Origin of the sequence: Agromyces mediolanus (genome assembly GCF_023715325.1) — a bacterium.
In the GTDB taxonomy this organism is placed as follows: Bacteria; Actinomycetota; Actinomycetes; order Actinomycetales; family Microbacteriaceae; genus Agromyces; species Agromyces mediolanus_A.
Genome location: NZ_JAMBNX010000004.1, coordinates 282949 through 337892, shown reverse-complemented (window position 1 = coordinate 337892; position 54944 = coordinate 282949). Strand labels below are relative to the sequence as shown.

General features: G+C 73.7%; 59 protein-coding genes (2 of these 59 only partly in view). 16 read left to right on the top strand and 43 right to left on the bottom strand.

Annotated features, from left to right (window positions below; genetic code table 11):
- Positions 1-838: the 5' portion of an APC family permease gene (locus M3147_RS09755; RefSeq protein ID WP_308201062.1), read on the bottom strand. The gene continues 536 nt to the left of window position 1, outside the view; the window shows 838 of its 1374 coding nt (coding positions 1-838); its start codon is at positions 836-838; the stop codon falls past the left edge of the window.
- 178 nt (positions 839-1016) lie between these two features.
- On the bottom strand, positions 1017-2114 hold the full coding sequence (locus tag M3147_RS09750) for an alcohol dehydrogenase catalytic domain-containing protein (protein WP_251203265.1): 1098 nt from the start codon (positions 2112-2114) through the stop codon (positions 1017-1019).
- A gap of 117 nt (positions 2115-2231) precedes the next feature.
- Between M3147_RS09750 and M3147_RS09745 the strand changes: the two genes are divergently transcribed.
- A complete protein-coding gene (locus M3147_RS09745) occupies positions 2232-3659 on the top strand; it encodes a PucR family transcriptional regulator (protein WP_251203264.1) in 1428 nt (475 codons plus the stop codon).
- Positions 3660-3696: 37 nt separating this feature from the next.
- On the opposite strand, the gene M3147_RS09740 is transcribed toward M3147_RS09745, so the two are convergent.
- Positions 3697-4185: a DUF1877 family protein gene (locus M3147_RS09740; RefSeq protein ID WP_251203263.1), complete on the bottom strand. Its 489-nt coding sequence runs from the start codon at positions 4183-4185 to the stop codon at positions 3697-3699.
- A gap of 149 nt (positions 4186-4334) precedes the next feature.
- Here M3147_RS09740 and M3147_RS09735 point away from each other — a divergent pair, with 149 nt between their 5' ends.
- Positions 4335-5948: a carboxylesterase/lipase family protein gene (locus tag M3147_RS09735; protein WP_251203262.1), complete on the top strand. Its 1614-nt coding sequence runs from the start codon at positions 4335-4337 to the stop codon at positions 5946-5948.
- Positions 5949-6170: 222 nt separating this feature from the next.
- On the top strand, positions 6171-6839 hold the full coding sequence (locus M3147_RS09730; protein ID WP_251203261.1) for a TMEM175 family protein: 669 nt from the start codon (positions 6171-6173) through the stop codon (positions 6837-6839).
- On the opposite strand, the gene M3147_RS09725 is transcribed toward M3147_RS09730, so the two are convergent.
- Genes M3147_RS09725 through M3147_RS09705 form a run of 5 tightly spaced genes read right to left on the bottom strand, consistent with a single transcriptional unit; the run spans position 6746 to position 9297 of the window.
- Positions 6746-7276, bottom strand: a complete 531-nt coding sequence (locus tag M3147_RS09725) for a GNAT family N-acetyltransferase (protein ID WP_251203260.1) — start codon at positions 7274-7276, stop codon at positions 6746-6748. The two genes, M3147_RS09730 and M3147_RS09725, sit on opposite strands and share 94 nt — an antisense overlap.
- Before the next feature lie 6 nt (positions 7277-7282).
- The gene (locus M3147_RS09720; protein ID WP_251203259.1) at positions 7283-7810 is read right to left on the bottom strand and encodes a phage tail protein; all 528 of its coding nucleotides are present in this window, start codon (positions 7808-7810) and stop codon (positions 7283-7285) included.
- A gap of 25 nt (positions 7811-7835) precedes the next feature.
- The gene (locus tag M3147_RS09715; RefSeq protein ID WP_251203258.1) at positions 7836-8336 is read right to left on the bottom strand and encodes a phage tail protein; all 501 of its coding nucleotides are present in this window, start codon (positions 8334-8336) and stop codon (positions 7836-7838) included.
- An 11-nt stretch (positions 8337-8347) separates the two neighbouring features.
- Entirely contained in the window at positions 8348-8860 is a 513-nt protein-coding gene (locus M3147_RS09710) for a phage tail protein (RefSeq protein ID WP_251203257.1), read from the bottom strand.
- Complete coding sequence (locus M3147_RS09705; protein ID WP_251203256.1) at positions 8860-9297, bottom strand: hypothetical protein; 438 nt, start codon at positions 9295-9297, stop codon at positions 8860-8862. Before M3147_RS09705 ends, M3147_RS09710 begins: the two co-directional genes overlap by 1 nt.
- A 200-nt stretch (positions 9298-9497) precedes the next feature.
- Here M3147_RS09705 and M3147_RS09700 point away from each other — a divergent pair, with 200 nt between their 5' ends.
- Positions 9498-13253, top strand: a complete 3756-nt coding sequence (locus M3147_RS09700; RefSeq protein WP_251203255.1) for an immunoglobulin domain-containing protein — start codon at positions 9498-9500, stop codon at positions 13251-13253.
- A 55-nt stretch (positions 13254-13308) separates the two neighbouring features.
- Positions 13309-14358 (top strand): zinc-dependent alcohol dehydrogenase family protein, encoded by a 1050-nt coding sequence (locus tag M3147_RS09695; protein WP_251203254.1) that lies wholly within the window; start codon positions 13309-13311, stop codon positions 14356-14358.
- A gap of 9 nt (positions 14359-14367) precedes the next feature.
- On the opposite strand, the gene M3147_RS09690 is transcribed toward M3147_RS09695, so the two are convergent.
- On the bottom strand, positions 14368-16269 hold the full coding sequence (locus M3147_RS09690; RefSeq protein WP_251203253.1) for a helicase associated domain-containing protein: 1902 nt from the start codon (positions 16267-16269) through the stop codon (positions 14368-14370).
- A gap of 263 nt (positions 16270-16532) precedes the next feature.
- Positions 16533-17264 (bottom strand): hypothetical protein, encoded by a 732-nt coding sequence (locus M3147_RS09685; protein ID WP_251203252.1) that lies wholly within the window; start codon positions 17262-17264, stop codon positions 16533-16535.
- A 272-nt stretch (positions 17265-17536) separates the two neighbouring features.
- Between M3147_RS09685 and flgN the strand changes: the two genes are divergently transcribed.
- Genes flgN through M3147_RS09665 form a run of 4 tightly spaced genes read left to right on the top strand, consistent with a single transcriptional unit; the run spans position 17537 to position 20684 of the window.
- Complete coding sequence (gene flgN, locus M3147_RS09680) at positions 17537-18019, top strand: flagellar export chaperone FlgN (protein WP_251203251.1); 483 nt, start codon at positions 17537-17539, stop codon at positions 18017-18019.
- Positions 18019-19437, top strand: a complete 1419-nt coding sequence (flgK, locus tag M3147_RS09675) for a flagellar hook-associated protein FlgK (RefSeq protein ID WP_251203250.1) — start codon at positions 18019-18021, stop codon at positions 19435-19437. The genes flgN and flgK overlap by 1 nt, the downstream gene beginning before the upstream one ends.
- A gap of 6 nt (positions 19438-19443) precedes the next feature.
- On the top strand, positions 19444-20319 hold the full coding sequence (flgL, locus tag M3147_RS09670; protein ID WP_251203249.1) for a flagellar hook-associated protein FlgL: 876 nt from the start codon (positions 19444-19446) through the stop codon (positions 20317-20319).
- Entirely contained in the window at positions 20316-20684 is a 369-nt protein-coding gene (locus tag M3147_RS09665; RefSeq protein ID WP_251203248.1) for a flagellar assembly protein FliW, read from the top strand. The genes flgL and M3147_RS09665 overlap by 4 nt, the downstream gene beginning before the upstream one ends.
- Positions 20685-20896: 212 nt before the next feature.
- Here the strand turns inward: M3147_RS09665 and M3147_RS09660 are convergent, their stop codons facing one another.
- From M3147_RS09660 to M3147_RS09600, 13 genes are all read right to left on the bottom strand, one after another.
- The gene (locus tag M3147_RS09660) at positions 20897-21127 is read right to left on the bottom strand and encodes a carbon storage regulator (RefSeq protein ID WP_251203247.1); all 231 of its coding nucleotides are present in this window, start codon (positions 21125-21127) and stop codon (positions 20897-20899) included.
- 91 nt (positions 21128-21218) lie between these two features.
- Positions 21219-22271, bottom strand: a complete 1053-nt coding sequence (locus M3147_RS09655) for a hypothetical protein (protein ID WP_251203246.1) — start codon at positions 22269-22271, stop codon at positions 21219-21221.
- Positions 22272-22296: 25 nt separating this feature from the next.
- The gene (gene flhA, locus M3147_RS09650; RefSeq protein ID WP_251203245.1) at positions 22297-24345 is read right to left on the bottom strand and encodes a flagellar biosynthesis protein FlhA; all 2049 of its coding nucleotides are present in this window, start codon (positions 24343-24345) and stop codon (positions 22297-22299) included.
- The gene (locus tag M3147_RS09645; RefSeq protein WP_251203244.1) at positions 24342-25439 is read right to left on the bottom strand and encodes an EscU/YscU/HrcU family type III secretion system export apparatus switch protein; all 1098 of its coding nucleotides are present in this window, start codon (positions 25437-25439) and stop codon (positions 24342-24344) included. Before M3147_RS09645 ends, flhA begins: the two co-directional genes overlap by 4 nt.
- 3 nt (positions 25440-25442) lie before the next feature.
- Complete coding sequence (locus M3147_RS09640) at positions 25443-26201, bottom strand: flagellar biosynthetic protein FliR (RefSeq protein ID WP_251203243.1); 759 nt, start codon at positions 26199-26201, stop codon at positions 25443-25445.
- Complete coding sequence (locus tag M3147_RS09635; protein WP_189084186.1) at positions 26201-26476, bottom strand: flagellar biosynthetic protein FliQ; 276 nt, start codon at positions 26474-26476, stop codon at positions 26201-26203. Before M3147_RS09635 ends, M3147_RS09640 begins: the two co-directional genes overlap by 1 nt.
- Complete coding sequence (fliP, locus tag M3147_RS09630; RefSeq protein ID WP_230767283.1) at positions 26477-27334, bottom strand: flagellar type III secretion system pore protein FliP; 858 nt, start codon at positions 27332-27334, stop codon at positions 26477-26479. It lies immediately after the preceding gene.
- Entirely contained in the window at positions 27331-27882 is a 552-nt protein-coding gene (locus M3147_RS09625) for a FliO/MopB family protein (protein WP_251203242.1), read from the bottom strand. The genes fliP and M3147_RS09625 overlap by 4 nt, the downstream gene beginning before the upstream one ends.
- Positions 27882-28550, bottom strand: coding sequence for a flagellar motor switch protein FliN (fliN, locus tag M3147_RS09620; protein WP_251203241.1), 669 nt, complete (start codon positions 28548-28550; stop codon positions 27882-27884). The genes M3147_RS09625 and fliN overlap by 1 nt, the downstream gene beginning before the upstream one ends.
- Positions 28550-29446, bottom strand: a complete 897-nt coding sequence (locus M3147_RS09615) for a flagellar motor switch protein FliM (RefSeq protein ID WP_251203240.1) — start codon at positions 29444-29446, stop codon at positions 28550-28552. The genes fliN and M3147_RS09615 overlap by 1 nt, the downstream gene beginning before the upstream one ends.
- A gap of 249 nt (positions 29447-29695) precedes the next feature.
- Positions 29696-30514 (bottom strand): OmpA/MotB family protein, encoded by an 819-nt coding sequence (locus M3147_RS09610; RefSeq protein WP_251203239.1) that lies wholly within the window; start codon positions 30512-30514, stop codon positions 29696-29698.
- Positions 30511-31278: a motility protein A gene (locus M3147_RS09605; protein WP_251203238.1), complete on the bottom strand. Its 768-nt coding sequence runs from the start codon at positions 31276-31278 to the stop codon at positions 30511-30513. The genes M3147_RS09610 and M3147_RS09605 overlap by 4 nt, the downstream gene beginning before the upstream one ends.
- A 2-nt stretch (positions 31279-31280) precedes the next feature.
- A complete protein-coding gene (locus M3147_RS09600) occupies positions 31281-31532 on the bottom strand; it encodes a flagellar FlbD family protein (RefSeq protein WP_251203237.1) in 252 nt (83 codons plus the stop codon).
- 530 nt (positions 31533-32062) lie between these two features.
- Between M3147_RS09600 and M3147_RS09595 the strand changes: the two genes are divergently transcribed.
- Entirely contained in the window at positions 32063-33436 is a 1374-nt protein-coding gene (locus M3147_RS09595; RefSeq protein WP_251203236.1) for an NAD(P)/FAD-dependent oxidoreductase, read from the top strand.
- Between the two features lie 64 nt (positions 33437-33500).
- Positions 33501-33851 (top strand): cupin domain-containing protein, encoded by a 351-nt coding sequence (locus M3147_RS09590; RefSeq protein ID WP_251203235.1) that lies wholly within the window; start codon positions 33501-33503, stop codon positions 33849-33851.
- A gap of 289 nt (positions 33852-34140) precedes the next feature.
- Here the strand turns inward: M3147_RS09590 and M3147_RS09585 are convergent, their stop codons facing one another.
- The 17 genes from M3147_RS09585 to M3147_RS09500 form a co-directional block, all read right to left on the bottom strand.
- Positions 34141-35130 carry an arsenic resistance protein gene (locus M3147_RS09585; RefSeq protein ID WP_251203234.1) on the bottom strand — a complete coding sequence of 330 codons (990 nt, stop codon included), beginning with the start codon at positions 35128-35130 and terminating at the stop codon, positions 34141-34143.
- A 454-nt stretch (positions 35131-35584) separates the two neighbouring features.
- Positions 35585-36745: a flagellar hook protein FlgE gene (locus tag M3147_RS09580; RefSeq protein ID WP_251203233.1), complete on the bottom strand. Its 1161-nt coding sequence runs from the start codon at positions 36743-36745 to the stop codon at positions 35585-35587.
- A gap of 82 nt (positions 36746-36827) precedes the next feature.
- Positions 36828-37253 carry a flagellar hook assembly protein FlgD gene (locus M3147_RS09575; RefSeq protein ID WP_251203232.1) on the bottom strand — a complete coding sequence of 142 codons (426 nt, stop codon included), beginning with the start codon at positions 37251-37253 and terminating at the stop codon, positions 36828-36830.
- 10 nt (positions 37254-37263) lie between these two features.
- On the bottom strand, positions 37264-38631 hold the full coding sequence (locus M3147_RS09570) for a flagellar hook-length control protein FliK (RefSeq protein ID WP_251203231.1): 1368 nt from the start codon (positions 38629-38631) through the stop codon (positions 37264-37266).
- Positions 38628-39686, bottom strand: a complete 1059-nt coding sequence (locus M3147_RS09565; RefSeq protein WP_285873715.1) for a C40 family peptidase — start codon at positions 39684-39686, stop codon at positions 38628-38630. Before M3147_RS09565 ends, M3147_RS09570 begins: the two co-directional genes overlap by 4 nt.
- Positions 39686-40108 (bottom strand): hypothetical protein, encoded by a 423-nt coding sequence (locus M3147_RS09555; protein WP_251203230.1) that lies wholly within the window; start codon positions 40106-40108, stop codon positions 39686-39688. The genes M3147_RS09565 and M3147_RS09555 overlap by 1 nt, the downstream gene beginning before the upstream one ends.
- Positions 40105-41421, bottom strand: a complete 1317-nt coding sequence (locus tag M3147_RS09550; protein WP_251203229.1) for a FliI/YscN family ATPase — start codon at positions 41419-41421, stop codon at positions 40105-40107. Before M3147_RS09550 ends, M3147_RS09555 begins: the two co-directional genes overlap by 4 nt.
- Entirely contained in the window at positions 41418-42020 is a 603-nt protein-coding gene (locus tag M3147_RS09545; protein ID WP_251203228.1) for a hypothetical protein, read from the bottom strand. The genes M3147_RS09550 and M3147_RS09545 overlap by 4 nt, the downstream gene beginning before the upstream one ends.
- The gene (gene fliG, locus M3147_RS09540) at positions 42004-43020 is read right to left on the bottom strand and encodes a flagellar motor switch protein FliG (protein WP_308201057.1); all 1017 of its coding nucleotides are present in this window, start codon (positions 43018-43020) and stop codon (positions 42004-42006) included. Before fliG ends, M3147_RS09545 begins: the two co-directional genes overlap by 17 nt.
- Positions 43017-44585, bottom strand: a complete 1569-nt coding sequence (gene fliF, locus M3147_RS09535) for a flagellar basal-body MS-ring/collar protein FliF (RefSeq protein WP_251203227.1) — start codon at positions 44583-44585, stop codon at positions 43017-43019. The genes fliG and fliF overlap by 4 nt, the downstream gene beginning before the upstream one ends.
- Entirely contained in the window at positions 44585-44911 is a 327-nt protein-coding gene (locus M3147_RS09530) for a flagellar hook-basal body complex protein FliE (protein ID WP_251203226.1), read from the bottom strand. Before M3147_RS09530 ends, fliF begins: the two co-directional genes overlap by 1 nt.
- Positions 44911-45303, bottom strand: a complete 393-nt coding sequence (locus tag M3147_RS09525) for a flagellar basal body rod protein FlgC (RefSeq protein WP_251203225.1) — start codon at positions 45301-45303, stop codon at positions 44911-44913. The genes M3147_RS09530 and M3147_RS09525 overlap by 1 nt, the downstream gene beginning before the upstream one ends.
- Positions 45304-45316: 13 nt before the next feature.
- Positions 45317-45661, bottom strand: a complete 345-nt coding sequence (locus M3147_RS09520; protein ID WP_189084215.1) for a flagellar basal body rod protein FlgB — start codon at positions 45659-45661, stop codon at positions 45317-45319.
- A gap of 234 nt (positions 45662-45895) precedes the next feature.
- Positions 45896-46276: a hypothetical protein gene (locus tag M3147_RS09515; RefSeq protein ID WP_251203224.1), complete on the bottom strand. Its 381-nt coding sequence runs from the start codon at positions 46274-46276 to the stop codon at positions 45896-45898.
- Between the two features lie 4 nt (positions 46277-46280).
- The gene (fliS, locus tag M3147_RS09510) at positions 46281-46682 is read right to left on the bottom strand and encodes a flagellar export chaperone FliS (RefSeq protein WP_251203223.1); all 402 of its coding nucleotides are present in this window, start codon (positions 46680-46682) and stop codon (positions 46281-46283) included.
- A gap of 22 nt (positions 46683-46704) precedes the next feature.
- Positions 46705-48099: a flagellar filament capping protein FliD gene (fliD, locus tag M3147_RS09505; RefSeq protein WP_251203222.1), complete on the bottom strand. Its 1395-nt coding sequence runs from the start codon at positions 48097-48099 to the stop codon at positions 46705-46707.
- Between the two features lie 109 nt (positions 48100-48208).
- A complete protein-coding gene (locus tag M3147_RS09500; protein WP_251203221.1) occupies positions 48209-49054 on the bottom strand; it encodes a flagellin N-terminal helical domain-containing protein in 846 nt (281 codons plus the stop codon).
- A 127-nt stretch (positions 49055-49181) separates the two neighbouring features.
- Between M3147_RS09500 and M3147_RS09495 the strand changes: the two genes are divergently transcribed.
- The gene (locus M3147_RS09495; RefSeq protein ID WP_251203220.1) at positions 49182-49592 is read left to right on the top strand and encodes a hypothetical protein; all 411 of its coding nucleotides are present in this window, start codon (positions 49182-49184) and stop codon (positions 49590-49592) included.
- An 84-nt stretch (positions 49593-49676) separates the two neighbouring features.
- Here the strand turns inward: M3147_RS09495 and M3147_RS09490 are convergent, their stop codons facing one another.
- Positions 49677-49967 (bottom strand): hypothetical protein, encoded by a 291-nt coding sequence (locus M3147_RS09490; RefSeq protein WP_251203219.1) that lies wholly within the window; start codon positions 49965-49967, stop codon positions 49677-49679.
- A gap of 316 nt (positions 49968-50283) precedes the next feature.
- Between M3147_RS09490 and M3147_RS09485 the strand changes: the two genes are divergently transcribed.
- Positions 50284-50610: a DUF4190 domain-containing protein gene (locus M3147_RS09485; protein WP_251203218.1), complete on the top strand. Its 327-nt coding sequence runs from the start codon at positions 50284-50286 to the stop codon at positions 50608-50610.
- Positions 50611-50680: 70 nt separating this feature from the next.
- On the opposite strand, the gene M3147_RS09480 is transcribed toward M3147_RS09485, so the two are convergent.
- On the bottom strand, positions 50681-51466 hold the full coding sequence (locus M3147_RS09480; RefSeq protein ID WP_251203217.1) for a sigma-70 family RNA polymerase sigma factor: 786 nt from the start codon (positions 51464-51466) through the stop codon (positions 50681-50683).
- Between the two features lie 290 nt (positions 51467-51756).
- Between M3147_RS09480 and M3147_RS09475 the strand changes: the two genes are divergently transcribed.
- The 3 genes from M3147_RS09475 (at position 51757) to M3147_RS09465 (ending at position 54442) form a co-directional block, all read left to right on the top strand.
- Positions 51757-52827, top strand: a complete 1071-nt coding sequence (locus M3147_RS09475; RefSeq protein ID WP_251203216.1) for a hypothetical protein — start codon at positions 51757-51759, stop codon at positions 52825-52827.
- 9 nt (positions 52828-52836) lie between these two features.
- Complete coding sequence (locus M3147_RS09470) at positions 52837-53406, top strand: carboxymuconolactone decarboxylase family protein (protein WP_251203215.1); 570 nt, start codon at positions 52837-52839, stop codon at positions 53404-53406.
- 508 nt (positions 53407-53914) lie between these two features.
- A complete protein-coding gene (locus tag M3147_RS09465) occupies positions 53915-54442 on the top strand; it encodes a hypothetical protein (protein ID WP_251203214.1) in 528 nt (175 codons plus the stop codon).
- On the opposite strand, the gene M3147_RS09460 is transcribed toward M3147_RS09465, so the two are convergent.
- Positions 54439-54944, bottom strand: the 3' portion of a protein-coding gene (locus M3147_RS09460) for a MarR family winged helix-turn-helix transcriptional regulator (protein WP_251203213.1). The gene runs 1 nt beyond the window's last position; 506 of the gene's 507 nt are visible here — the last part of the coding sequence; only part of the start codon is in view: it crosses the right edge, with 2 bases visible at positions 54943-54944; the stop codon is at positions 54439-54441. The two genes, M3147_RS09465 and M3147_RS09460, sit on opposite strands and share 4 nt — an antisense overlap.

The window sequence follows — 54944 nt, the reverse complement described above, 5'->3', positions numbered from 1 at the left end:
CGACGCCGAAGGTCAGGATCGGGGCGAACCAGCCAGGCATGCCGATCTGCGTCGCGATCGCCTCGAGCGGGCTCGCGACGGTGCCGAGGTCCTCGCCGAGCAGCGCGATCTGGGTGTACGCGGCGAAGACGTAGAGGATGCCGACGGTGACCGCGCTCCACATGATGGCGCGGGGGATCGCGGTGTAGGGGTTGCGCGCCTCGCGGCCGAGCGCATCGGCCGAGGAGAAGCCGACGAAGCCCAGGATGCCGAGCACCATGCCCGCGGCGACGCCCTGGAACGGCACGCCCTCGAAGGAGAACTGCGCCGGGTCCCACGCGGCCGGGCCGGCCCAGACGAGCGCCAGCACCAGCAGGATCAGGATGATCGTGACCGACACGAGCTCGAGCACGAGCGACACGCGGGCCGACAGGCGGATGCCGCGGATCGTGAACAGCGTCGCGAGGCCGCCGAGCACGACGGCGAGCGCCATCGACCAGCCGAGGCCCTCGGCGGGGACGCCGATGAGCAGCAGGAACTGGTTCATGTACGAGACCGCGCCGCCGAGCGAGCCGGCCGCGATGCCCCAGCAGCCCACGAGGAGGGCGATGCCCGCGAGGTAGGCGCCGAACGGGCCGAGGCCCTTCGCGACGTAGGTGTAGAGCGAGCCCGCCGAGGCGTGCCGCTTCGCGAAGACGGCGACGCAGTAGCCGACCGCGAGGATCACGAGGGTGGCGAGCACGAAGGAGAGCATCGTGCCGTTGCCGGCGCCGAGGTAGATGCCGGCGGCGGTGAACGCGATCACCGCGCTGGGCGCGATGTTGGCGATGGCCTGAGCGGCGAGCTCCGGGCCGCTCATGACGCCGCGGCGGAGGCCGGCGTCGACGGGGGCCTGCGCGGGGGCGCCGGCCTGGGTGGGGGCGGTCATGGCAACTCTCCAATGAGTCGGGTGGGGGAACGGAGGAGGAGCGGTGGTGCGGGTGCCGGCCCGGCGGCCGATCGGAACGCGACCGGCCGACCGGGTCGGCGGACGAGCGTCAGGGGATGAGCAGGGTGCGCAGCGCCTCGCCGGACTCGAGGTCGTCGAAGGCGGCGGCGGCCTCGACGAGCGGGCGCCGGGCGGAGATGAGCGGGTCGAGCTTCAGCTGGCCGTCCATGTAGCGGTCGACGAGCGCGGGGATGTCGATCGAGGGGCGCACCGAGCCGTAGTTCGAGCCGAGGATGCGCTGGTCGGCCTCCGCGAGCACGAGCGGCTCGAAGCTGGCCTTGGCCCCGGTCGGGGGGAGCCCCACGATGACGGCGGCGCCGCCGAGCCCGAGCATGCGGATGGCCTGCTCGGTCGTGACGGTGCGCCCGATCGCGTCGAACGCGTAGTCGACGCCGTCGGGGATGAGCTCGAAGAGCCGCTCGACGGCGTCGCCCTTCGACGCGTCGATGCGGTCGGTGGCGCCGAACTGCAGGGCGAGCTGGGTCTTCTCGGGCAGCACGTCGATCGCGACGATGCGCTCGGCGCCGGCGAGCTTCGCGCCCTGGACGACGTTCAGCCCGACGCCGCCGCAGCCGATGACCACGACGGTCGAGCCGGGCTCGACGGCCGCGGTGTTGAGCACGGCGCCGACGCCGGTGGCGACGGCGCAGCCGACGACGGCGATGACGTCGAGCGGGGCGTCGTCGCGGACCTTCACGGCGCCGGATGCCGGCACGACGACCTCTTCGGCGAAGGAGGAGACGCCGAGGTAGTGGTGCAGCTCTTCGTCGCCGCTGCTGAGGCGCGAGGTGCCGTCGAAGAGCACGCCCTTCGGGGCGACCACGGTGGCGACCTTCTGGCAGCGCGCCTCGTGGCCCGAGCGGCAGTAGCGGCACTCGCCGCACGGCGGCACCCAGCTGAGGACGACGTGGTCGCCGACGGCGAGGGAGGTGACGCCCTCGCCGAGCTCGACGACCACGCCCGAGCCCTCATGACCCATGACGAGCGGAGCCGGGGCGTCCCATTCCCCTCGCTTCACGTGGAGGTCGGAGTGGCAGACTCCGGCCGCGGCGATCTTCACGCGCACTTCGCCGGCCTTGGGGGCGGCGAGGGCGACCTCGGCGACCTCGATCGGCGTCTCCGGCTCGCGGAAGACGATGGCTTTCATGATGCTCCCTTGGATCTGTTGCTGGGCATGCCGATGCTAGGCAGGGAGTCGAGGGTTCGTCATTGCGAAGAAGTGTGAATCAATGCCGATTCGATCGACATTCCGTACAATCGGGGGATGGCCCGGCGACTCGATTCCGTCGCGGCGACGCTCGGCGGCGAACTCGTCGAGGGCCGCGTCGATCCGTCGACCCCGGTCGACGACGCCGTGCCGCTCGCGGACTTCGCGGTCGTCGGACATCCCGCCTTCGCCACGCTCGTCGTCGGCACCGCCGCCGAGCTGCTCACCGCGCTCCGCGCGGGCGACGCCCGCTCGGTCGAGCTCACCGGGGCCGTGCTGGTCGCTCCGGCGGCCACGAACGCGCTGCGCACCGCGCTCGCCGAGGCGAATGCGACCGCCGTGTTCGGTCGCGGGCAGCCCGCCGAGCTGCTGCACGCCGCGCTCGTCGCGCAGCTCGCCGACGACCGCGCCGCGGAGGACCGCCTCGTCACCACCGGCACGAAAGTGCTCACGCAGGTCGCCCGCCGCGGCGGCGCCCGGGCGGTCGTCGCCGAGCTCGCGCACCGCATCGACGGCTGGGCCGTGCTCCTCGACGTGCACGGGCAGGTCATCACCACCGCGGGGGCGGGCGGGCTGCACGTGCAGGACGCGGTCGCCGTCGCGTTCCACCGGCCGGTGCGGGTGCGTCACCCCGGTCTCCAGGTGCACGCCGTCGGCCCCGGCGAGGACCTCACCGCCTATCTCGTGGTCTCCTCGCGCGAGAGCTCCACGAGCCGCACGCGCGACCTCGCCTCCCAGGCCGCGGCCCTCCTCGACCTGCTGCTGCGCACGCACGACCACGGCGGCACGGAACGGCTCGGCCGCTCGGTGATGGTCGACACCCTGCTCGCGGGCGGGCCGGAGGCATCCGAGCTCCTGCGCCGCTGGGGCGTGCGCGACCGCACGCTGACCGCCTTCGCGCTCACCAGCCGGTCCAAGGGCGTCGACCTGGAGCGGCTCGTCACCCGCTGGCTCGACGAACTCGGGGCGGTGCACGTCGTGACCGAGTCGCACGAGCGGGTCATCGGCTTCCTCAGGGACGGGCAGGTCGACGCCTTCGCTCGCCGGGTCGAGGAGTTCCTGCTCGACGGCCGGGTCGTGCTCCGGCTCGGCCTCGGCTCCTCCGCGCCCGGCGACGCGCTCGCCCGCAGCGCCGCCGAGGCGCGCCAGGCGCACGAGGCCGCGGTCGCGGACGCGCGGGCGGTGGTCCGGTATCGCGCCCTGCCGACGGTCGCCTACGTGCTCGACCGGCTCGACGAGGATGCCTCGGCGCGCATCGGCGACCTGCTGGAGCCGCTCACGGTCGACGATGGAGAGCTGTTGCGGACGCTGCGCGTCTACCTCGCCGAACACGGCGCACTCGGCGTGACGGCGACCGCCCTCGGCGTGCACCGGCAGACGCTCGCCTCCCGCCTGCACCGCATCGAGGAGCTCACCGGCCTCTCCCTCGCGAGCCCGGACGACCGCGCCGCGGCCTGGCTCGCCATCCGCGCGCTCGAGCGCTGAGCCGCGGCGGCGTACGGGGACCGCGTCGCCGCGCCGGTCAGAACCCGACGGTGAAGACCACGTGCTGTCCCTCGCGGCGCGCGGCCTCGAAGAAGGGGCGGAGTCCCGCGAGCATCGCGAGCGCGTACTCCTGCTCGTCGGGGCCGAACTCGGGGTTGCGCAGCTCCTCGGGCATCGCCGCGTACGCCGTGATGAACGCCGCGTCGTCGAGCCCGGCGAGGTAGTCGGCCACCTCGGCGACCTCGCCCGGGGCGAGGTGGGTGATCCAGCTCTCCTCGTCATCGGCCTGCAGGGTGCGGGCGCCGCCGATGACCCCGCGAGCGGGCCAGTCGCCGGACGCGCCCGCCGGCGCGAGGGAGCAGGCGATCGGGTCCCAGGCCTTGTCGGTCTCGCAGGCCTTCGCCCAGACCTCCTCGTCGGCCTCCAGCTCAGCCAGCACCGCCCCGAGCCGCTCGTCGTCGCCGGCCGCCGCGAGCACGCGGGCGGCTTCGTCGTCGGTCAGTCGGAAGTGCACGCCGAGTTCCATGGCCCCGAGTCTGCCAGGTGGCGTCGTTCGGCGCGACGCGTCTCGCGGGAGGGGATGGTCGGGCCCGGAGGACTTCGTGGCCAGGTGGGACCTCCCGCCACGGCGATCTCCTCCGCCGCCGTTCACGCCGGGCGGCTAACATGCGCGCCATGGGGGCACGCACTGCCGACGACGGCCTCGTCGTCGAGACCGAGCTCGGGGCGGTGGGCGGCGTCCGGCGCCGCGGCGTGCGGAGCTGGCGGGGCATCCCGTTCGCCGCGTCGACCGCGGGAGCCGCGCGGTTCCGGGCGCCGCGCCCGGCGAGCGGATGGGACGGGGTGCGCGCCGCCCACCGGTTCGGGCCGGTCGCCCCGCAGCTCCGGCGCGGGCAGTTCATCGGCGCGGCGCCGCACCTGCCCCGGAGTGAGGACTGCCTGAGCCTCAACGTCATCTCGCCGGAGGGTGCCGGGCCGACGGCCGGGCTGCCGGTCATGGTGTTCCTGCACGGTGGCGCCTACAGCGTGGGGTCCTCCGGCGAGTATCCGCGGCAGGGTGAGCTCTTCGCGGCCCGGCACGGCATCGTCTACGTGAGCTGCAACTACCGGCTGGGCGCCCTCGGGTGGCTCGACCTGCGCGCCTACTCGATGCCGGGCCATCCGATCGAGGCGAACCTCGGCCTTCGCGACCAGCTGGCGGCGCTCGAGTGGGTGCAGCGGAACATCCGCCGGTTCGGCGGCGACCCGTCGCGGGTGACCCTCTTCGGCGAGTCGGCCGGCGGGAACTCGGTGACCACGCTCATGACCGTGCCGGCCGCCGCGGGGCTGTTCGCCCGGGCGATCGCCCAGTCCTCACCGGCGAACGCGGTCTACCCGGCCGAGGTCGCGCAGCGCTGGGCGGGTGAGTACGTGCGCCTCCTCAGCCGGCTCGTCGACGACGACGACCTCGAGAGCGAGGCGCCGGAGGATGCCGCGCGGATGCTGCGGTTCGCGGACCCGGCCGTGCTCGCCCGGGCCACGACGGAGCTGGCGGTCCGCACTCCGGACGAGAACCCGGGCACGATCAGCCTCGCCCCGGTCATCGACGGCGAGCTGCTGCCGTGGCGACCGCTCGACGCGTTCAAGGAGGGGCGAGCGCACCGGGTGCCGCTCGTGATCGGCACGAACGACCGCGAGGGGTCGCTGTTCGAGGGGCGCATCGACATCCTGCCGACCACCAAGCCGCGCATCCGGGCGATCTTCGCGAACACCGGCAAGAAGGCGCGCAAGCGCATCAAGCGGCAGTACCCCGGGCTGCCCGAGCGGCGGCCGGCCGCCGACTTCGCGGGCGACTTCACGTTCTGGTTCCCGAGCGTGAAGCTCGCCGAGCGGCACGCGCGTTTCGCCCCGACGTGGAGCTACCGCTTCGACGCGGCGCCGCGGATGGCCCGACTGCTCGGGCTGGATGCCACGCACGGCCTCGAGCTCTTCGCGCTGTTCGAGAAGTTCGACACCCCGGTCGGCGTCGGGCTCACGGTGCTCGGCGGACGTGGCATGTTCGCCGCGGTCGGCCGGCGGATGCAGGCGCGCTGGGCGGCGTTCGCCGCGGTCGGCACTCCCGAGCCGGCGCGGTCGCCACTCGGGCGCGGCGGCTCGGACGGGAACGGCGGCGCCGACGGATGCCTCGACTGGCCGCCGTACGCCGAGCCCGAGCGGCTCACGCTGATCTTCGACCGGCGGGACCGGATCGAGGCCGATCCTCGAGGCGAGCGCCGGATCGCCTGGCAGCGCTTCGTTCCCCACGTCTGATCGTGGAACTGGCGCTATCTGTGCGCCCAGCGGTCTTTCGCGCAGGAATGAGGCGTTTCTACCTTGAATGAGTACACTGGAATCCCATACGCTCTAGGACATTGCACGGCAGAGCGCCGACCGACTGAGCCCGCCACGAGCGCGGCTCCTCACCGTGCGCGTGCGGCCGTTCCTCCTCCCCCCCCCTCGGCCGCACGCGCACACCTCCGCTACCCTGCGTGCATGACCTCGCACGAGCCCGCCGTCGACGACGACGGCACCGGCCCGACCACCACCTCGGCAGAACGCCTGAAAGCGTTCACCGACGCCGTCGTGGCCATCGCCATGACGCTGCTGATCCTGCCGCTGATGGAGAGCGTCACGGACGCCGGTGCCGAGGGCGGCGGCGTCGCCGTCTGGTTCGGCGAGCACGCCGAGCAGCTCATGAGTTTCGCCCTCAGCTTCGCGCTCATCGCCACGTTCTGGCTCGCGAACCACCGGGTGTTCGCCCGCGTCGAGCGCACCAGCCCGACCCTGCTCTGGCTCACGATCGGCTGGATGTTCACGATCGTCTGGCTGCCGGTGCCGACGGCCATGCTCGGCGCGATGGAGACCGACGACGCGCAGAAGCTCGTCTACATCGGCAGTCTGGTGCTGACGAGCGGCATGTCGCTCGCCATCCGCTGGTACCTGCTCCGGCACCCTGCGCTGCACGCGATCGCGGAGCCGCGCCTCCGCCGCGGCATCCTGGCGGACGTCATCACCACCGGGCTCTTCCTCGTGGCCCTCGCCCTGTCGATCCTCGTGCCGGCGATCGGCTACTGGGCGCTGCTGCTGCTCGTGCTGGTGTCGCCTGTGCACACGGTGCTCTGGCGCTCGGTCGGCCGGGGCGGACGCCGCAGCTCGCGGTAACCGCTCTCGGCGGTGTCGGCATCCGCCCGCTCGAAGCCGTGCCGCGCGTACAGCCGCTCCGCGGGATCGCCGGCCCACACCGACAGCGTGATCGCCCGGCCCGAGACATCCGCCTCCTCGGCCAGCGCGTCGAGTGCCGCGCTCGCGATCCCGCGTCCGCGGACGGGGGCGGTCACGGCCAGGTCGACGAGGCGGATCTCGTCGCCACTGCGGTCGGCCACGAGGTAGCCGACCGCCTCGGGCTCCGCATCGGAGCGTGGCAGCAGCACGACGGTCGCCCCGGGGTGTTCGGCTCGCATCGTGGCGAACTTCGCCGCGAGCTGCCCGGCGACGAGCGGGACGGCGAGCTCCGCCGGGATCCCGGGCAGCCGCTCCCGCAGCACCGAGGCGGCGATCTGCTGCACGAGCGGATGCCGGAGGTCGTGCTCGGCGGTCATCGGTGGTCAGGGACGCGGCGGAAAGATGCCGCCGAGGGAGATGATGAAGAACATCCCGAGGACCGGCGGCAGGTTGTTGTGCGCCTGGTTGCCGCCGGCGAGGCCCAGTGCGTCCGGGCGCATGTTCACGTTCTGGGTGCCGGTGAACGCCCGCCGGGCCACTCGACCGTACTTCTGCTGCGCCCAGGCGCCGTTCGCCGCAGAGCCCGTGGTGGCTCCCGCGTCCACGGACATCGCCGGGTGCGTGTGCTGCGGCATCTCCATGGTCAGCAAGGTCACCGTCGGAGTCCCGGTCGCGTCGCCGACGGTGCGCGGCGTGAGCCCGGGACCGCCCCCCTGCCCCATCGCCACGTGGCCGTTCAGGTTCGGCAGCGCGAACGTCCTCGTGCCGTCGCCGCCGTACTGGGTGCCAAGGATCGAGAACAGCGGTGCGTTCTGCTGGACGGGGAGGAGCTGTCCGTTGCACAGCGCCCAGCCCGAGGGCGCGTAGCTGAATCCGATGGTGCGGATCTCTCCGTAGTAGGGGTCGGCCATGTTCGCGTGCTCCGATCGGTGGCCGTCAGCCCCGCGAGGGGTAGATGCCGTTGAGGGCGATGATGTAGTTCACGACGAGGAACGGTGGGCGGTTCTCGTGCGGCGCGGTCTGGCCGGCGGTGGAGATCGCAGCGGGCCGCAGCTGCGCCGACGGTTGTCCGCTGCCGTAGGCGGCCTGCTCGGTGGTGGCCCAGTACGCGGACGCCGGAGACGATGCCGCGGCCGGGCCGCTCGACGCCTTCACCTGGTGGGTGTGCGTCGGCATCTCGTTCACCGTGAGCCAGTGGAACTCCTCCCCCTCGACGCGCCCCCAGTCGGAGCGCTCCGCCGCCCCGCGCGGCGTGCGGCCCTGCAGGTTCGGCAGGGCGAAGGTGGTGACGCCGTTCCCGCCGTAGGTGGTGCCGAGCACCGAGAACAGGGCCTGGAACGTGCTGATCGAGAGCATCTGCCCGTCGCAGAACGCCCAGTTCTTCGGGGCGTAGTTGAAGGCGACGCGACGGATCTCACCGAGATAGGGGTCGGCCATGAGTGCTCCTCTCAGCCCCGAGGCGGGAAGATGCCTTGGACGGCGATGATGTAGGTGATCGCCAGGCTCGGCGGCATGTTCTCGTGGGGGAGGGAGCCGCCGGCCGGTTGGACCGCCTGGGCGCCCATCGGCGTGCCCGGGTCGGCCGGCTGGTAGGCGCCGGTGGTCTGCGTCGACCAGACCGCGCCCGCTGGACTCGTGGTGTCGGGCGTCGCCGTGGCGTTCGGCACGTGAGTGTGCTGCGGCAGCTGGTTCTGCGTCAGCGCGACTCGCTCCGCACCGCCCGTCGCGCCGAGCTCGTAGGTGCCGCCGCCGGGCAGCACGCCCCGGTGCACCGGAATCCGGCCGGCGAGGTCGGGGAGCCCGAAGGTGGTGATACCGTCGCCGCCGTACGTCGTGCCGATCAAGGCGAACAGCGCATCGTTCTGCGCGATGGAGAGGAGCTGGCCGTTGCACAGCTCCCAGCCGACGGGGGCGAAGCTGCCGGCGAAGACCCGGATCTCCCCGACGAAGGGTTCGGCCATCAGATGGACCGCCGATCCACGATGCCCTCGAGCGTGGGGGCGCCGCCGCCGACCCGCGTGAGGTACAGGATCGCGTCGGGTTCGCCGGGCGAGGTGAGGCGGTAGATGCCGTCGCGCGCCGCGTCATCCGTCGTGAACCGCACGGCGAAGCGATGTTCGGCATCGCCGTCGCCGGGCAGCTCGCCGACGCGGTCGAGCGTGAGCCGGTGGGCCGACCACTGGGATGCCCCGTCGTAGACCGTGCCCTCACGGCCGAGGAACTGAGCGCGGACGGGCATCCCCGGGTCGCTCGCCGTCGCACCGGCAGCGGGGGTCGATGCGGTCGCCGCGCGCGCCGCCGGCTGCGCCTGCGCGGGCACAGCGGTGCCGACCGCCGCGGCGCCGAGCGCAGCTGCGCCGGCCCCGAGTGCGGTGCGGCGTGAGAGTCCTGACGTCACGTCGCTCCTGAGATCCCGAAAGCACGCCCCCCGAACTGGGCGGCGGGCCCACACTATCTCTCCGATCGAATCTGCCGATAGCATTCGGGCGTACCCAGTTGGGGTGCATCGCGCCGTCGGGACGGCGCATCGGGAAAGGGCTTCGTTTGCGGGCTGGACACGTCCGGAGTGCCGCAGCGGCGCTCATCACCGTCGCGCTCGTGAGCGGCGGACTCCTCTTCGCGCCGCCGGCCGTCGCCGCCCCGGCAGTGCTCGTCGTCAGCGCGTTCACCGACGGTGACGCGAACGCCGCGTGCGACGACGACCGCGTCACCACGCAGGCCTCGCCCGCCACCTTGCGCAACGCGCTCTGCGTCGCCAGCAACCAGGGCGACGCGACCGTGCAGGTTCCCGCGGGCGAGTACCGCCTGACGGAGCTCGGCACGCTCGGCCCGCTGACGCTCGGCACCACGGCGGGTTCGACGCTCCTCGTGGAGTCGACCGGTGGGGCCGCCGAGATCATCGGCGACGGCACCGCCCAGCTGCTCATCCTCGATGAGTCGATGTCCGGCGGGATCTCGGTCACCATCGACGGCCTCTCCTTCGAGGGCGGCGTCGACGCCGCGTACGGCGGCGGCGCGATCATCGGCGGCTCGGCCGAACAGCCCGACCGCGACGAGCTCGTGCTCCGCAACACCACCTTCCGCGACAACGCATCGACCGCGGGATCGGCCGCCCCCGGCGGCGCCGTGCAGTTCATCGGCGGCACGCTGACCATCGAGGACTCCGTCTTCGAGGCCAACACCGCCGGCACCGCCGCCGGCGGCGCGGTCTACTACGAGGCGTTCGGCACGCCCGCCGACCAGTCGTTCACGATCACGGGCTCGGCGTTCCGCGACAACACCGTCACCGCGGCTGGCGGCCTCGCCAATGGCGGCGGCGCCGTCGCCTACGACGCCAAGGGCGCCGCGGTCGAGATCAGCGGCTCGACCTTCACCGGCAACCGGGTGACGACGAGCGACCATTCCCCGGCGCTCGGCGGTGCGGTCCGTCAGCAGTCCGGCCCGGCCACGATCACGGCGAGCACCTTCACCGGGAACGCCGTGCAGGGCGGCTCCGCGGGCGGAGCCGCCATCGAGGCCGAGGGCGGCGCGGTCACCGCGCAGTACAACCGCATCGCGGGCAACACCGGCGCCGCGGCGCTCAGCGCGGATGCCTCGAGCGCCGTGACCGCCACGCTCAACTGGTGGGGGTGCAACCTCGGCCCGACCAGCGCACCGTGCGACCTCGCCGCCATCGCGACCGGCACCTCGTCGCCGTACCTGAAGCTGTCCGCCGTCGCGTCCCCCGCCGCGGTGAACTCCGGATCGACGTCTCAGCTCACGGGCTCGCTCCTCGTCGACTCCGCGGGCGCCGGGGTGCCCGCGGCCGAGCTCAGCGCGTTCCAGGGCGTGTCCGCGGGCTGGACCGCGAGCGGCCCCGCGGGATCCACCGTCTCGCCCGCGTCCGTCACGATCGCGAACGGGCTCGTCTCCGGGGTCTTCACCGCGGGCGCCACGGGCGGCAGCGGCGGCGCCGCGCTGGGCCTCGACGCGGCATCCGTCCCCGTCGCCATCGACGTGACCGCGATCCCCGCCTTCACGAGCCCCGACGAGCTCGTCGCGACCATCGGCCTCCCCATTGACTTCGACGTCACCGCCGTCGGCTCGCCCGCACCGGTGATCAGCCGGGTCTCTGGGACGCTCCCGAACGGCCTCGTCTTCACCGCGGGCCCGGACGGCAGCGCGAAGATCACGGGCACCGCGACGGACGCCGCGGGCGAGTACCCGATCGGCCTCCGCGCGGAGAACGGGGCGACGGCGACGCAGACGCTCGTCATCTCCGTCGGCGCCGTGCCGAGCTTCAGCGGCTCGACCACGCCGACGCTCGGCATCCGGCAGGCCGCCGACGTGACGATCACGGCCGTGGGCGACCCCGCGCCGGCGATCGAGCTCGCGTCTGGAAGCCTCCCCGCCGGGCTCACCCTCACCGACCAGCTCGACGGCACCGCCAAGCTCGGCGGCACCCCCACCGCCTCGGGCGCCTTCCCGGTGGAGCTGCGGGCCGTGAACCGCTTCGGCGCCACCGTCACGAGCTACACGATCACGGTCACCGCACCGCCCGGCATCACCAGCAGCGACCGCGCGAGCTTCACGGCGGACGGGACCGAGCAGAGCTTCCCGATCACGTTCTCGCCGGGCTACCCCGCCGCGACCGAGGCCCCGGCCCTCAGCGGCGCCCCGGCCTGGCTCAGCCTGACCACGGATGGCGGCACGCGGCTCGTCGGCACGCCGCCGCGGAGCGCCGGCGGAACGCACGAGTTCGTGATCTCGCTCAGCAACCCGGCGGGGACGACCACGCAGGTCTTCACGCTGACCGTCGTGGCGGCACCCGCCTACGCGGGCCCGACCGGCTACTCGGTCGCCGCCGGCGCGCCGATCGACGAGACGATCGCGTTCGCCGGCTCGCCGACGCCGGGCGTGACCGCCATCGACGACTCCGCGCTGCCGGCCGGGATCACCGCGAGCGACCTCGGCGGCGGCCGCGTGCGACTGCAGGGCACCGCCACCGCCGCGGCGGCCGGCTCCTACCTGCTCGGCATCGACGTCGCGAACAGCGCCGGCAGCCTGCACCAGGACATCGGGCTCGTCATCGGGCTCGCCCCGTCAGTCACGAGCGCCGCGACGACGACCTTCACCGTCGGTTCGGCCGGCTCCCTGCCGATCACGGTCGTGGGCGGCTACCCCGTCGCCGGGCCGGTCGCCTTCGGCGGCACCGTGCCGGCCTGGCTGAGCCTCAGCGGCCCCGCCGGGGCCCAGCAGCTCGTCGGCACGCCGCCGGCGGGAGCGGGCGGCACGGTCGAGTTCGATCTCGTCGTCTCGAACGCCTTCGGGACCGACCGGCAGGCCTTCCGCCTCGTCGTGAACGAGACCCCCGCCGTGACGCAGGATCCGGCCGACGCCTCGGCGGTCGCCGGCACCGCGCTCGGGTTCACCGCGGCGGCGAGCGGATTCCCCGCCCCCAGCGTGCAGTGGCAGCGCTCCGGCGACCGCGGCGCCAGCTGGCAGCCGATCGCCGGCGCGACCGCCGGGACGCTCACGCTCACCGCGACCCTCGGCGACGACGGCGCCCGCTACCGGGCCGTCTTCACGAACGCGGCCGGCCAGGCCACCAGCGCCGAGGCGACGCTCGCCGTCGGCGAGGTGCCCGAGTTCGCGGCCCACTCCGACGTCACCGTGCTGCCCGGCGCGGCCCGCTCGATCGACGTGTCGGTCGCGGGCCACCCCGCCGCCGCGATCACCGCGAGCGGCCTGCCGGCGTGGCTCACGCTCACCGACCACGGCGACGGCACCGCGACCCTGAGCGGCACGCCCGCGCTCGGCGATGCCGCCACCTCCGCGATCGAACTCGTCGCGACGAACGCCTACGGCAGTGACGTGCTCGAGTTCTCGCTCACCGTGGACGACGAGGTCGCCCTGCCCTCGCAGCTGCCCGCCACCGTCCACGGCGTGCTCGGCGGTGTGCCGGCCGAGCTCCGTCGCGGCCAGACGGTGACGGTCTCCGGCGCCGGCTTCCTCCCCGGCGCGCCGATCGCGCTCGGCGTCTACTCGACGCTCACCCCGCTCGGCTCGGCCGTGGCCGACGGCGCAGGCGCGTTCTCGGCAGAGGTCACCATCCCGGAGACGCTCGCAGCCGGCGAGCACGCGCTCGCGGCGAGCGGGGTCGGGGCGGATGGCTCCGCCCGCGTGATCGCTGCGGAGACGACGCTCGTGGTGCCGGCCTCGGTGCCCGGAGACGGCGGCAACGGCAGTATGCCGGGCGGCCTCAGCCGCACCGGCGTCGAGACGCTGCTGCCGATGCTGCTCGCGGCGGGAGGCATCCTCGCCGGGCTCGCCCTCCTGGTGCTGCTCGCGGTGCGCCGCCGCCGGAGCGCCTGATCGGCGACCGGACGACGACCTGACGGTGCGCGCATGAGGGCGTAGGCTCGCCCTCATGCGCGCCACCCTCATCCACGGCCCCGGTGACATCCGTGTGGAGACCGTGCCCGACCCCGTGCTCTCCACCGGTCGCGACGCGATCGTGCGGGTCGTCGCGGCGTGCGTGTGCGGCTCCGACCTCTGGCCGTACCGCGGCGTGACCCCCACCCGCGAGCCGCGCCGAATCGGTCACGAGTTCGTCGGTGTCGTCGAGGCGGTCGGCGACGCCGTCGAGCGGGTGCGGCCCGGCGATTTCGTGATCGCGCCGTTCTATGTGTGCGACGGCACCTGCGCGAACTGCCGCAACGGGGTCTCCACCTCCTGCCTGCACGGCGGCTGGTGGGGTTCGGCCGACCGCGAGGGCGGCTTCGCCGACGGGGCCCAGGGCGAGCGCGTGCGGGTTCCGCTCGCCGACGGCACGCTGGCCGTCGTGCCCGGTCCGGTGGCCGACGACGAGGTGCCGGGGCTGCTCACGCTCTCGGACGTCATGGGCACCGGCCATCACGCCGCGGTCTCGGCCGGGGTCGGCCCCGGCGACGCGGTCGCGGTGGTCGGTGACGGCGCCGTCGGGCTCTGCGCCGTGATCGCCGCCAAGCGGCTCGGCGCGACCACGATCATCGCGATGAGCCGGCATCCGGAACGTCAGGCGCTCGCCCGCGAGTTCGGCGCGACCCACGTCGTCGCCGAGCGCGGCGACGCCGGCATCGAGGCGGTCCGCGAGGTCACCGGCGGCCTCGGCGCCGACCGGGTGCTCGAGTGCGTCGGCACGAAGGAGTCCATGGACCAGGCGATCCGATCCGCCCGTCCGGGCGGCATGGTCGGTTACGTCGGGGTGCCGAACGGCGGCCCCGAGCTGCCGGTGCGCCGGCTCTTCGAGACCAACGTCGGCGTGAACGGCGGGGTCGCGCCGGTGCGCGGCTACATCGAGGAGCTGCTGCCCGACGTGCGCTCCGGGGCCATCCGCCCTGGACTGGTCTTCGATCTCGAGCTGCCCCTCGAGGACGCCGCCGAGGCCTACGCCGCCATGGACGACCGCCGCGCGGTCAAGGTGCTGCTGCGCCCGTAGCGCGCCCCGTCAGGCGATGCGCGGCAGCTCGTCGTCCTCGCCGAGCCGTCGCGCGGTCGAGGCGCGCTGGGGCGTCGCCGGCTCCGACGGCGGGACCGGCCTCGGGCCGCTGCCCTCGCCGGCCCAGCCCGGCGTGTTCACGTCCAGCCAGGCGATCCGGATCGCGTCGAGCGTGCCGCCGCGGTGCGCGCGCCGCTGCGTCTGCAGCCAGGTGCCGAGGCGCCTGGAGCGTTCGACGGTCGAGCGCTCGTAGGGCAGCCGGCCGCGCTCCGCGAGGTAGTCCGCGACCTCCGCGGCGCGGCGGAGCCAGCTCGCGAGGTGCGGGTCGCGCCACTCCGGGATGCGGGAGTCGAGCCACCGCTCCCGCTCGGCCGACAGCCCGCCGCGGCGGGCGGCCGAGCGCTGGTTGTTCAACCAGACGCCGAGCTCGAGCTCCTGGGCCGTCGCGTCGGCGCCCCGCGCCGGCAGTCGGCCGTGCTCGGTGCGGAAGGCCTGGAGGCGGTTGGCGGTGTGCTCCCAGGCAGTGAGCCGATGATCGCGCCAGCCGGGCAGCTGACGGTCGAGCCAGCGCTCCCGGGACTCGTCGAGCCCGCCGCTCCCGGCGAGGCTCCGCTGGCGCTGCAGCCACCTGGCCAGGGCACGTTCCTCGGAGTCGTCGGCGTGGCTCGCGGGGATCTTCCCGCCGGTGGCGAGGCGCCGGGCGAGCCGGTCGGCTTGCATGCGCCAGTCGCGCTCGTCGTCGAACCAGCCGACGACCGCTCGATCGAGCAGGGTGCGTCGCGCCTCGCTCAGTCGGCCGGCGCGCGCCGCCGTGCGCTGCTCCGCGAGCCAGGCTGCGGCGCGGCGTTCGTCGTCGCCGGCGTCGTTCGACCGCGCCGGCGCGCGACCGGCCTCCGCGACGAAGGCGGTGAGTTCCTCGAGGCGGGCGCGCCACGCGGCATCCGGTCGTTCGCGCCAGCCCGGCACCGAGCGGTCCAGGCGCGCCGTCCGCGTCTCGGGCAGGGACCCCGCGGCGGCGAGCCGGCGCTGCCCGGCGAGCCATTCGCCGAGCCGGCGCTCGACCGGGTCGGCGGCGTGCTTCGAGGGAGGGCGGCCGTGCGCCGCGGTCCAGCCGGCGAGTCGCCGCGCGGTGCGGGTCCACCGCGCGGCGGCCGGGTCGAGCCAGCCGGGCACGGCGTCGTCCAGTGCCCGACGACGCTCGTCGTCCAGTCGTTCGTCGGCCGCGGCCTCGCGCTGCCGGCGGAGCCAGCCCGCGAGCCGCCGCTCTCCCGGCTCGTCGTTCGCCGTCTCGCGCGGGAAACGACCCGTCTCGGCGATGAAGCCGGCGATGGCGGCCACGGTGTCGCCCCAGTCCTCGTCGGCGGGGCGGCGCCAGCTGGGCAGGTTGAGCTCGAGCCAGGCGAGTCGATCGGGCGCCAGACGGCCGGATGCCTCGGCACGCCGCTGCGTGCGCAGCCAGGTCGCGAGGCGTCGCTCGACCTCGTCGTCGGCGCTCGGCGCCGGGTACGCCCCCGTCTCGGCGAGGTGCAGCCCCACGGCGACGGCCGTGCCGTGCCACTCGGTGCCGCGCGGGTCGCGCCAGCCGGGCACGACCGAGTCGAGGTGGCGCAGCCGGCGTTCGGCGAGGGCGCCCGTGCGGAGCAGTTCGCGCTGCCGCTTCACCCAGCGGGCGGTGGCCCGCTCGGCGTCGGGCGCGCCAGAGGCGTCCCGCGGCGGACGGCCCGTCGCGCCGAGGTGCGCGCGCAGGCGGTCGACCCGCGCCTCCCACTCGGCGTCGCCGTCGTGCAGGGCGCTCCCGTGCCTCGGCGCCAGGACGGTGCGCGGGGGCAGCGGCGCCTCGCTGCGCGGGCGCACGGCGGCGATGCCGGGCCGCGACGCGAGCCGCGTCCGCGCCGAGCTGTCGTCGCCCATTCCATACCCCGAATCCGGCGGCGCTGCGCGCACGCCACGGCGACCGCCCCCGCGGTCGCCGAGGCGACCGGAGGCATTCGGAACCCGAATCCGAACGCCGGTGAACCGGCCGCTGCGGCGATTCTCACAGCCATTGCACAGCTTGGGCAAGAACGTCGGAAGGGACCCTGACGAATCCGCTTCGGGATCGCGCTCTCACCCCCGGCGGATCCGCGTGATTCCGGGCATCCGAGGGGCTGGCCGCCCCGCGGAGCCCCCGGGGTTCACCCCCGGACTGGGGGACGCTCGGCGAGCCCGGCGCGTCGGATCCCGGCGATCCATGGGGTGGGGAACGCGATCGACAGCTCCCACGAGAGCTCGCAGTCGGGCTCGGCCGCGACGACGGCGGCGATGCGCTCGGCATCCGCCTCGGCGAGCACGTGCGCCGGAGCGTCCACCCCGCGGTTCCATGCGGCCAGCGCGCGGCGCTTGGCCGCGTTCAGCAGCTCCTCCGGAGCGGTGACCGGGGCGCCGTGTTCGAGCCAGCGCGAGCGGCGCGCGTTGCCCGCGTCCTCGAGTGCCGGGCCGTCCAGGCGGTGCAGGCGCGGCCCGTCGGCCGTGTCCTCGTAGTACCGGCGCTCGCCGGTGCGCAGCACGCGGACGCGGTGGTACCCGCCCGGGTGCGCCTCCGGTGCGCCGTCGGTGCCGAGATAGCGGGTCTCCTCGACCCCGCCCGCGGTGGTCCACTGCAGCACGCGCACCCGGCCGTCGTCGTCCTGCCACTCGAGCACGCCGTCGGCGGCCTGCCCGGCGAAGCCCAGCTGCTCGGGGTGCGCCGGGGTCGGAATGCGACGGCCGAAGAGCCACGCCTCACGAACGCCGGCGCGGTCGACCGCCCAGCCGACGGTGCGGTGGCGCTCGCCGCGGCGCCAGTACGAGACGCCGTCCGGGTGATCGCGGCGTTCGGTCCACCCCTCCAGCGGGTGCGGGGCGGTCGTGGTCTGCTCTGCGGGCATGGTGCTCGTTCCTCGGGTTCGGCCCTCGCGGGCCCTGGATCGTGTGCAGCGGGTGCGGGTCCACCCGCCGGGCCGCGAAGCGGTGTCCTCAGCGGTGTCCTCATTAGTGCGGACATCCCGGCAAGAAATACATGCGCGGCACGGTCCGCCTTTGTGCGGACTTGCCCGACTTTCATGAAAGTCGGGCAAGTCGGAAAGGGGAACGGGCGGCCGCGCTTACCGGGGGCGGGCGCACGGCCGATAGTCGGATGCATCGAGGAGAGGCGGACCGCATGTCGTTGCATGAACTCTCCGCCGTGCTCTGGCGCGAGCGGGAGCTGCTCGATGTGCTGCTGTACAAGCTCGAGGTGGAGCGCCTGCTGCTCGCGACCGACCGGCGCCGCTGGCTCGGCCGCGCGGCGCACGAGATCGAGTTCCTCACCGCCCGCCTGAAGGAGGTCGGGCTCGCCCGCGCCGTCGAGTCCGCCGAGGTCGCCGAGGAGCTGCAGCTGTCCGCCGAGGCGACCCTCCAGGAGCTCGCCGACGCGGTCGGCGACGAGGTCTGGCGCGACATCCTGCTCGCCCACCTCGCGGCCCTCCGCGAGGTGACCGGCGAGATCACCGAGCTCCGCGACGCGAACGAGCAGCTGCTGAAGCAAGCGGCCCGGCCCGCCGGCGTCGCCCAGCACGCCGCCCGGCGCGGCACCACGACCTACGACGCCCGCGGCCTCACCCGCGACGTCGTTGAAGCCACCCTGGTGGACGAGGAGACCTGATGAGCACCTTCGGCGGGCTGAACACGAGCCATACCGCCCTGAACGCCGCGCGCACCGCCGTCGACGTCGCCGGCCAGAACATCGCGAACGTGAAGACCCCCGGCTACACCCGACAGCGCGCGGAGCTCGCCTCCTCGCCCGTCGCGGGGCCGATCGGTGTGCTCGCGCTCTCGCGGCCCGGTCCCGGCCAGGGCGTCATGGTCACCGGCATCGCCCGCCTCGCGGACGAGATGCTCAACGAGGGGGTGCGCGAGGCGTCCGCGAGCTCCGGCTACCACGCGACCCGCGCCGCCGCGCTCGAGACCCTCGAGACCGGCCTCCGCGAACCCGGCAAGGACGGCCTCTCCGCGCGCATGCAGGAGTTCTGGGCGTCGTGGCAGGACCTCGGCAACGCGGCCGGTGACGGCGCCGCGGCCGCGGTCGTGCTGCAGCAGGCGGCGACGCTCGCCTCGCGGATCGCCGACGGCTCCCGCGCGGTCTCCTCCCAGTGGACGGCGCTGCGGAAGGATGCCTCGACGATGGTCGACCAGGTGAACCACGCCGCCGCCCGCGTCGCCGAGCTGAACGACACCATCCGCCGCTCCACGCTCGCCGGCGGGCAGGTCAACGAGCTCCTCGACGAACGCGACCGGGTCGCCGCCGACCTCGCCTCGATCGCCGGCGGCCAGGTGTACGACCGCGGCGACGGCACCGTCGACGTCCTCGTCGCGGGCAACCCGATCGTCACGGGCACGACCGCCAACCGGCTCGTGCTCGCCGGCCCGACGACGCCGGGCGGCACCGGCGCGGTCTCCGTGCAGTGGGAGCGCCGTCCCGGCACCGCCATCGACCTCGACGGGGGCGAGCTCGCCGGAGCGCTCTCGATGCTCGCGCCCGCGTCCGGCGGCACCGGCGGCTCGCTGAACGAGGCGCTCGCCTCCTACGACGCGGTCGCGACGGCCCTGGCCGAGCAGGTGAACGCCGTGCACCGCACCGGGGCCACCCCGGGCGACACCACCGGCCTCGACTTCTTCACCTTCGACCCGGGTGTGCCGGCCGCCCTCGGACTGCGCGTCGTGCCGACGGACGTCTCGGGGATCGCCGCCGCGCTCCCCGGCGCCGGCCCGAACGACGGCACGATCGCCGACCGGATCGCCGGCATCGGACGCGCCGCCGGCTCGCCCGACGAGGTGTGGGGATCATTCGTCGCGAAGGTCGGCATCGCCTCCGGGGCCGAGTCCTCGCGGGCGCAGGTCGCCGCGCTCGGGCTCGTCGACGCGGTGGGGCGGCAGCAGTCGGAGTCCGCCGTCGATCTCGACGAGGAGAACCTCGCGCTCGTCACGGCGCAGACGGCCTACCAGGGGGCGGCGCGCGTGTTCACCGCGATCGACGAGATGCTCGAGGTGCTGATCACCCGCACCGGCCTGGTCGGGAGGTAGGCGATGATGAACCGCGTCACCACGATGTCCATCGCGCAGTCCTCGGCGCGCAATCTGCAGCTCGCGGCATCCCAGCTCGCCAGGGCGCAGCAGCGGGCGACGGACTTCAAGGCCATCACGAAGCCGTCGGACGATCCGGCGGCCACCGCCCGCGCGATGCAGGTCCGGGCCGAGCAGCGCGCGAACCTGCAGTACTCCCGGAACATCCAGGACGGCAACGCCTGGCTCTCGACGATCGACTCGGCGCTGCAGTCGACCACCTCGCTCCTCGGGCGCGCCCGCGACCTCACCCTGCAGGGCTCCAACGACGGCGCACTCTCGCAGCCGCAGAAGGACGCGATCGCCGCCGAGCTCGACGCGGTGCGGGATCTGCTCCTCGCCCAGGCGAACGCGAGCTACGGGGGCCGGCAGGTGTTCGCCGGCACCTCCGACCAGCCCGCGTTCGACGCGGGCTACGCCTTCTCGGGCGGCGCCGGCACCGTCGACCGGCGCATCGACGACGGCACCACGGTGCGCGTGGACGTCGACGGCTCGAGCGTCTTCGGCGTCGGCGCGGGCTCGGTGTTCGCGACCATCGACCGCATCTCCGCCGGGCTCCGGGCGGGGACCCCGATCGGCGGCGAGATCACCGCGCTCGACGCGCACCGCTCGGCGGTGCTCGATGCGCACGCGGCCGCCGGAGCGCGGCACTCGACGGTGCTCGCGGCGGTCGACCGCAACCTCGCGCAGAAGATCGACCTCGAGGCGACCCGCAGCCGGCTCGAGGACATCGACGTCGCGACGGCCGCCATCGACCTCTCGACGAGCGAGATCGCGCACCAGGCCGCGCTCGCCGCGACCGCCCGCGCCGTGCGCCCGACCCTGATGGACTTCCTGCGATGACCCGACTGACCTTCCTCGCCCCGCCGTTCGGCCTCGCCGACACGGACTTCGAGCTCGCCGCGGTCGACGGCGCCCCGGGCCTGCTCGCCCTCCGTGCGGCGTCCGGCGACGCGCGCCTCTACGTGCTGGATGCCTCGCTGCACCTGCCCGGGTACCACCCCGTCGTGCCGCGCATCGACCTGGACGAGCTCGGCGACGCCGATCCCGCCGTGTACGTCGTGGTGAACCCCTCGGCGGCGCCGACGACGGTCAACCTGCAGGCGCCGATCGTCGTGGCCGCGGACGGCCGCGCCCGGCAGACCATCCTCGATCGCGGGGACTGGCCGCTCCGCGCCCCGCTCGCCGAGGTGCTCGCCGCCGCCTGAGCCGCCGGGGCCCCGCTCCGCCGGGCCCCGCCCCGCCGGGCCCCGCTTCGCCCCGCCCCGCTCCGCTGCGTGCCGCTGTTGCCGAAAGGGTCGATTTCCGGCATGGCCATGGCCGGAGCCCGCTGCGGATGCCGCAAAATGACCCCTTCAGCGGTTGGGGGGCGCGGTAGGGGGGGGCGCGGCAGGGGGATGGGGGCGTGGGCGGGGTGGGGTCAGCGGCCGAGGAGTTTGAGCAGCTCGGACTCCGCGCCCGAGCCGATGGCGGCGGCCTCGCGGTTCGCGTCGGTCACGCCGACCACGATCTCCTCGCGCTGGATGCGCCGATCGCGCGGCGCTTCGATGCCGAGCCGCACGGAGCTGTCGCCCCGGACCTCCAGCACCGTGATGACGATGTCGTCGCCGATGAGCACGCGCTCGTTCGACTTCCGGGTCAGTACCAGCATCCCTGCTTCACTCCTCCTGGCCGCAGACTCCCCGGCGGCCGTTACCACCATCATGCGCGGCACCGACGCAGAACGGGGCGGATGGCGCCGATCAGCTCGGCGGCTGTCGCCACCCGACGCGGGGACCGAACCGTGAGACGTCGAGCGGATGCCTCGTCCGCTCCGCACCCACGGCCGCGATCGCCGAGATCGGCAGCGCGGCATCCACCCGGGCCAGCCAGTAGCCCGTGTCGTCGGTGCGCCGGCTGACGTCGACGGCGACCCAGACTTCGTCGGGGCGCAGTTCGGCGAGCGCGGTCAGCTCCTCCTGGAGCCCGACCGACACGGCGAGCACGACGGCCGCGTGCTGTTCGACGGCCCGCATCCGGGCGGCGAGCGCGGCCCGTCGATCGGGGATGTCGGCCGCGGCGTCGGCCGTCCGGCCGTGGAGGAGCAGCGGGGCGCCGGCGGCCTGGCCGACGAGCCCGCGCGCCGCCGTCGTCGCGTCGTCGCCCAGGCCGAGGACGAGCACGAAGTCGCCGGCGGATGCACGGTCCGCGACGAAGGGCACCTCGGGCGCCTCGAGCTCGGCGAGCGACGGGCGCACGGCTTCGAGCACGATCGGGCGGTCATCGGGGTCTGCGGTGTCGGCGGAGGCCTCCGGTTCGGGCGCCCCGCTGGTACTGGGGGATCCGTTCAGCTCGGCCCCGCCGGCTGCGAACGCCGGCGTCGCCGTCCCTGCCGTCGTCGCTGCCGACGCCGACGCCGACACCGTCGTCGCTGCCGCCCCCGCCGCTGCCGCTGCCGTCGCCGTCGGCGGCACGGCGATCGCGCGTTCGACGTCGGCGAGCAGCGCCGCGAAGTCCCGGCTCGAGGTCGAGGCCTGCGGGCCGGCGGCCGGCTCGGCGGCCGCGGCCCCGCGGGCGATCGGGGGCCCGGCCGTGCCGCTGCCGCCGTCCGCGCGATCCGCGTCGGCGAGGAGCGCCGCGATGCCCGCGCGGTCCACGCGCTCGGGGGCGATCCCGCCGGCGGGCGCCGCGTCGTCGGGCACGATGACCGTCGCCTCGATCTCCTCGTGCGCGAGGAAGCGGCCGAGGCCCTTGCGGGTCACCCGGGTCGCCTCGGTGATGCGGGCCTCGGGCCCGTAGGCGAGGAGCACCTGCATGCGCAGCTCCTCGAGGCTGGCCGCCTTACGCCGGAAGCTCGGCATCGCTCCGGATCACCCCCACGGTCTCGATGGTCGCGGCGCCCGCGGACGCCTGCTGGTAGGAGAGCACCGGGGTCCCCGGCGACTGCGCCGCGACGAGCCGGTGCACGGCGGGCCGGAGCGCGGGCGCGCAGACGAGGACCGCCCGGCCGCCCTCGGCCTCCGCCGAACGGATCCGGTCGCGCACGCCCGTGAGCACACGCTCGATCGTCTCGGGCGGCAGCAGGATCTGGCTGCCGTGCTCGCTCGGCCGCAGTCCCTCGAGCATGCGCTGCTCGAGCATCGGGTCGATCATCACCACGCGGAGCACCCCGTCGTCGGCGAACGCCGTCGGCAGCACCGCGCCCAGGGCGTCGCGGGCGGCCTCGACGAGCAGCTCCGGGTCGGTCGTCGTCTTCGCCCGTAGCGAGACGGCCTCGTAGATGCGCGGCAGGTCGGTGATCGGCACCCGCTCGGCGAGGAGGCCCTGCAGCACCCGCTGCACCTCCGCGAGCGACAGCGGGGTCGGCGTGAGCTCCTCCACGGCCGCCGGGTTCTCGGCCCGCACGCCCTCGGTGAGCACGCGCACGTCCTCGCGGCTGAGCAGGCGCGCGGCGTGATCCCCGACGATGCTCGACAGGTGCGTCACGATCACCGACACCCGGTCGATGACGGTCGCGCCGAGCAGCTCGGCGTTGCGGCGCGACTCCGTAGGCACCCACTTGCCCGCGAGCCCCCACACCGGTTCGATCGTCGGCTCGCCGGGCAGCGACTCCAGGTGGTCGCCGAGCGCCAGGGCGCGGCCGGGCGGCGCCTGCCCGCGGCCCACCTCGACGCCCGCGACGCGGATCGAGTAGGTCGACGGCGGCAGCTCGACGCTGTCGCGCGTGCGCACCGGGGGGATGACGAAGCCCATCTCCATCGCGAGCTTGCGCCGCAGGGCCTTCACCCGGGCCAGGAGGTCGTCGGCGGAGCCGTTGACGAGGTCGACGAGGTCGGTGGCGAGGCCGATCTCGAGGGCGTGCACCCGGGCCTGCGCGAGGATGTCCTCCGTCGTCTCGGCGCGGGGCGCCGCGGCCTCGATCTCGTCCGCCCGCGCCTGCTGCTCCGCGGAGCGCTCCCTCGTGCGCACCCGCTGGGCGAGCATCGCGAGCACGATGCCGGCGCCGAGGAACGGCAGGATCGGCATCCCGGGGATGAAGCCCATCAGCACCGCGGCGCCCGCCGCGATGCCGAGCGCGGTGCGCGACTGCATGAGCTGCGCCGCTGCGCTGTCGCCCATGTCGGTCTCGCTGTTCGAGCGGGTGACGACCATGCCGGTGGACACCGCCATCAGCAGCGCGGGGATCTGGGTGACGAGACCGTCGCCGATGGTGAGCAGCGTGTAGGTGTTCAGCGCGTCGCCGATCTCCATGCCGCGCTGCACCATGCCGATCGTGATGCCGCCGATGATGTTGATGAGGATGATGACGATGCCGGCGATGGCGTCGCCCTTCACGAACTTCGAGGCGCCGTCCATCGCGCCGTAGAAGTCGGCCTCGGCCGAGACCTCCTCGCGGCGGCGGCGCGCCTCGGTCTCGGTGATGAGGCCCGCGTTCAGGTCGGCGTCGATCGCCATCTGCTTGCCCGGCATCGCGTCGAGGGTGAAGCGGGCGCCGACCTCGGCGACGCGCTCGGCGCCCTTCGTGACGACGACGAACTGGATGACGACGAGGATGAGGAACACGACCGCGCCGATGATGATCGAGCCGCCGACCGCCACATGCCCGAAGGCCGCGATGACCTGCCCCGCGTAGCCCTCGCCGAGCACCAGGCGCGTGGAGGCCACGTTCAGGCCGAGCCGGAACAGGGTCGCCACGAGCAGCAGCGAGGGGAACACCGAGAAGTCGAGCGGCTTCTTCACGAACATGGTCGTCAGCAGGATGACGAGCGCGAAGAGGATGTTCACGACGATGAGGGCGTCGAGCATCCAGGCGGGCACGGGCACGATCAGCAGCAGCAGGATGCCGACGACGCCGAGCGGCACCGCGATCATGGAGAGCCTGCGGTTCATCCGACACCTCCGGCGGGGGTCATGGTGGTCATGGTGTGCACGCCGGCGGTGCTGCCGCGGCGGCGGAGGGCCTGCACGAAGGTGAGCACGACGGCGACGGCCTGGTAGAGCTCGACGGGGATCTCCTCGCCGAGCCGGCACGCCGCGTGCAGCGCCCGGGCGAGCGGAACGTCGCGCACGAGCGGCACCCCGGCCGCCGCGGCCTCCTCGCGGATGCGGGCGGCGATGTGCCCCTTGCCCTTCGCGACGAGCCGCGGGGCGCTGCGTCCGGGCTCGTAGCGGAGGGCGACGGCCACGTGGGTGGGGTTCACGACGACGACGCTCGCGTCGGCGACGGAGGCGATCATGCGGTTCCGGCTCATCGCCAACTGCCGCGAGCGGCGCTGCGACTTCACGAGCGGGTCGCCGTCGGTGTGCTTCGCCTCGTCGCGCACCTCCTTCTTCGTCATCATCGTGTGCTTGCGGTTGCGGCGGCGCACGACCAGCACGTCGAGCGCGGCGAGCACGAGGCCCACCGCGACGGCGGTGACGACGAGGGCGGCGACGCCGTCCGAGGCGGCCTGCAGCACGGTGGTGAGCGGCAGTCCGCCGGCCCCCGCGAGGATCGGCATGAGCGACTGCACGACCGACCAGAGCACGATGCCGAGGATCGCCGTCTTCGCGAGCGCCTTGGCGCCCTGCCAGAGCGCCTGGAAACCGAAGACGCGACCGACGCCCTTCACCGGGTCGAACTGCTCGAAGCGCCAGAACTTGCGGCGGAAGTGCACGCCGCCCTGCAGCACCGCGGCCGCGAGCACGACGAGCGAGACGACGACGAACGCGAGGCCGAGGGTCGGCAGCATCGAGGCGAACCCGGCCTCGAGCGCCTGGGTCGCCGCGGCGCCAGATGGGGCGGCGGCGACCTCGGCCACGAGGTGGAACTGGGCCACCGCGGCATCCGTCCCGACCGCGATCGTCGCCGGCAGCACGACGGCGATCGCGCCGATACCGACCCAGGCGGTGAGGTCCTGCGAGCGCTGCAGCTTGCCCTCGCGGCGCACCTCGCGCATCCGCTTGTCCGTCGCCTGCTCGCTGCGCTCACCGACGTCGCTCATCGCTCACCACCCCTTCCGCATCGCGCCGATCGCGGTCTCGGCGAGCGCGTCGACGACGCCGGGGAGTGCGACGAAGACGGTCCCGGCGAGGGCGAGGGTCAGCAGGATCTTCAGCGGGAAGCCCATCGCGAAGGCGTTCAAGGCCGGTGCGACGCGGGTCAGCAGGCCGAGGCCCGCGTCGGCGAGGAACAGCACGACGAGCAGCGGCCCCGCGATCTGCGCCGCGGAGACGAGGATGCCGCTCGCCGCGTCGACCGCGGACTCCGCCGAGCGGGCCACGTCGATCCCGACGCCGAGCGGGATCGCGTCGAACGACTGGAACATGCCCATCAGCACCACGAGGTACGCGCCTGAGGCGGCCATCAGCGCGATCGCCGCGAGGTTGAAGAAGCGGGCGAACTGGGCGCCCTGCACCATCGACTGCGGGTCGAAGCCCTGCGCGAGCTGGAAGCCGCCGAAGAGGTCGAGCAGCCCGCCGGCGGACTGGATCGCGCTGAACACGGCGTAGACGAGGAAGCCGAGCAGCGCCCCCGTGCCGACCTCCGCGATGAGGGCGCCGAGGAAGCCGGCGCCGTCGGGCGGCGTGTAGCCGGGCACCACGGCGGGCGACACGGCCAGCCCGAGCGCGAGCGCGAGCCCGGCCTTCACCCGCATCGGCACCGCCCGGTTCGAGAACGGCGGGGCGATCACGAGGAACGCGGCCATCCGCACGCTCGCGAGCATCACGGCCTCGAGCCAGGCGGGGTCGAAGGTGAACTCCATCAGCCGGCCCCCACGAGGCTCGGGATGCGCTCGAACAGGCCGAGCGTGAAGGCCACGATCTCGCTGATCATCCAGTGCCCGCAGACGACGAGCGCGATGCCGACGGCGACCGCCTTCGGCACGAACGAGAGCGTCACCTCCTGGATCTGCGTGATCGACTGCAGCAGCGAGATCGCGAAGCCCACGACGAGCGCGGTGAGCAGCGCCGGCGCGCCGAGCTTCGCGGCGACGAGGAGGCCCTGCAGGCCGATGTCGAGGACGGCGGCGGTGTCCACTCAGCCTCCCCGGTAACTGGAGACGAGGGTCGTGGCGAGCAGGCCCCAGCCGTCGACGAGGATGAACAGCAGGATCTTGAACGGCAGCGAGATCATCACCGGCGGCAGCATCATCATGCCCATCGACATCAGCACCGCGGAGACGACGAGGTCGATGACGAGGAACGGCACGAACACGACGAAGCCGATGATGAACGCCGAACGCAGCTCCGAGATGACGAAGGCGGGGATCAGCGTCCAGAGGTCGACCGCCGAGGGGTCCGCGGGGTTCGGGAGCCCTGCGGCCCTGGTCATCAGGGCGAGGTCCTCCTCCCGGGTGAACGACAGCATCCAGTCGCGCAGCGGCGCGACGCCCGCCTCGAACGCCTGGCTCGCGTCGAGCTGACCGGCGAGGTAGGGCTGGATGCCGAGCTCGTTCACCTGCGCGAGCACCGGCTGCATGACGAAGAAGGAGAGGAACAGGGCGAGGCCGGCGAGCACCTGGTTCGGCGGGATCGCCGGCAGCGACAGCGCGTTGCGGGCCATCGCGAGCACCACGAAGATCTTCGTGAACGAGGTCGTCATGATCAGCAGCGCCGGGGCGACGGCGAGCAGGGTGATGCCGATGAGAGTGACGATCGCCGAGGAGGGCGTGCCGTCGGGGCCGTTGATGGACACGCCGAAGCCGCCCTGCCCGGGATCCACGGGGGCGACGGGGTCGCTCGGCGGTTCCGGGACGGTGGGGTCGATCTCCACGGCGAAGCCGGCTGCGGAGGAGAGCACGACCCAGAGGAGCGCGATCAGGATGGAAGCGGCCGCGATGGCGGCGATCCGCAGAGGCTTCCCCGACCGGCTGCTGCCGGCCGAGGGGCGCGTCATATGCCGAGGCCCTCCTTCACCCCGGCGAGCGAGCGCTTCCATGTCTCGGCCGAGAGGATCGACCCGCGGCGCGATCCGTGCGATGCGGGTCCGGTGGAGGCCGCCGCGAGGGCGGCACGGCGGGTGGCGGGCGGTTCGGCGTCAGCCGAAGGGCCGTCGAAGATGGCGAAGGGGTCGAGGTCCTCGCGGGCGTCGTCCTCACGACGCGCTGCTGACGGCTGCGCGGATGCCTCGGCCCGCACGGGCTCGGCGGGCGCGACTGCGGCGGCGAGCACCGCGTCGAACTCCGCGTCGGGCACCGGCGCCGGGCGATCGCTCAGCACCGAGACCCCGTGCTCGGTGACGCCCAGCACGAGGCGGCGGCCGTCGGCATCCACGATCGCGACCGAGGCCTTCGGCGACAGCGACTGGCGCGCCACGACCTGCACGAGGTTCGCCTTCCTCGACCCCGAACGCCGCCGGCTGAGCTGGCGGTGCGCCACCCAGATGACGGCGAGGACGACGCCGAGGGCGACGACCACGCGGAGGACGAGGAAGACGGCATCCACTAGCGGGCGCCCTCCTGGGCGTCGAGGATGCGGGTGACGCGCACGCCGTAGTCCTGGTCGACGACGACGACCTCGCCGTGGGCGATGACGCGGCCGTTCAGCAGGATGTCGGCCGGGGCGCCCGCCGAGCGGTCGAGCTCGACCACGGCGCCGGGCTCGAGGCCCAGCACGTCGCGCACCGTCATCCGCGTCCGGCCGATCTCGACCGTGAGCGCCATCTCGACGCCGTTGATGCGGTTCAACCGCTCCTCCGGGTCGCCCGCGAGCGGGCCGCCCTGGCGGGCCGAGCGGCGCGGCCGCACCGCGAACCAGCCGACGATCGTCTCACCGTCGAGCAGCTCGAAGACCTCCGCGTCGGGGTCGTCGAAGAGCCCGGCGCCCTCGCGGACCTCGCCCAGCACGCCCGTGCCGTAGACGCGGGCCGCGGCGGCGAGCGCCGGGTGCACGAGGTTCTGCACGGCGAGCCCGTCGTGGGCGATCGTTCCGACGCCGAGGAACCCGACTGCGACATCGACCGAGACCTGCCCGACCGAGCTCGCCTCGAAGGACTCCGCGGGCGCGACCCGGCCCGCCGTCCCGCCGACCGTGTAGCCGTTCTCGCTCGGCAGGGCGCGGGCGAGCTCGGCGGCGGCGTCGGCGGCGAGCGCGGCGGAGGTGGTCGAGGTCATCAGAGGATCTCCAGGGTCTCGGTGATGGTGCAGGCGAGCCGGTTGCCGGTGCGGCCGATCGCCGCGCGCCCGACGGCACGGCCGTCGACCGTGACGAGGAACGGCTCGCTCGCGGCGTGCGCGAGGGGGATCACGTCGCCGACGGCGAGCTCGAGGATGTCCTGCGGGGTCACCGGCACGGGCGCGAGGCCGACGCCGAGCGGCACCGGGGTGAGCTCGATCTGCGCCGCGACGAGGCTGCGGGCGCGGTCGGTCGCGACGACGGGGTTCGACTCGCCCAGTCCGCGGAGCACCGCGTCGGCGGGCAGTGCCAAGGTCGCCGTCGTCTCGCGCTCGGCGCACTCGACGACGAAGCTCGCGACGATCATCAGCGCCGACGTCGGCGCCGCCTGGGCGAACTGCGCCGTGTGGTGCAGCGAGTCGAACTCCGGGCGGGCGGGCAGGATGCGGCCGAGCGAGTACTGCAGGTCGTCCAGCAGGTCGTCGATGAGCGCGCGCAACAGCTGCTGCTCGATCTCGGTGAAGGTGCGCTCGGGCTCGATGCGCTCGCCGGAGCCGCCGAGCATGTGCGTCATCCAACCGAGCGCGGCCGAGGCGGGGAACTGGATGACGGCCTTCGCCTCGTCGCCCGCGAGCCGGCAGAGCACCATCGTGGTGGCGGGCGGCAGCGAGGCGGCGTAGTCGTCGTACGTGTGCATCGCCACCTGCAGGAACGTCGCCTGGGAGCGGGCGCGCACGTTCGCGGTGAGCTGCGTGCCCCACTGCCGGGCGAAGCTCTCGAAGGCGAGCTCGAGCACGCGGGAGTGCTCGCGGGCGAGCGTCGTCGGTCGACGGAAGTCGTAGGGCTCGGCGGCGCGCGTCGGCGTCTCGACCTGCTCCTCGGTTCTCGTCAGCACGGATCCCACTATCGGTCGCGGTGCCGGGCGCGGTTAGCCCGGTTCGCTGAGCTCGTCGAAGCGTTGGTTCGCTGAGCTCGTCGAAGCGTTGGTTCGCTGAGCTCGTCGAAGCGTTGGTTCGCTGAGCTCGTCGAAGCGCCCCTCGACAAGCTCGGGGAGCCAGGGGTGGTTCGCTGAGCTCGTCGAAGCGCCCCTCGACAAGCTCGGGGACCCAGGGCGCCCCTCGACGGCTCGGGGAGCCAGGGGCAGCTACTGCCCGGCCGTCGTCGCCGCTTCGAGCTGGTCGTAGAGGGCGGGGAGCAGCGCCCGCACGTCCTCGGGCTGGTCCGACACCACGACGAGGTCGACCCGGCGGTTCAGCGACATCCCCTCCTCGTCGGTCCGTGCCGTGATCGGCCGCGCCGAGCCGTAGCCGATCGCGACCGCGCGCTCGGGCGCCAGCGAGCCCTGCTCGACGAAGTACCGCACGACGCGGGCGGCGCGTCCGCTCGCGAGCTCCCAGTCCGTCGGGAACGGCCCGGGTGAACCGTGCGGGTCAGCGTGGCCCTCCACGCGGATCTCGTTCGGAAGGGTCTTCAGCACCCCGCCCACGATCGTCAGCACCCGCTGCGCGAGCTCGCTGAGCTCGACGCTGTTGCCGGTGAAGTACGTCTCCGCGCCGACGAGGCGGATGATGAGGCCGTGCTCGTCGATGTCGAAGGCGACGGCCTCGCGCAGGCCCGCCTGCTTCAGGCCGGCGTCGATGCGGTCGCGGATCTCGACGAGGTTCTGCAGCTCCTGCTTCGCGAGGTCGAGCGGCGTCGGCTCCTGCTCCATCTCGTCGCTGCGCAGCTCGGCGGGTACGACGTACCCGTCCGAGGCATCCACCTCGTCACTGATCTCCTGGCCGAAGCCCGTGGCGAGCGAGTTGCTGAGCGCCTCGAACTTCTCCGCGTCGACGGTCGACATGGCGAACAGCACGATGAACATGCACATGAGCACCGTGACCATGTCCATGTACGACGCCATCCAGCGTTCGTCGTTGTGGACCTCGCCACCGGCCTGGCGGCGCTTCCGCCGGGCGCTCATGCCGCCTCTTGCTGCTGCCCCAGGCCCGGGGCGATCGCGCGCAGGCGCTCGCCGAGGAGTCGGGGCTGACTGCCGGCCTGCACGGCGAGCGCACCCTCCATCACGAGCGTCATGTGCTCGGCCTCGAGCGTGGTGAGCCGGGCGATCCGGTCGCCGATCGGCAGCCAGATGAAGTTCGCCGAGAGCAGGCCCCAGAGCGTGGCGACGAAGGCGGTCGCGATCGACGGGCCGAGCGTGTCGGGGGAGTCGAGCTTCTCGAGCACGTGGGTGAGCGAGACCACGGTGCCGATGATGCCGATGGTCGGGGCGTAGCCGCCGAGCGCCTTGTAGAACTTGGCGGACTGCATGCCGTCGCGCTCCTTGGAGGCGATCTCCTCCTCGAGGAGCGAACGGAGTTCGTCGCCGTCGGTGCCGTCGGCGATGTTCTGCAGCGCGTTGCGGAGGAACGGGTCGTCGGTCTCCGAGGCATCCTGTTCGAGCGAGAGGAGGCCCTCGCGCCGCGCCTTCTCCGCGATCTCCACGAGCCGGTCGATCGTGCCCTGCGGTTTCGCCGTCTTCCCGCGGAAGGCGCGGGGGAGGGCCTTGACCGCGCGGAACGCGTCGCTGAGCGTCGCGCCGGCGATGCCGACGGCGATGGTCGCCCCGAAGACGAGCGCCATCGGTGCGGGGAGGAGGAGCGCCCCGACGTTCGCGCCCTCCATCGTGATCATCGCGTACAGGGAGCCGAACGCGAGCACGAGGCCGATGAGCAGGGAAGGGTCCACGGTCAGTCCGCCTTCGGTGCCAGGGTGAGGCGGGTCACGGGGGCGGGGGTGCCGCGGTCGAGTTCCTGCGCGCGGGCGAGCACGCGGGCGCGGAACTCGACGATCCGCTCGATGACCTCGTCGACGGACTCGGTCACGACGTAGTTGGTGCCGTCGACCATGAGCAGCGTCGTGTCGGGGGTCGCGTGGATGCGCTCGACGAGGTCGGCGTTCAGCGCGAAGCTGCTGCCGTTCAGTCGTGTCACGACGATCATGGGTCCCCCGATGTGCGGAGGCGGCCAGGACGGCCGCCGCTGTTCACTCTCGGCCGCGCGGTGTCCCGCCGTTAGGGGGTGGGTGCGGCTCCCGCAGCGCCCCGCGCGGCCCGCGCCCCGCCGAGGGGGTCGGATTCCGACGGCGGGATGGCTCGGGCGCCACACGCTTGCCGTGATTCGACCCTTTCGAGGGAAACGGCGGGAAGTGGTGCCCGGGTAGCGCCCGCTCCGCCCGCCCCGCCCCCGCCACCCCGAGGGGGTCGGATTCCGACGGGCGGATGGCCCGGGCGCGGAGCGCGTGTCGGGAAACGACCCCGCCGGGAGAGAGCACGAAGGGGCAGAGCACGGAGGGGCAGAGCACGGAGGGGCAGAGCACGGAGGGGCAGAGGGGGCGCCCGACCGGGCGCGCACGACACATCGTCCGGACGGAGTCCGGAAAGCCAGCAGATGGACGGTGGCGCCCCAGCCGGGGCGTCCCGCATGATCGAACGGACGGCCGTCGTCGGACGGAACGTCGCAGGGAGGAAACGATGACGGGCAACGGCGGAGTGTCCTGGTGGTGGCAGCAGCTCGGGCTCCCCGCGCCGCGGAAGGGGCTCGACGGCGACCTCGACGTCGACGTCGCGATCGTCGGCGGCGGGTACACCGGCCTCTGGACGGCGTACTACCTGAAGACGCTGCAGCCCGACCTCCGGGTCGTCGTGCTCGAGGCGCGGTTCGCGGGGTTCGGCGCCTCCGGGCGGAACGGCGGATGGCTCACCAACTCCGTGACCGGTGGCCGCGAGCGCTACGCGAAGTCGCACGGCCGGCAGGCCGCCATCACCCAGCAGCGCGCACTGAACGAGACCGTCGACGAGGTCGCCCGGGTCACCGAGGCCGAGGGAATCGATGCCGACCTCGTGAAGGGCGGCGAACTGAACGTGGCGTACGCGCCCGCTCAGCTGGCCCGCCTGCAGGCGTTCGCCGCGGCAGAGGCGGAGTGGCCCGGCGCCGACGTCGAGCTGCTCTCGGCCGAGGCATCCGCCGCCCGCGTCAACGTCGCCGGCACGCTCGGCGGGGTGTGGCACCCGCACTGCGCGCGCGTGCACCCGGCGAAGCTCGCCCGCGGCCTCGCCGCAGCCGTCGAGGCGCTGGGGGTGCCGATCCTCGAGCAGACGCTCGTCACCGAGATCCGGCCGGGCGAGGCCGTCACCGAGCGCGGCGTCGTGCGCGCCGGGCACGTGCTGCGCGCGACCGAGGGCTTCACGGCGAACCTGAAGGGCGAGCACCGGCGCTGGTTGCCGATGAACTCGTCGATGATCGTGACCGACCCGATCCCCGCGGCGGTGTGGGACGAGCTCGGCTGGGCCGGTCGCGACACCCTCGGCGACTTCGCGCACGTCTACATGTACGCGCAGCGCACCGCCGACGACCGCATCGCGTTCGGCGGCCGCGGCGTGCCGTACCGCTACGGCTCGCGCGTCGACACCGACGGGGCGACGCAGGCGCAGACGATCGAGTCGCTCGCGGCGCTGCTGCGCCGCTTCTTCCCGGCCGCCGCCGAGGTGCCGATCGCGCACGGCTGGGGCGGCGTGCTCGGCGTGCCGCGCGACTGGGCCGCCACGGTCGGACTGGATGCCTCGACCGGACTCGGCTGGGCCGGCGGCTACGTCGGCACGGGCGTCACGGCGACGAACCTCGCCGGACGCACGCTCGCCGACCTGGTGCTGCAACGCGACACCGAGCTCGTGCGGCTGCCCTGGGTGGGGCACCGCGCCCGCAACTGGGAGTTCGAGCCGCTGCGCTGGCTCGCCGTGCAGGGGATCTACGGGCTCTACCGCAACGCCGACCGGGCCGAGTTCGCCGGACGCAGCACGACGGCGCCGACCGCCCGGCTCGCCGATCTCATCGCCGGCCGGCACTGAGGCACGAGGGCACCGGGGCCGGAGGGCACCGAGGCACGATTCCACGCTCACGAGAGGAACCAGCATGACCGTCGAGTTCGTCATCCAGTCCCAGCCGCTCGCCGCCGACCTCGGCGAGCCGGCCCCGAAGCCGACCGCCACCACGCCGGACGTCGTCGAGGCGACGAGCCCGCTCTGGAGCGGCGGCGGCACCGAGGTCGGCTTCTGGGAGTGCTCGCCCGGCAGCTTCACGGCCCGCCGTGACGGCTACACCGAGATCTGCCAGATCCTCTCGGGCTCCGTCACCGTGGAGACGGCGGGCGGGCAGCGGGCCACCATCGGTGCGGGCGACACGCTCGTGATGCCGAGCGGCTGGGAAGGCGTCTGGCACGTGCACGAGGCGCTGCGGAAGACGTACATCACGATCGACGACTGAGCAGGCCCGGGGCGCCGCGCGGCCGGCGCCCGCCCGGTGCCGGCTGTCCGTTCCCGTGCCGGCCGCTGCCCCAGCGCGGTGCGTCCGCGCCACTTCGGCATCGCTGCGCCACTTCTGCTGGCGCGTGGCGGCCGAAGTGGCGCGGACGGGGTCGAGCCCGTCGGGTTCCCGTCAGGCTGCCCCGCACGAGCGCCACTTCTGTGCGTCCGCGCCCTTTCGGCATCGTTGCGCCATTTCTGCTGGCGCGTGGCGTCCGAAGTGGCGCGGACGGGGGCCGCACGCGCGGCCGTCACGGCCCCGGACCCCCAGCGCCCGACGCGCGCGCACGCACGAGCATCGGCACGAGCCGCACCAGCACGAGCAGGCACACCAGCTCGACGAGCGTCTGCGTCACGACCGCGAGCGGGGCGATCCCCAGGCTCGCGGGCAGGGCGAGGGCGAGGGGGAGCACGACGAGCGAGTTCCGGGTGACCCCGCTGAACACGACGGCGCGGATGCGCGGGACGTCGAGCCGGGCCATCCGTCCGGCCAGGATGCCGACACCGACCATGACCGCCGCGAAACCGAGGTAGATCGGCACGAGTCGTGCGAGCGCGACGGCCTCCGCGCCGACCGCCGCGATCTGCGAACCCACCACGACGGCGAGCGTCAGCATCAGCAGCGGCGTCATCGCGCCGGCCAGGCCGCGCTCGAACCCGCGGGCGACGCGGTGCCGCCGGGCGAGCGCCTGCACGAGGGCGGCGGCGATGAGCGGCATGACGATGATCACGAGGAACGCCTCGAGGAACGGCCCGGGATCCAGCAGGGCGAGGGCATCCGCACCGGCGAACAGCCAGAGGTACCCGGGCAGCAGCACGAGCTGCAGCATCATCAGCAGCGGGGTCGCGGCGAGCAGCCGATCACGCGCGCCGCCGGCGAGGCCGGTGAACACGATGACGTAGTCGACGCAGGGCGTGAGCAGCACGAGCAGCACCCCGAGCAGCAGGCCCCGGTCGTCGGCCACGAAGCGCGAGAGGACGAAGACGAGCACCGGCACCGCCACGAAGTTCACGAGCAGCACGGTGCCGAGGAAGCGGGCGTCCCGGAGCGATCGCCCGATCCCGTCGATCGGCACGCCCAGGAACGTCGCGAACAGCAGCAGCGCGAGCACCGGATTGGTAGCCGAGGACAGCACCGGCGCGACCGCGGGGGCCGCGAGTCCGAGCAAGGCGCCCACGAGGATGGCGGCGATGGCGAGTGCGAGCTGGTGCCGGTCCCACCACTCGATCGTCCGCTGCACCGCTCCAGCCTAGGGAAGCGCGTGCCGGGGCGGTGCGTGTGGTGGACGGGCAGCGCCGCGGGTGCGTCGCAGGAAGTGGCGCGTGGGCGCGGAAGTGGCGCGCAGGCGCGGTGTCGGAGCGGGCGGGATGGCTTGCGCGGCCCGTCTGCGCCAGTTCGGTGTCGTTGCGCCAGTAGAGGTGGCGCGTGGAGCACGAAGTGGCGCAGGCGGTGTCGAGAGCTGCGCGGAGCGCGCGGGAGTGGGGCGGGGGCGCGGGAGTGGTGTGGCGGTGCGGGAGTGCGCGTGGGCGCGGAAGTGGCGCGCAGGCGCTGTGTCGGAGCGGGCGGGATGGCTTGCGCGGCCCGTCTGCGCCAGTTCGGTGTCGTTGCGCCAGTAGAGGTGGCGCGTGGAGCACGAAGTGGCGCAGGCGGTGCCCGCGGAGCGGGAATGGCCGCCCCGCCTCGCCCAGCCGCGGCTACCGCTTCAGGTTCGTCAGCTCCTGCAGCACCTCGTCGCTCGTGGTGATGATCCGGGCGTTCGCCTGGAAGCCGCGCTGCGCGATGATCAGGTTCGTGAACTCCTGCGAGAGGTCGACGTTCGACATCTCGAGGTAGCCGCTCGCGAGCTTCCCGTAGCCGGGGTCGCCCGCGGCGCCGAGCTCGACGGCGCCCGAGTTCGCGGTCGCCCGGTACGAGGAGTCGCCCGCCTTCTCGAGGCCGCCCGGGTTGACGAAGGTGGCGAGCGCGATGCGCCCGACGGCCTGCGTCGCGCCGTTCGAGAAGGTGCCCGTGATCGTGCCGTCCGGGCCGATCGAGTAGGCGTCGAGCGTGCCGGCGGGGCGGCCGTCCTGCCCGGCGACCTTCAGCGTGCTGAGCTCGGCGAAGCCGGTGACGCCCGCGAGGTCGATGGTCGCGCCGGCGACCGTGACCGAGGTGGTGCCGGTCGGCTGTCCGTCGACGAAGGTCATGGCGCCGAGGTTGGTGCCGCCCGAGGCGACGTCCCAGCCGGTCGCGCTGCGCGTGAACGAGAGCGTGACGCTCGTCGCGTTGCCGGAGGCGTCGTAGACGTCGATGTCGCGGACGATCTCGGTTCCGGCCGCGGCATCCAGCGGCAGGTTGCCCGTGAACCGCACCGACGTGGTCGGCACGGCGGGGGCGACGACGCCGCGGGGGAGCGTGATGTTCTGCAGCCCGCCGCCCTGGTTCACGACGCCGTTCTGCGCCATCCAGCCCTGCACGAAGCCGCCGTTCGGCGACACGAGCCGGCCCTGCGCGTCGAAGTCGAACGCGCCCGCCCGGGTGTACAGCGTCTCGCCGCCCGCGTTGACGACGAAGAAGCCGTCGCCCGAGATCATCAGGTCGCTCGCGCGACCGGTGGCCTGCGCCGAGCCCTGCGTGAAGTTCGTGCTGATGCCGGCGATCTGCACGCCGAGGCCGATCTGGGCGGGGTTCGTGCCGCCGATGGCGGCACCGGGAGCGCCGCCGCCCTGGATGAGCTGCGACAGCGTGTCCTGGAACTGGGTCGCCGAGCCCTTGAACCCGGTGGTGTTGACGTTGGCGATGTTGTTGCCGGTGACGTCGAGCATGGTCTGGTGGGCGCGGAGTCCGGAGATCCCGGAGAACATCGAGCGGAGCACGGTGGCGTCCTTTCGGTCGTGCGCTGGAGCGCGGGGTCGGTCGTGGTGGTCGGTGGGGCCGCGGGCGGATGCCGCGACGGGATCAGGTGCGGACGGCGGAGAGCTTGTCGAGGGCGACGGAGACCCCGCCGACGTCGACGGTCGGGATCGGGCCGGCGAACGAGACGGAGCCGGCGACGCCCTTCACGGTCTTGCCGTCGGCGTCGAGGTACTCCACCTCCTTGCCGATCAGGGCGGCCGCGGCGGTGCGCATCTGCAGGGAGAACGACTCCTCCTGCCGTTTCGACAGCGCCGTCAGCTGCTCCATCGTGGCGAGCTGGGTGGTCTGCCCGATCATGGCGTTGGTGTCCATGGGCGAGCTCGGGTCCTGGTTGGCGAGCTGGGTGACGAGCAGCTTCAGGAACAGCTCGCCGTCCATCTCCTGCTTCGGGCGGCGGGTCGCCACCTGGCCGGTGTACATGCTCGTGCCACCGGTGCTTGCGGTCGCGTTCACTGCGTCGACGGTCATCCGGTGCCTCCTAGGCGATCACGTCGAGGCCGGTGCCGAGCGGCATCGGCCCGGTCGGGGCGGGGGTCGGGGGCTGGCTGCGGGCCGGAGCCGTCGCGGCGGTCCGCGCGTCGTCGGTGGCTGCGGCGGGGCGGGCCTCGTCGCTCGGCTCGCGCCCGTCGCGGTCCTGCGGGGCGAGGTCGAGCGAACCGGACAGGCCCGCGGCGACGCCGTCACGGCGGAGGTCGCCGAGCGCCTGGCGCAGCGCTTCGCGTCCGGCATCGTTCGGGGCGTGCAGCTCGACGCGCACGTGCCCGTCGGCGCCGACGACGGCCCGGACGGTGACGGGGCCGAACTCCTCGGGCGCGACGCGCACCGAGACGAGGTGCTCGCCGGGTCCGCGACGGGCGAGGGAGACGAGGTGGCCGCCGAGCTGCTCCGCGAGCGACGGCGCGGCCGGCTGGGCTGCGGAGGCCCCGGCCGAGGGCGCGGCGGGCGCGGTCGGCGCGGCGGCCGTCGTCGGTGCGGTCGGCGCGGATGCCGCGGCGATCCCGTCGCCCGTCGGCGCCGTGGCCGGCGTCGCCGTGGTGGCTGCGGGGGTGGCTGCGGACGCGGCGGTGTCGGCTGCGCCCGGCACGGCTGTGCCGTTCGGGACGGCGGATGCCCCGGCCGCTGCGTGCGCGGATGCCGGAGCGGTCCCGTCCGCCGAGCCGGGCCGCGCGGGCTCCGCGCCATCGGCGCCGGCGCCCGGCCTCGCGGCTCCCTGCCGGCCGGTCGGTGTGGTGGCGTCGGGCCCCTCGCCTTCCGCGTCGCCGGAGCCGGGTCCCGGCTCGCCGGCGAGTCCACCACCGCCGGCGAACTCACCGGCGACCGGCCCGCTTCCGGCCACTCCGGTGCCGGCGAGCTCGCCGGCACCACCCGTGGCAGTGCCCGCCGCGCCGTTCCCGGCCGGGCTCGCTGCGGACGCCGGCGCACCGACGGTTCCCGGTGCGAGCACGGCGCCGGCTGCGGCATCGCCGTCGCCCGCTCCAGTCGCCCCGAGCACCTCGGCCTGGACCGCACCGGGCTCGGGCTCCGGCAGCGCGAGCGCGGGATCCGCGGCGGGCTCCGGCACCGCAGTCGTCAGGGTGAAGGCCGCAGGAAGTGCGGCCGCGACGGTCGGATCGACGGCGGGCTCGGTCGACGTCTGCTGCGCGGTGCCGGTGCCGGTGCCACCGTCGGAGGTCGCGCCGGTGCCCGTGCCGGGGGCGGTGCTCGAGGCATCCGCCTGTTGGGCCGTGCTCGTGACGCCCGCGAGCGCGGCTGCGAAGCCGCGGTCGTTCGACTCCGCGCGGCTCGCGGCGCCGCCGGTCCGCGCCGCGGGTGCGGGAGCGGGGAGTGCGGGGGCGATCGCGGTCATACGGTGCTCCGGAGGATCGCCTGGAGCTGGGCGGCCGCGACGAGGTCGCCCAGGCTGCCCGCGCCCTGCGTGCCGGCGCCGAGGCCAGTACCGAGACCGGCGCCGCGCGGCCCGAGGCCGGATCCGAGCGGCCCGAGGCCGGACCCGGAACCGAGGCCCGCGCCGAGCGGCCCGAGACCGGCGCCGAGCGGCCCGAGGCCGGACCCGAGACCGAGACCGGACCCGAGGCCCGCGCCGCCGTTCCCGCCCGCGCCGCCGAGGCCGAGCAGGGCGCTCAGCATGGCGGCCGTGCCGAGCCCGTCGAGGCCGCCGCCCGAGGACGCGAGCAACGACTGCAGCTGCGCCGCGACGTCCGCCCTGCCGAGCGCCGAGGCCCCCGCAGCGCCAGCTCCGCCCACAGCGCCAGCTCCACCCGCAGCGCCAGCGGCACCGCCAGCGGCACCGGCACCAGCGGCAGCGCCAGCACCACCGGCAGCACCCGCCGCCGCAGTCGGCTCACCAGCCGTCGGCACGACCCGGCGGATCGTCAGCACGTCCGACTCGTCGAGGTAGTTCTTCTGATACGAGACGGTGCGCCCCTCGTACGGTGCGTGCACGATCATGCCGTCGCCCGCGTAGATGACGACGTGGTCGGCGTTGTTCGTGATGATGAGGTCGCCCGGCTGCGCCTGCGCCATCGACGGCACTTCGACGCCGAGATCGGTCTGCAGCGAGACGCGGCGCTCCGCGTCGATGCCGAACTTCGCGAGCACCTGCTGCACGAGGCCCGAGCAGTCGACGCCCGAACGGTCGTTCCCGCCGAGCACATAGGGCACGCCGACCCACGTCTTGGCCTCGGCGACGAGGTCCTCGCCGGTGACGCCCTGGGCGAGCGAGCCGCTCCGGTCGAGCGAGGCGGCGGGAGCGGCGTTCGCTGCGGCGGTCCCGTTCGCGCCGAGCGCGGCGAGCGCCTGCGCGAAGGCGGTGCCGTCGCTCGCGGCGGCCTGACGGCCCTGCAGCGCGGCGACGGTCTGGCTGATCTCCTGCATGCGGGCGACGGCGTCGACGGCGGCCATCACTCCTCCCCTCCGCGGGCACGGTGCCCGCTCGCGATCTCGTCCAATCGGTTCTGCTCGACGCGCAGCTCGGTCTCGAGCTCGGCCTCGACGTGCGCGCGCTCCATCCGCTCGAGGGTGCGCACGCGGCGACGGGCCTCGTCGTGCGTGAGCTTCGCCTCGTCGACCTCGGCCTCGAGCAACATGCTCGCGGCGAGGAGCTCGGCGAGCATGGCCTCGCTCGACGCGCGCGCCGCGGCGATCGCGCGCAGCGTCTCGAGCTGGGTGCCCGGCTCGCCGTAGGCGCCCAGTTCCCGCTGCGCCCGGGCGCGCAGCGCCTCGCTGTCGCGCAGCTTCGCGGTGCGCGAGGCGAGCACGCTCGCGGTGCGCTCCTCCTGCACCCGACGCACCCGAAGCAGGCCGTCCAAGCGGAATCCCTTCATGCCGTGGCACCTCCGATCGCACTCACGAGCGCCGCGAGCGCGGCGGTGGTCTGCTCCAGCGGCGTCGATTCGCCGAGCCGCTGCCCGAGGAATGCGTCGATCGCCTGCTCGTTCGCGAGCGCCGCATCGACGAGCGGGTTCGCGCCGGGCTGGTACGCGCCGACGTCGATGAGGTCCTGCGCCTGAGTGCGCGCGGCGATGGCCCGGCGCAGGGCGGCGGCGTCGGCGAGTTCCGCGGGCGGGGTGATCCGGCCGGCGACGCGGGAGATCGATCCGAGCACGTCGACGGCGGGGTAGCGCCCGGCCACGGCGATGCGGCGGTCGAGCACCACGTGCCCGTCGAGCAGCGAGCGGGCCTGGTCGGCGATGGGCTCGTTGTGGTCGTCGCCGTCGACGAGCACCGTGTAGAGGCCGGTGACCGAGCCGCTCCTGCCCGCGCCGGCGCGCTCGAGGAGACGGGCCAGCAGGGCGAATGTCGAGGGCGGGTAGCCGCGGGTCGCGGGCGGCTCGCCCGCCGACAGGCCCACCTCGCGCTGCGCCATGGCGACGCGGGTGAGGGAGTCCATCATCAGCACGACGTGCGCACCGCGCTCCCGCTCGTGCTCGGCGATCCGGGTCGCGAGCTGGGCGGCCCGCAGGCGCATCGGCGCCGGCTCGTCCGCCGTCGCGACGACGACGACCGAGCGGGCGAGGCCGGCCGGGCCGAGGTCGTCCTCGATGAACTCGCGCACCTCGCGGCCGCGCTCGCCGATGAGCGCGATCACCGAGACCTCGGCCTCGGAGCCGCGGGCGATCATCGACAGCAGCGTCGATTTGCCGACGCCGGAGCCGGCGAAGAGGCCGAGCCGCTGGCCGCGGCCGAGCGGGACGAGCGCATCGAGCACGCGCACCCCGGTCTGCAGGCGGCGGTCGATGCGGGCGCGGTCGAGCGGCGGGGGCGAGGGATGCCGGAGCGGCACCTGCGCCTCGGCGCGGATCGGCCCGCGGCCGTCGATGGGCCGGCCGAGCCCGTCGATCACGCGGCCGAGGAGGCCACGGCCGACCGGGGCGGTCGCGGTGCCCGCGACGCGGTGCACGGGCAGGCCGACGGCGGGCGCGTCGAGCGGGGTGAGCAGCATGCAGGAGGCCGCGCCCGGCCGCACGGCGACGACCTCGGCGGAGGCGCCGCCGAGCTCGACGACCTCGCCGACGGCGAGCGGCAGCCCCTCGACCTCGAGGGCGAGGCCGATCGCGCTGCGCACCCGGCCGAGGCGGGCGGGTCGTGCCGCGTCCAGCGCTGAGCCGAAGGCGGGGGCGTCGAGGAGCGTCGTCATCGCGACTCCCGGATGGCCCGGCGGGCCCGGTCGAGGGCCGCGGCGATGCGGGCGTCGACGAGCCCGTCGGGCAGCTCGGCGACGGCGTCCGCCTCGCCGAGGGCGGCGTCGGCGACGAGCTCGACGTGCTCGGGGGCTGCGGCGGCGATGCGGGCGAGGGCGGTGGGATGCATCCGCACGCGTGCGACGAGCGCCGCGTCGTCGTGGTCCAGCGCGCGGGCGAGTGCCGCGCGGGCGGCCCGGTCGGGGTCTGCGCCGAGCTCGGCGCCGAGCACCGTCTCGGCGAGGGCGAGCGCGCCCTCCGCGAGCTGCCGCTCGGCCGTGGCGAGCACCGGCAGCGCCGCCGCCTCGAGCGCCGTGCGGGCGAGCACGAGCGCCTCGATCGCGGCCCGGTGCTCGGCGTCGCGGCGCGCCTCGCGCTCGGCTGCCTGGGCGGCGATCGCGGTCAGCAGCTCCTCGCGCTCGGCCTCGGTGCGTCGGCGGGCGGCCGCGAGGCCCTGCGCGTAGCCGCGCTCCTCGGCCGCGGCATCCGCCTCGCCCTGGCGTCCGATGCGCGGGAAGTCGATCGTGCCGAAGGCGGCCTCACGCGACGAACTCATCGGCGTCCCCTCGCTGCACGGTGATGCGGCCGTCCTCGGCCAGCTCGCGGATGGTGCGCACGAGCTCGGAGCGCGCCTCCTCGACCTGCGAGACGCGCACCTGGCCGAGCAGCTCGACCTCGGAGTCCAGCAGCTCGCGATTGCGCTCCGAGAGGTTGTGCCGGATCTTCTCCTCGACGGCGGCGGGTGCCCCGCGGAGGGCGAGGGCGAGCACCCCCATGTCGATGCCGCGCACGATGAGCTGCACGTCGCGGTCCTCGAAGCGCACCAGATCGGTGAACGTGAGCAGGCGGCTGCGCACCTCGGCGGCGAGCTCGGGGTTGCGCTGCTCGAGCGCCTCCAGCACGGCCTTCTCGGTCGCCACGGGGGCGCGGTTGATGATGTCGACGAGCGGCTGCACGCCGCCCGTCACCTCGGCGGCGCTGCGGGGCGAGATCATCGATGCGGCGCGGGACTTCAGCACCTGGGACACGATCGCGACGGCGGCGGGGGTCGCGCTCGACAGCCCGGCGATGCACTCCGCGACGTCCGCCCGGCGGGGGTCCGGCAGGGCGGCGAGGATGTTCGAGGCCTGCGGGGTGCGCAGGTGCGTGAGCACGAGGGCGACGGTCTCGGCCATCTCCGCCTCGAGCAGCGAGATGACCTGCGTGGGCTCCGCGGCGTCGAGGAACTCGAAGGAGCGCCCGGCGAGCGAGGAGGCGACGCGGTTCATCACGCCCGTGGCGCGTTCGCTGCCGAAGGAGGACTCGAGCAGGCCCTCGGCCACGTCGAGGCCGCCGCGGGCCGCGAGCCGGCCGCGCATGGCGAGCTCGTGGAACTCCGCGATCGCGTGGTCCGCGGCGTCGAGGTCGACCCGCTGCAGCCGGATGATCTCGGCGGCGATCTCCTCCGCCTCGGTCTCGCTGAACTCCTTCAGCAGCGCGGCGGCCTGCTCGCGCTCGAGGTTCATCAGCACGAGGGCGACCTTCTGGGCGCCCGTCATCGTCGCGGCGTCGTTCACCCGGCGCTCCGATCATCGAGCATGGCGCGCAGCAGCTTCGCGGTGCGCTCGGGGTCCTGCTGGGCCATCCGGGCGATGTCGCTGCGCCGGCTCTCGGCCGGGTCCGGGCCGATGGGCTCGGTCGGGGCGTCGAGGGCGATGGGCTCGGGTGCCGATTCGAGGATCTGCGTGTAGTGCGGCACGGCCTCCTCGAGCTCGAGGGGCTCGCGACGGGGACGCAGGCGGCGGGCGATGACGATCGCGCCGACGACGCCGACGACGAGCGTCACGAGGGCGATGACGCCCATGCGGATGAGGTCGGCCAGGCGGTCCTGCTCGGCCTGCGCCTCGGCGGAGCGCAGCGCCTCGGTGGCCCGCTCGGAGTCGGCGGTGCTGAAGTCGACGAGCTCGACGTTGACGGCGTCGCCGCGCTGCCGGTCGATCCCGGCGGCGGCGGCCACGAGGTCCTGGATCGCGTTCGAAGAGAGCCCCTTCGCCGCGTCGCGGTCGATCGCGACCGACACGGTCTGCCGCGCGACGGCGCCGGCCGGGATGCTGCGGGTCTCGGTCACCTTGTCGACGGCGTTGTTCTGCACGCGCTGCTCGGAGGTGTAGGTGCCGTCGCCGCCGGTGCCGCCTGGCACCGCGATGTTGTCGGGGCCGAGCACGCCGGCCTGGGCGCCGCCCGTGCCGCTGTACGTCTCGGTGTTGACCGACTCGTTCAGCGCCGGGGTGTCCTCGGCGCCCTCGAACCGCTCGGTCGTCACCTCGGCGGACTCGTCGCTGATCGTCGCGGCGACGGCCACGCTCGAGTTGCCGGAGCCGACGATCCGGTCGAGCATCTGCTGCACCGCCGTGGTGGTGCGGGTCTCGTAGTCGGCGGCGCGGCTCTCGGCGCCGCCGGAGGCGCCGACGCCGACCGCGGACAGCACGTTGCCGTCGGCGTCGACGACCGCGACGTCCTCGGCCTTCATGCCCTCGACCGCGGCGCTCGTGAGGTGGGTGATCGCGTTCACCTGGGTGGTCGAGAGGGTGGTGCCCGCGTCGGTCTCGACGAAGACGGATGCCGTCGGGTCGACCTTCTCGGAGACGAACACGGTCTCCTCGGGCAGCGCGAGCTGCACCGAGGCGGAACGCACGCCCTTCATCGCCTTGATGGTCGACGCGAGCTCGCCCTCGATGGCGCGCTTGTACGTCACCGACTGCTGGAACGAGGAGGTCGTCATGCCGAGGTCGTCGAGCAGGGCGTAGCCGCCGCCGTCGGAGTTCGCGGGGAGGCCGGCGGAGGCCGCCTTGATGCGCTCCTCGTACACGACCTGCTCCGGGACCATCACCGTGGTGCCGCCGTCGGCGAGCTCGTAGGGCACGTTGCCGGAGCGCAGCTGCTCGACGACGGCGCTCGCGTCGGAGCCGGACAGCCCGCTGAACAGCGGCGTGTACGACGGCTTCGTGAGCCAGGCCGAGAGCCCGACGACGCCGAGCACGAGCAGGCCGACCGCGAGCACGGCGAGCACCCGCTGCGCGGTGCTGAAGCCGCCGATGAACGCGCCGATCCGCGCGAGCCCGGCCTTCACGGGGGCCGGCATCAGGCCTGCATCCGCATGATCTCGTTGAACGCTTCGACGCCCTTGTTGCGCACGGCGGCGACGAGCTCGAGCGTCACGGCCGCGCGTGAGGACGCGAGCGTGGCCTGGTGGATGTCGGTGAGGTCGCCCGTGACGGCCTTCAGCGCGAGCGTCTTCGACTCGGCCTGCAGCGCCTGCGCGCCGTCGACGGCGCCGAGCACGCCCGCGAAGGCGGCACCGCCGGTGCCGGCGACCCCGTTCGTGCGGGTCGCGTCGGCCTCGAGGTAGCCGCTCTGGGCCACGGCCTGCACACCGGCCTGCACGCCGTCCACTCCGGGGATGGGCATCAGCTGCGTCCGATCTGCAGGGCCGACATGTAGGTCTCGCGGGCGCGGTCCACGACGGCGGCATTCGCCTGGTAGCCGCGCTGCGCCATGATCAGGGAGCCCATCTGGCTGGACAGGTCGATGTCCGGGTAGCGCACGTAGCCCTCCGCATCGGCGAGCGGGTGCGCCGGCTCGTAGACCATGCGGCCCTCGGCGTCCCCGTAGGCGGCGCCCTGCACGTAGACGCCGGAGGTGCCCTCGCCCGCCTGGGCGATCACGTAGCGCGCCTGGAAGGCGTCGCCGTTCGTGGGTGCCGCCGTGTTGACGTTGGCGAGGTTGTCCGAGACCGCGTCGAGCCACTTGCGGTGCACGGTGAGGGCGGAGCCGGCGATGCCGATCGCGTCGAAGGTCATGGGGTCCTCCGGGTCATCCGTTGGTGCGCATCGCGGTGCGCAGCGAGGTGAATTGGCCGTTCGCGGCCTGTGCCGCGAACTGGTACCGCAGCACGGTGTCGATGTTCGACAGCGTCTCGGTGTCGAGGTTGACGTTGTTGCCGTTGAGCTTCGTCGGCTCGAGCGAGTTCTGGGTGGTTGCGCGCACGCGGCCGTCACCGGCCTCGATGGAGGCGGCCAGGGCGTCCTCGAACTGGACGCGCTTGGCCGTGTAGAACGGCGTGTTCACGTTCGCGATGTTGTTCGCGATCGCCCGCTGGCGCTCGGCGAGGCCGTCGAGCGCGCTCGCGAGGGCGAGCGAGGAGACGGATTCGAGCACGATCCTCCCAGGGTGCGTGGTGGGGGCCGATCCCTGGCCTCGTCTCGAGCGATCCGTGCTCGAGGGTCACTCTCGGCTGCGGCCGGTGCGGCCGTTAGGTGCGGTGCCGCTCGGGTGCACCGGGTGCGCCGGGTGGGAGGAGATTCGCACGGCGGGAGGATGGTTCGGCCGCTGGCATCCTCGCCGGGCGACGATCTCCTCCGGCCGGGAAAGGGGCAGAGGGAGAGGGGCGCCTCAGGCGGTGGCGTCGAGGTAGGCGGGGCGAGGGGCGGAGGCTGCCGCGGCTCCCGCCGCACTCAGCCGGGCGAGCTCGGCGGCGGTGTCGTCGCGGTCGCGGCGCAGCTCGGCGGCGCGGGCATCGATCCGCTCGCGCACGGCGGCCGCCCGGGCGGCGAGCTCGGCGGGCAGCCGGTCGAGTCCGGCCGGTTCGGGGAGCGAGACCGGGCCGTCCGCCGCGAGCGCCAGCTCCAGCTCGTCGAGCCACCTGGCCCAGCCCTCGGGAGCGGGCGGCTCCGAGGCGGCCGCCCCCAACGCGGCCGTCTCCGAGTCATCCGCTCCCGAGCCATCCGCTCCCGAGCCATCCGCTCCCGAGCCGCCGAGCGGCGACCCGCCCACGGGGTCAGCCGACACGGGCGACCCCGCCGGCCGGAGCGGCGACCGGCATCGCGGCGGCCTCGTGCCACGCCTGGCGCAGCGGTTCGAGGCGCGCCTGGCACTCCCGCGTGAGCTCCACGTCGCGGGAGATGTTCGCCCGCACGAGGGACTGGTAGACGTAGTCGTAGATCGCCATGAGCCGGCTCGCGCCGTCCCAGACGCGCACGTCGAGGGTTCGCTGCAGCTCGCTCACGATGTCCTGGGCGTGCAACAGCTGCGTGCTCGCTTCGCCCCACCGCTCCGCGAGCTGGGCCTGCTCGGCCCGGTGCAGGTCGAGCAGCAGCCGGTCGTAGAGCATGGTGAGCAACTGCGCCGGGCTCGCCGAGAGGATCGCGGTGCGCTGGTAGTCGTTCAGCCGATCGGTCATGCCGGCTCCTTCCGGGCGTGGGTCACTTGTTCGAGTTCGGCGACCAGCTCGGCAGGTTCGCGAGCTGCGAGGCGAGGTAGTCGGACTGCTTGTTCATGCTGCTCAAGGCGACCTCGAGCGCCGTGTAGGTGCGCTTCAGGGTCGCCTCGCGCTGCTCCAGCCGGCGCGTCCAGGAGTCGATCTGCTTGTCGAGGTCGGCGATGGTGGTCTGGCGGCCCTGGATCTGCTTCGTCAGCAGACCGTCGAAGCGGTCGGAGTAGCGATCGGTGACGTCCTCGATCCGAGTCGCGACGGTGACGAACGCCGAGCGCACCGCGTCCGGGTTCGTCTCGAGCGCCTTCTGGAACTTCTCGGCGTCGAACTCGAGCTCGCCGTCCTTCGAGACGCTGATGCCGAAGGGTGAGATCGAGTTGCCGCCGATCGGGCCCTGGATGGCCGCGACGAGCGACTGGCGGAGGGTGCGGATGTTCGAGTCGCTCGTGAAGCTGCCGACGACGGTGATGGGGTTGCCCGCGGCATCCGTCGACTTCGCCGTCGCCGATTTCGCGTCGATGAAGGTGAGCACTTCCTTGATCTTGTCGAGGAAGGCCTGGGCCGCCGTCGCCGACTCCTTCGTGTTCGGATCGATGGCGATCGTGACGGGGGAGGAGGTGGCCTTCGACACGGTCACGTCGACCCCGGGCAGCAGGTCGGTGAAGGTGTTCGAGGCGCTCGTCAGCTGCTGCTCGGCGGCCGTGCCGGCGAAGAGGGTGACCTGGGCGTCGACGCCCTGGCGCAGCAGGGCCGCGCCGGGCTGATCGGTGAGCTCGGTCGCGGTGCCGGCGTCGACGTCCGCCTCGCTGCCGATGAAGACGCGGAAGGATGCCGCGGCGCCCGTCTCGGTCGACGCGAGCTGGAGTCGCGAGAGGGCCGCGCCGCCGGCGTCGGTGCCGGCCTGGATGCGGGTGGCGCGGATGCCGAGCTCCGCATTGTTGACGGCGCGGGCGACGTCTTCCATCGAGTTGCTGCTCGCGACGACCTGGGTGCGGGTGCCGTCGGGGCGCACGATCGTGAGCACCGGCGGAACGCCCGGCAGGCTCGGCATCGCGGCGGAGACCATGACGTGGGCGCTCGCGACGCGCGTGACGGTGAGGTCGATACCGCCGACGGAGGCGCCGGGGCGGGTCGCGACGGACACCGAAGGGTCGGATGCGGTGGTGGTGAACTTCGAGAGGGCTTCGGGCTTCGCGGCCGTCTGGGCGAGCTCCATGAGCGAGGCGAGGCGCGCATTCAGCGAGAGCAGGTCGGTGACGACGGAGGAGGCCTTCGCCTTGCTCTGCACGAGGAGGGTGCGCGGCGCGGCCTCGGCGGCCATCAGCTTCGCGATCAGCTCGGTCGTGTTGAGGCCGCTCACGAGGCCGTCGAGGGCGATCCCCATGCGTTGCTCCTTGCGGTCGTGGTGCGGTGGAACGGGACGAACCCGGCGGTGACGGGGCGGAGTGCAGCGCCTCGGTCACCGCCGGGTTCGGTCAGGTGATCCCTGCGGCTTAGCCGAGGAGCTTCAGCACGCCCTGGTTGGCCTGGTTGGCCTGGGCGAGCATCGCGGTACCGGCCTGCGAGAGGATGCTGGCGCGGGTGTAGCTGACCATCTCGGCCGCCATGTCCGTGTCGCGGATGCGCGACTCGGCCGCCGAGAGGTTCTCGGCCGAGACGTTCAGCGTACGGATGGTCGACTCGAAGCGGTTCTGCTGCGCACCGAGGTCGGCGCGAGCGGTCGAGATCGCCGTGACGGCGGTGTCGATCGCGGTCAGCGTGGTGTTCGCGGTCGCGTTGCTCGTGACGACGAAGCCCGCACCGACGGCGGTGCCGTCGGCCGAGGCCAGCGTGCCGACCGAGGTGCCCACGTTCGCGAGGTTGATCGCGATCGTGTCGTTCGCGGTGTCGCCCGCGCCCACCTGGAAGTTCAGCGAGCCGCCCTTGAGCAGGTCGATCCCGTTGAAGTTCACGCCCTCCGAGACGCGGTAGAGCTCGAGGCTCAGCGCGTCGGCTTCCTTCTGGATGGCCGCACGCGACTCGGCGTTGTTCGAGTCGCTCGCGCCCTGGACCGCGAGGTCGCGCATGCGGTGGAGGATGTTGTGGACCTCGGTCAGCGCACCTTCCGCCGTCTGGATGACGGAGATGCCGTCCTGCGCGTTGCGCGCCGCGACCTTGGTGCCGGAGATCTGCGAACGCAGGCCCTCCGAGATCGCGAGGCCCGCGGCGTCGTCGGCAGCACGGTTGATGCGCAGACCGCTCGAGAGCTTCTCGAGCGACTTCGACAGATCGTTCTGCGTGTTGGTGAGGTTGCGGTGCGCGTTGAACGCCGCAACGTTGGTGTTGATCTGCATACCCATGGTGTGATCTCTTCCTTGATCGGTCGCGGTCCATCCGTGGACCGTCGAGAGGCACTCTCGGTCGCGGCATCCGCGTCCGTTAGGCGCCGTCGGGGTCTCGCCGCGCTCGCGTCCCTACGATGGTCGGGTGACCGACCCTGACCGGCCCTCGACGAGTCGGCCCGGCGCGCGCCCCGGCTGGCGCGGCTGGGTGCTCCCGCTGCTCGGCTGCCTGCCACTCGGAGTGGTCGCCGCGTTCTGGCTGCGGTCGCTTCCGGTGACCGTGCGGTCGGAGGCCGAGCTGGCGGCGGTCGGGTTCGGGTGGCCGCTCGCCTGGACGGTGCAGGACCAGCGCCGCTACGCGCCGCAGCAGTTCCCGACGACCGTCGAGTACGTGGGCCCGAAGGGGCTCGCCGACCCGCTCGTCACCTCCGTCGACTGGGTGCCGTTCGCCGTGAACAGTGCGCTTCTGTGGGCGGTCGCCTGCGCCGCGCTGGTGCTCGTGGCGGTCGTCCGGGCGCGCGGGCGTCGCGTCCGACGCGCCGACGCATCGGCGTGATTCCTCGCGCGCTCGACGTCAGGAGCGGCGGGCACGCACCCGACCACCGCGGTCAGGCTCCGAGTCTGCCACCCCGGCAGCGCGTCACTCGCCTCGTCGTTCTGCGGAGTGGTCGCGACGGCTCGTGCGCCAGAGAAGAACGAGGCACACGTCGAGCGCGATCACGAGCGCCAGCGAAGTATGAGCGGCAATCCACAGGAAGTCCGAGTTCGGCAACAGCGAAGACTGATCGAAGCCCGACGTGGTCTCCGCGGCGTTCACCGCTTGGGTGTCCGCTGCGTACCAGAGCGCGAAGAACGCGATGAATGCGACGTTCAGTCCAGCGGCGATAGCGAACACGAGCATCGGGACGGGGGAGCGGTGCTGCGTTCGCATGTGCGTTCATCCGTTCGGGCGCGTTGTCAGTGGGTGCGGGTCATGCCAGCGCACGAAACGGTCTGAATCTTGGGCCTGGCAGCCGGGAGCTTTTCGCTGTGATTCTCGCGAGCGTCTGTTGTGGGTGCCGACGATTCATCCCCTCGGGAGGCCAAGGTACCAAATTGCACCTGGTTCGGAAAGGTCAGGCGAAGGATGCCGCGCGCAAATGGGATATCAGCGCGACAGCCGGTATCCTGCACAGTGCAGCGGTGTACTCGCGGCGGCCTGCCCCTGTGATGGTGCGCGGGATGCCATGATCGAGAAACGGAGCCCGATGACGACGCAGCCGCCCTCCCCGCCTCAGCTTCCGCCGCAGATCGTGGTGACTGCGGCTCCGCCGGCTCCGCCCCGCGGGCTCAGCATCACGTCGATGGTGCTCGCGCTCGTCTCGATCGTGTTCGGCTTCACGTTCCTGCTGCCCCTGCTCTCCCTGATCCTGGGATTCGTCGGCCTGAAGAAGGAGCCCGCCGGCCGAGGGATGGCGATCACCGGCATCGTGATCAGCGGACTCATCCTGCTCGTCTGGGTCGCCGTCGTGGCCGTGATCGTCGTCATCGGCCTCGCCGCCGCCGCGAGCGCCGGCGCTTCGCAACCGCTCTGATGGCGGCGGACCCGCCCGCAGAGCCGGTCGGCCGCTGAGGGTCACCTGAGCCGGGCCGGGGGAGCCCGGCTCAGGCGAGTGTGGTGCTGCGGCGCCCGCCGAAGGCGCCGCCGAGGTCGTCGAGGTACTTCTTCGCCCGGGAGGTGCTCGGCGCCGGCACCTGCAGCGGCACCTCGGCCTCGTCGGCGAGATAGCCGGCGGCGCCGAGCCGCAGGAGGCGCAGGCCCTCGCTGCGCTGCTGCGAGACGGCGGAGTGGGTGACGCCGAGTTCCTCGGCGAGCTCGGTGACCGCACGGTCGTGGAAGTAGATCTCCTCGATCACGTACCGCAGCCGCTCGGGCAGCGCCGAGACGGCGGCGTGGGCGAACTCGACCCGCTCGCGCACGACGAGTTCCGCCTCCGGCAGCATGACCTCGGATGCCTCGTCGCCGATGAAGGTCTCGTCGTAGGGGCCGACCCGACGGGACGCGAGCCCCTCGTACTCGGAAGCGGTGGCGCGATCGACGCCGAGCGCCGAGGCGAGCTCGCCGGTCGAGGGGCGGCGACCGAGGGCGGCGGTGAGCTGCTCCTGCACCGCGACCGTCTCCTTGATGGTCTGCCGGGTGCTGCGCTTCGCCCAGTCCGTCGCGCGCATCTCGTCGCGGATGCCGCCGAGGATGCGCTCGCGAGCGTAGGCGCCGAAGGGCACGCCGCGCTCGGCGTCGTACGCGTCGACCGCCTTGACCAGGGCGACGGCGCCCGCCTGGGCGAGGTCGTCACGGGAGAGATGGGTGGCGGTCGCGATCACCTTGGACACCAGGAAGCCCACGAGCGGCAGGTGCTCGACGATCATCCGATCGCGTTCGTCGGTCTTCACCGGGGGTCCTCACTCTCAGCGCCGGGCCGTCGCGCTCCCACGACGGTCACCCGGCGCTCAGTACATGCGCGGCGGTCGTCGGACGGCCCCCGGACGCGGGGGCGGCGCAATCCGGCGCGGGATCCGTGAATCGCTTCGGCGGATGCCGCGCGCGGATCCGGTGGGGAGCGCGCCGTCCGGCGGAGAATCCCGCCGGAATCGCGGGGCGAGCGGATCGGATGCCACCACGGTGTCGGATTCGGGGGATTCGCGGCGTCGTCGGGTGAATCTGCGCCGCGCACGATGGGCGCGTGGAACACCTCGACCGCTCAGCCGCGAACGCGCAGCTCGCCGCGGTGCCGCGCGACTGGACGGTCGACCTCGCGAGCGAGGACCCGCACGAGGTGCGCCGCGCCGCCGCGGAGCTGCTCGACGAGACGACCCGCGCCGTGCGCGGGCTGCGCGTCCGCATGGGGCTCGGCGACGCCGACGTGCAGGACGCCATCGGCGAGACCCTCCTGGAGCTCGCGAAGCGCCTCGAGGCGGGGCATCCGGTTCCGGGCGCCATCGTGCAGCGGGTGGCGACCACCGTGTGCTCGCGCTTCGTGAACGGACCGGTGCGGCACGAGACGGCGAAGGCGCTGCGCATCCTGAAGGAGCGCGTCGCGGCGGAGGAGGCGGTGCTCGGCCGGGCGCTGTCGAGCCGGGCGGTCGCCGCGCTCGCCGAGGAGGTGCGCCTGGGCCCCGACTTCAACCCGCGGCATCGCCCGGTGGAGCGGTTCCACCTCGTCGAGGGCTTCTCGAAGCCGCTCTCGATCGACCGCTACGACGCCGACGTCGTCGACGTGCTGCTCTCGCGTGCGATCGACGCGCGCGGTTCGGCCGACGGAACCGCGGATGCCACGACCGCGGGCCTCGCCGGCACCGTCACGGGCGGCGCCTGCGACCGCCTGCTCGACCGGCTCGAGCGCGGGCGGGTGACCCGCCGGGAGGCGAAGCTCGAACTGTGGGCCGCCGTCGCCGCCGACGAGGAGCTGCCGCGACCGACGCGCGGGCGCCTCGACCGGCGGCTCGCCGCCGATCTGCAGGCGTACGTGGAGGAACTCCCCGAGGGCGTCGTGACGGCGTGCCGCGAGCAGCTCGAGGGGCGGGAGACCCGCGCCGTGTTCGCCTTGTTCGCCCCGTTCGCCGAGCTCGACGGGCCGCAGAAGGACGCGATCGCCGAGGCCCTCGCCCGTCGCGGCGGCTTCGCCACCCGGATCTGGGCGAGCGCCGTCGCGCAGGCGCAGCTGCCCGCGCGCGAGTGGGGCGTCGGCCCGGGGTTCTCGGCCGTCCCGGCCATGCGTCCGCCGATCCGCGCGGTCGCCGGCGCCCGGGCCTAGCCTGCGGCCATGATCATCACTCCACCCGCGGTGGAGACCGCGACCGGCACCGTCGCCGAGATGTACGAGGACGACCTCCGCGCCGACGGCCTCGTCTACGCGCACACCGCGGCGATGGCGACGAACCCCGAGGCGTACCGCGCGTTCGAGGAACTCGTCCGGGCGGTCGTGCCGTCGATCGGCCTCCGACTGTACGAGGCCGCCACTCTCGGCGCGGCGCGCGCGATCGGCTCGGAGCACTGCCTGCTCGCGCACGGGCGGAAGGCGCTCCGCGCCGAGGTCGTCGACGAGGCCGGGCTCGCGGCCTTCGCCGCGGGCGACGACTCGGGCTTCCGGGCGGACGAGCAGCTCGTCATCCGCTACGCCGAGCGCCTCTCGCGCGAGCCCGCGTCGATGACGGATGCCGACACGCAGGAGCTCCGCGACGCCGGGTTCAGCGATCGGCAGATCGTCGACCTCACCCTCGCCGCCGCGGCCCGGAACTTCTTCAGCCGGGCCCTGCTCGCCCTCGCGGTGCCGGTCGACGAGGTCCCCGGGCTCGCGCCGGAACTCGCCGAGGCGTTGCGCGGGTCGCGCTGAGCGGGGTGGAGCCGGGATGCGGCCCCGAAGGGAGGCAGGGCGGCATCCCGGGTCTGCTGACCTCCGGAACCCGAACCGGAGCGCCAGGAGACGAACGTCCGCTGACCCGATCGCCGGTCGTTCCCCAGACGGCCGGTCGTTCGACGAACATCCCTCGAGCGGAGTGTAGCGACCGGGATACCACGCGGCAAGAGGGGTGTGCCGCGGAGCCCGCCGAGGGGGATGGCGAGCCCCGCGGCCCCTCGACCCCAGCGGGACATCGGGTTTGGGGCGAGGTGGGTGATCCCGCAGCGAGCGTAGCCACCTGAGGGTCCCGCGGGGAATCGTTCGTGCGGATCATCCAACTCGCCCCGCCCAGGGCGCGCTAGGGATACCACATCCTCCAATCGGTGACCATTGCTCGACTCCTCCAGGCGCGGATCGCCGATCGGGCCCGCGGGCTTCACCGGCGATGGGGCGGTGTGATTCAGTGGACGTATGCGTGCACTGTTCCCCCGATCGTCTCCACTTGCTCGCGACCACGGGACGCACCCGTGCCCGGTGCACCTCGGTGCGTGAGTCGATCGGCTGGTACGACGCCGCACGGGTGCCCGACGATGACCTCGCGACGCTGCACGCGCACTTCCGCACGCGCCGTGCGGTCGGCGTCGTCGGACAGGGCGAGCTCCAGCGCTCGTTCTACGCCCGGTTGACCGTCACCTCCGCCGAGGTGTTCGAGGCGGAGGGCGTCGAGCCGTGGGGTGTGCTCGAGAGCGCCGAGTACGGTGCGGTGCTCGTGCCGGCCGAGCTCGCCGCCGCGACGACGCTGCCGGAGCTGCCGCCCGCGCTGCATCGGCTGGCGGCGCGGGTCGGGCCGGTCACCCGCCGGCTGCAGCAGGCGAAGCGTGCGACGGACGAGCGGCCGGCCGTGCAGCGCCTGCGGGAACGGTTCATCGCGGCTGCCGTCGCGCACGCCGAGGTGCACCGCAAGCTCGAAGAGTGGCGGCCGAGGCCCGAGCGGGAGCGCGACGCGGCGGGCGAGATCGAATCCGACTAGGCGTCGATGTCGTCGAGGCGGTCGATGACCACCTCGAGCAGCCGCGCGAGTTCCCCTCGCTCCTGATCGCTGAGGTCCTGCAGCACGTCGGACTCGACGACGTCCGAGCCGCGGATGGCGAGGCTGAACAGCCGCCAGCCCTCCTCGGTGAGGTTCACGAAGATGCGGGTGCGGTTGGTGTCGTCGGGTGTGCGTTCGATGAGCCCGCGCCCGGCCAGCTTGTCGAGCCGGTGCGTCATCGATGACGGGGCGACGTTCGTCAGATCAGCCAGCTGACTCGGGGTGAGCGGCTCGCCGGCTTTCGCGAGCGAGGTCACGACCGCCCACTCGCCCGCGGTCACGTCGAGGTCCGCGAGCTGGCGCACATACCACTGGTCGAGCTTCTTCGTGAGGCTCTGCACGGCCGTGATGACGCGCTGCACCGACTCCTCGCCGCCGGCGGCGACATAGGTCGCGACGGCCCGGCGGTGCAGCTCCGGGGCGCTCGGGGTGCGTCTGGCCA

Excerpts from the sequence above, each read along its gene's own strand:
- M3147_RS09750 (WP_251203265.1), bottom strand. The coding sequence starts at position 2,114 with ATGAAAGCCATCGTCTTCCGCGAGCCGGAGACGCCGATCGAGGTCGCC.
- M3147_RS09745 (WP_251203264.1), top strand. The coding sequence starts at position 2,232 with ATGGCCCGGCGACTCGATTCCGTCGCGGCGACGCTCGGCGGCGAACTC.
- M3147_RS09740 (WP_251203263.1), bottom strand. The coding sequence starts at position 4,185 with ATGGAACTCGGCGTGCACTTCCGACTGACCGACGACGAAGCCGCCCGC.
- M3147_RS09735 (WP_251203262.1), top strand. The coding sequence starts at position 4,335 with ATGGGGGCACGCACTGCCGACGACGGCCTCGTCGTCGAGACCGAGCTC.
- M3147_RS09730 (WP_251203261.1), top strand. The coding sequence starts at position 6,171 with ATGACCTCGCACGAGCCCGCCGTCGACGACGACGGCACCGGCCCGACC.
- M3147_RS09725 (WP_251203260.1), bottom strand. The coding sequence starts at position 7,276 with ATGACCGCCGAGCACGACCTCCGGCATCCGCTCGTGCAGCAGATCGCC.
- M3147_RS09720 (WP_251203259.1), bottom strand. The coding sequence starts at position 7,810 with ATGGCCGACCCCTACTACGGAGAGATCCGCACCATCGGATTCAGCTAC.
- M3147_RS09715 (WP_251203258.1), bottom strand. The coding sequence starts at position 8,336 with ATGGCCGACCCCTATCTCGGTGAGATCCGTCGCGTCGCCTTCAACTAC.
- M3147_RS09710 (WP_251203257.1), bottom strand. The coding sequence starts at position 8,860 with ATGGCCGAACCCTTCGTCGGGGAGATCCGGGTCTTCGCCGGCAGCTTC.
- M3147_RS09695 (WP_251203254.1), top strand. The coding sequence starts at position 13,309 with ATGCGCGCCACCCTCATCCACGGCCCCGGTGACATCCGTGTGGAGACC.
- M3147_RS09690 (WP_251203253.1), bottom strand. The coding sequence starts at position 16,269 with ATGGGCGACGACAGCTCGGCGCGGACGCGGCTCGCGTCGCGGCCCGGC.
- M3147_RS09685 (WP_251203252.1), bottom strand. The coding sequence starts at position 17,264 with ATGCCCGCAGAGCAGACCACGACCGCCCCGCACCCGCTGGAGGGGTGG.
- flgN (WP_251203251.1), top strand. The coding sequence starts at position 17,537 with ATGTCGTTGCATGAACTCTCCGCCGTGCTCTGGCGCGAGCGGGAGCTG.
- flgK (WP_251203250.1), top strand. The coding sequence starts at position 18,019 with ATGAGCACCTTCGGCGGGCTGAACACGAGCCATACCGCCCTGAACGCC.
- flgL (WP_251203249.1), top strand. The coding sequence starts at position 19,444 with ATGAACCGCGTCACCACGATGTCCATCGCGCAGTCCTCGGCGCGCAAT.
- M3147_RS09665 (WP_251203248.1), top strand. The coding sequence starts at position 20,316 with ATGACCCGACTGACCTTCCTCGCCCCGCCGTTCGGCCTCGCCGACACG.
- M3147_RS09660 (WP_251203247.1), bottom strand. The coding sequence starts at position 21,127 with ATGCTGGTACTGACCCGGAAGTCGAACGAGCGCGTGCTCATCGGCGAC.
- M3147_RS09655 (WP_251203246.1), bottom strand. The coding sequence starts at position 22,271 with ATGCAGGTGCTCCTCGCCTACGGGCCCGAGGCCCGCATCACCGAGGCG.
- flhA (WP_251203245.1), bottom strand. The coding sequence starts at position 24,345 with ATGAACCGCAGGCTCTCCATGATCGCGGTGCCGCTCGGCGTCGTCGGC.
- M3147_RS09645 (WP_251203244.1), bottom strand. The coding sequence starts at position 25,439 with ATGAGCGACGTCGGTGAGCGCAGCGAGCAGGCGACGGACAAGCGGATG.
- M3147_RS09640 (WP_251203243.1), bottom strand. The coding sequence starts at position 26,201 with ATGGAGTTCACCTTCGACCCCGCCTGGCTCGAGGCCGTGATGCTCGCG.
- fliP (WP_230767283.1), bottom strand. The coding sequence starts at position 27,334 with ATGACGCGCCCCTCGGCCGGCAGCAGCCGGTCGGGGAAGCCTCTGCGG.
- fliN (WP_251203241.1), bottom strand. The coding sequence starts at position 28,550 with ATGACCTCGACCACCTCCGCCGCGCTCGCCGCCGACGCCGCCGCCGAG.
- M3147_RS09610 (WP_251203239.1), bottom strand. The coding sequence starts at position 30,514 with ATGAGCGCCCGGCGGAAGCGCCGCCAGGCCGGTGGCGAGGTCCACAAC.
- M3147_RS09600 (WP_251203237.1), bottom strand. The coding sequence starts at position 31,532 with ATGATCGTCGTGACACGACTGAACGGCAGCAGCTTCGCGCTGAACGCC.
- M3147_RS09595 (WP_251203236.1), top strand. The coding sequence starts at position 32,063 with ATGACGGGCAACGGCGGAGTGTCCTGGTGGTGGCAGCAGCTCGGGCTC.
- M3147_RS09590 (WP_251203235.1), top strand. The coding sequence starts at position 33,501 with ATGACCGTCGAGTTCGTCATCCAGTCCCAGCCGCTCGCCGCCGACCTC.
- M3147_RS09575 (WP_251203232.1), bottom strand. The coding sequence starts at position 37,253 with ATGACCGTCGACGCAGTGAACGCGACCGCAAGCACCGGTGGCACGAGC.
- M3147_RS09570 (WP_251203231.1), bottom strand. The coding sequence starts at position 38,631 with ATGACCGCGATCGCCCCCGCACTCCCCGCTCCCGCACCCGCGGCGCGG.
- M3147_RS09565 (WP_285873715.1), bottom strand. The coding sequence starts at position 39,686 with ATGGCCGCCGTCGACGCCGTCGCCCGCATGCAGGAGATCAGCCAGACC.
- M3147_RS09555 (WP_251203230.1), bottom strand. The coding sequence starts at position 40,108 with ATGAAGGGATTCCGCTTGGACGGCCTGCTTCGGGTGCGTCGGGTGCAG.
- M3147_RS09550 (WP_251203229.1), bottom strand. The coding sequence starts at position 41,421 with ATGACGACGCTCCTCGACGCCCCCGCCTTCGGCTCAGCGCTGGACGCG.
- M3147_RS09545 (WP_251203228.1), bottom strand. The coding sequence starts at position 42,020 with ATGAGTTCGTCGCGTGAGGCCGCCTTCGGCACGATCGACTTCCCGCGC.
- fliF (WP_251203227.1), bottom strand. The coding sequence starts at position 44,585 with ATGCCGGCCCCCGTGAAGGCCGGGCTCGCGCGGATCGGCGCGTTCATC.
- M3147_RS09530 (WP_251203226.1), bottom strand. The coding sequence starts at position 44,911 with ATGCCCATCCCCGGAGTGGACGGCGTGCAGGCCGGTGTGCAGGCCGTG.
- M3147_RS09525 (WP_251203225.1), bottom strand. The coding sequence starts at position 45,303 with ATGACCTTCGACGCGATCGGCATCGCCGGCTCCGCCCTCACCGTGCAC.
- fliS (WP_251203223.1), bottom strand. The coding sequence starts at position 46,682 with ATGACCGATCGGCTGAACGACTACCAGCGCACCGCGATCCTCTCGGCG.
- fliD (WP_251203222.1), bottom strand. The coding sequence starts at position 48,099 with ATGGGGATCGCCCTCGACGGCCTCGTGAGCGGCCTCAACACGACCGAG.
- M3147_RS09500 (WP_251203221.1), bottom strand. The coding sequence starts at position 49,054 with ATGGGTATGCAGATCAACACCAACGTTGCGGCGTTCAACGCGCACCGC.
- M3147_RS09490 (WP_251203219.1), bottom strand. The coding sequence starts at position 49,967 with ATGCGAACGCAGCACCGCTCCCCCGTCCCGATGCTCGTGTTCGCTATC.
- M3147_RS09485 (WP_251203218.1), top strand. The coding sequence starts at position 50,284 with ATGACGACGCAGCCGCCCTCCCCGCCTCAGCTTCCGCCGCAGATCGTG.
- M3147_RS09470 (WP_251203215.1), top strand. The coding sequence starts at position 52,837 with ATGATCATCACTCCACCCGCGGTGGAGACCGCGACCGGCACCGTCGCC.